Raw genomic sequence first — 57,671 nt, forward strand, 5'->3', positions numbered from 1 at the left:
GGACGGATTCGAACCATCGAAGGCAGTGCCGGCAGATTTACAGTCTGCTCCCTTTGGCCACTCGGGAACCCCTCCAGAGGATTTTTATACTTAGTAAGATGTTTTCCCAACTCATCTCCCAAGTGCGGAGCGAATCATAGCAAACTCGCTCAGGCTGTAAAGCGTTTTTCTTACGTTTTTACGTTGAATGCTGTCTTTTTGGGCAAAGATGGTAGAAAGTCAGCGTTTTGTTTGTCCTTTGAACAGAAGAGAAGCGCGCTTTTTACTTGAATTTACACTACTTGACGTTAAACACCGTATCTACTGATAAACTGTAAGCAGTTTAATGACATAAGTTTATTCGTTTAGAAGTCAATATCATGAGCATGAAAGCCACGTTATCGTTATCTGTTTTAACGCTTTCTATATTACTGAGTTCTCCATCGGTTTGCGCTGCGATGCGAGGAGGCTCAGCGGTTACCGTTGTGACTGAACAAGTAGAAACGCACGAGATCAATCAATCCTTAACTCTTATCGGCAAATTAAAGGCAGCGGAGTCTGTGGTTGTCGCATCGGAAGTCGCCGGCAAAGTGAATCAAATCGCTGTTAAAGCGAATCAAAATGTCCAGCAAGACCAGCTATTAATTAAGTTAGATGACGATAAGGCTCAAGCCGCTTTGATTGAGGCAAAGGCGTATCTAAAAGATGAACAGCGTAAGTTAAAAGAGTTCCAACGTTTGGTTAAGCGGAATGCGATTACTCAAACTGAAATCGATGCACAAAAAGCCAGTGTTGAAATAGCACAAGCGAGGCTTGATGCTGCTCAAGCCAATTTAGCTGACCTCCATATTACTGCCCCATTTTCTGGCACTGTTGGTTTTATCGATTTTAGCCGCGGCAAAATGGTCAGTGCGGGTACTGAACTTTTGACGTTGGATGATCTTTCCGTCATGGAACTGGATTTACAAGTACCGGAGCGCTATTTATCGATGCTTTCTATTGGTATGGAAGTCATCGCTAAAACCAGTGCATGGGGTAGCCAGACCTTTACTGGTAAAGTCACAGGTATTGATACGCGGATCAGCGCCGAAACACTGAATCTTCGCGTGCGTATTGAGTTTGATAACCCAGAAAATCAATTGAAGCCGGGCATGTTGATGAACGCTTCACTAGCATTTCCTGCTATTAAGGCGCCAATCATTCCTGTTCAAGCACTTGAATACTCCGGAACTAAACGTTTTGTATATGTAATTGATGAAAATAACAAAGCTACTCGTCAAGAAGTGTCGCTAGGTGCTCGTGTTGGCAACGAGGTGGTGATCGAATCTGGTGTTGAGATTGGTGACAAGATTGTGGTTCAAGGCATTGTTAACATGCGTGATGGTGTCGAAGTGAAAGAAATTGTCGCGCCACTAAAAGCGAACACCACGGATGTGACACGCAATGACAGTGAATCGGATGAGGAAGAAAACTAATGTTACTGTCCGACGTTTCAGTTAAACGCCCTGTCGCGGCGTTGGTTCTGAGCATGCTGTTGTGTGTGTTTGGCTTTGTGTCATTCACCAAATTAGCCGTTCGTGAAATGCCTGATATAGAAAGCCCAGTCGTTTCTATCAGTACGCGTTATGAGGGTGCATCGGCGACTATTATTGAAAGCCAAATTACCTCCGTTTTGGAAGACCAGCTTTCTGGGATCAGTGGGGTTGATGAAATTAGCTCCACTACTCGTAACAGCATGTCGCGTATCACGATCACGTTTGAGTTAGGTTACGATCTCAACACAGGTGTGAGCGACGTGCGTGATGCCGTAGCTCGTGCTCAGCGCTCGCTACCTGATGAAGCGGATGACCCTATTGTTTATAAGAACAATGGCTCGGGAGAGGCGTCGCTCTACATCAATCTCAGTTCTGCAGAGATGGACCGTACTCAATTAACGGATTATGCCGAACGTGTATTGATGGACCGCTTTAGCCTGATCTCTGGGGTTAGCTCCATTGATCTCTCCGGTGGTTTGTACAAGGTAATGTACGTGAAGCTTAAGCCAGAACTAATGGCTGGACGTTCAGTTACAGCTTCGGACATTACATCAGCTTTGCGAAGTGAGAACCTAGAAAGCCCAGGTGGTGAAGTTCGCAACGACTCAACAGTAATGTCCGTGCGTACGGCTCGTACTTATAACACGCCTGAAGATTTTCAATATCTTGTCATTAAACGCGCAAGCGACAATACACCTATCTATTTAAAAGATGTAGCAGATGTCTTCATTGGTGCAGAAAACGAAAACTCAACCTTCAAAAGTGATGGTGTAGTAAACATCAGTCTTGGTGTGGTACCGCAGTCAGACGCAAACCCGTTAGAAGTAGCGAAGCTGGTTAGGTCTGAAGTCGATAACATCCAGAAGTTCTTACCAGAAGGTACACGTCTTGCGATAGATTACGACGCGACAGTGTTTATCGAGCGTTCAATCGAAGAGGTGTACAGCACGCTATTTATCACGGGCGGCTTGGTGATTTTGGTGTTGTACATTTTCATCGGTCAAGCTCGTGCAACCTTAATTCCTGCGGTTACGGTACCTGTTTCTCTGATTTCTTCGTTCATTGCCGCGTACTACTTTGGGTTTTCTATCAACTTGATCACCTTGATGGCATTGATATTATCGATTGGTTTGGTGGTGGATGACGCAATTGTGGTTGTAGAGAATATCTTCCACCATATCGAACGCGGTGAATCGCCATTACTCGCCGCATATAAAGGCACAAGAGAGGTTGGTTTTGCTGTTATAGCAACAACATTAGTGCTGGTGATGGTGTTCTTACCGATCTCCTTTATGGATGGCATGGTAGGTCTACTATTTACAGAGTTTTCTGTATTGCTAGCTATGTCGGTCATATTCTCCTCTTTGATTGCCCTGACGCTGACTCCTGTATTAGGTAGTCAGATTTTGAAGGCGAATGTAAAACCAAATCGATTCAATGAAGCGGTTGATCGCTTGTTTAGCAAGCTTGAGAGTGGCTATCGCGCATTATTGAAAAGCGCATTGAAAGTACGTTGGGCTGCTCCGCTGGTGATTCTAGCTTGTTTGGGCGGTAGCTATTTCTTGATGAATCAGGTACCGGCCCAGTTGACCCCACAAGAAGATCGCGGTGTGATATTTGCGTTTGTGCGCGGTGCAGATGCTACGTCATACAATCGTATGTCAGCCAATATGGATATTGTCGAAGACCGATTGATGCCATTACTAGGGCAAGGTTATCTGAAGTCATTCAGCATCCAAACGCCAGCGTTTGGTGGCCAGGCAGGAGACCAGACAGGCTTTGTGATCATGATTCTAGAAGATTGGAACGAACGTGATATCACGGCTCAGCAAGCCCTTAACAAAGTACGGAAAGAATTGGCAGGTATCCCAGATGTTCGAGTGTTCCCATTTATGCCAGGTTTCCAAGGTGGTTCGAGTGAGCCAGTTCAGTTCGTATTAGGCGGCTCTGATTACGATGAGCTCGTTGTTTGGGCTGAAATGCTAAAGAACAAAGCAGAAGAATCACCAATGATGGAAGGAGCAGAGATAGATTACTCGGAAAAAACGCCTGAGTTATTGGTTACAGTTGACCGACAGCGTGCCGCAGAGCTAGGAGTCAGTGTTAAAGACATTTCTGACACCCTAGAAATCATGCTCGGTGGTAAAAGCGAAACGACTTATGTTGAGCGTGGCGAAGAGTACGATGTGTATCTTCGCGGTGATGAAAATAGCTTTAATAATGCTGCAGATTTAAGTCAGATTTATCTGCGCACGAATAGCGGTCAGCTAGTGACGTTAGATGCGGTCACAAAAATTGAAGAAGTGGCGGCCTCTATTCGTCTTTCTCACTACAACAAACAGAAGTCCATCACTATTACTGCCAACCTGTCGGAAGGTTATACATTAGGAGATGCGCTGAATTACCTAGACCAGGAAGCCATCGACAACTTACCGGGTGACATTTCGGTGAGTTATTCGGGGGAGTCGAAAGACTTTAAAGAGAACCAAGCGAGTGTTGCTGTTGTGTTTGCATTGGCACTGCTAGTGGCGTATCTCGTGTTGGCGGCTCAGTTTGAAAGCTTCGTAAACCCGTTAGTGGTCATGTTTACGGTGCCGATGGGTGTATTTGGTGGCTTTCTTGGTTTGGTTATTATGGGCCAAGGTATGAACATTTATAGTCAGATCGGCATGATCATGTTGATTGGTATGGTGACGAAAAACGGTATTTTGATCGTAGAATTTGCCAATCAGCTACGTGATCGTGGCGTTGAGTTTGAAAAAGCGATCATTGATGCAGCTGCGCGACGTCTACGTCCAATCTTGATGACTGCGTTTACCACACTTGCTGGCGCAATTCCGTTGATAGTATCGACAGGGGCGGGTTATGAGAGCCGTATTGCCGTGGGTACGGTAATCTTTTTCGGGATGGGGTTTGCGACATTGGTGACCTTGTTTGTTATCCCGGCAATGTACCGATTGATTTCGGCGAAAACACAAGCACCAGGTCATGTAGAAGCAGAGTTAAACAAAGCAATTAGCCATGATACGAAGGGCCGTATAGCGCACCCTTAAATCAAACGTTAAAACATAAAAGCCGAGGTAATAACCTCGGCTTCTCTTTATCGGTTTAAAGTTAGCTCGGAAGCGTTCGATTAGAAGCGTTTCCCTAGGCTGATTTGTACACCTTCGTAGCCGTCGTAAAAATCTTCAAAACCCATATCTGCGACATTATAAATGTACTCTGCGCGTAACCAGATATCTTTGCTCATATCCCAATGGACACCAGCACCGATGTTGAATAGCGCGCCTGAATCATCTGTGACTTTTTGTTCGTTTGGAACATACATTTCAGCTTGAGTGCCAAGCGCAGTTACGCGACCAAACAGTGACAGCGGCGTATCGCCTAAGTTATCACTTGTTACAACAGCAGACATACCTGCTTGGTAATAGTGAAGATCTAAGTCAGTTTTTAGAGCATCGTTCTTAAGTTCATTTTGTGAATAGCGCAGAACCCCTTCAAACGCGAGGTATTGGTTTACATGGTAACCCCAGCCAACTGTGATATGTGGTGTTGACCACTCATTGTCTCTATCCGAGCCGAAGTACGGTGTATCAAAACCAACGTTACCAGTACCCAGATAAAAATAAGATTGATGAGCTTGTTCTTGAGCAGCTAAAGTTGGCACGCTAATGGTCAAGGCAGACAATAATAGAATGGCGTTTTTCATAACTAGACGATAACCTTGGTAAAAGACCGTTGTAATGATTTGTTTAAATGTTAATTTAATCAATAGGATGGATGGTAATTATCATATCAGCTTTTATCAAAGGTAGTGATTTTAGAATGGGAATTGTTGCGCTAAAGCATACTTCTTACTCATGACTACCGACTAACTAGATATGGTGACGAAAGCTAGTTAAATAAGAGAGAAGGAAAGGAAAGTGGCTGAATTCAAATACAAAAACTTGACTCAAGAAGAACAAGATAAGTTAGACGCGGCGACATTTCGCCGTTTATTGGCGCATTTAGATGCCAACAAAGACGTACAAAACATCGACCTGATGATCCTTGCGGGCTTCTGTCGCAACTGCTTTAGCAAATGGTATAAATCTGAGGCTGAAAATCTCGGTTTGGATTTAGATATTGATGACGCTCGCGAACGTGTTTACGGCATGACTTACGATGAATGGAAACAAAATCATCAACCAGCGGCAACGCCAGAACAATTGGCTGCGTTTGAAGCGCGCCAGAAAAAGTAAAACCCAGCGATAAAAACAGCCCGCATGAAGTTGGGCTGTTTTTTTAAAGTCCAGTTTGCACGTTAAGCGTTAGTTGAGCCGCAACAAGCTGGCTCAACGCAACCTTTTGCTTGAATGACTTCGAGTTGAGCTAAGTAAGGTTGAATATCGCCGATGTTCTCTTTTACCCATGTTAAGTCATAATACGTATCTAGGTAACGCTCTCCAGAATCACATAGAAGCGTCACGATGGAACCCTTCTCACCGCGTTGTTTCATCTCACAAGCCAATTGCAGCACACCGTAAAGATTGGTGCCTGTTGATGCGCCGACTTTACGCCCAATCAGCTGAGATACCCAATGGGCGGTTGCCACACTGGCAGCGTCTGGAATTTTGCGCATCTCGTCAATAACACCTGCAATAAAGCTTGGCTCGACACGTGGTCGACCGATACCTTCAATTTTGCTGCCAGTATCACCTTTCAATGAGTGGTTTCCTGACTGGAAAGCGTCGTAAAACACTGAGTTTTCAGGGTCTACCACGCAAAGCTTGGTGTCGTATTTTTGGTAACGAATAAAACGGCCAATGGTTGCGGATGTGCCGCCTGTTCCAGGACTCATCACTACCCAGCTAGGAATCGGGTGATCTTCTAACTCCATTTGGCTAAAGATAGAGTTCGCGATGTTGTTGTTACCGCGCCAGTCAGTAGCGCGTTCAGCATAAGTAAACTGGTCCATGTAGTGACCATTTAGTTCTTGAGCCAAGCGTCGAGACTCGTCATAAATCTGATCTGATCGTTCAACAAGGTGCGCTTTACCACCGTAAAATTCAATTTGTTCGATCTTTTTACGTGCAGTGGTTTTCGGCATGACGGCAATGAACGGTAAGCCAAGTAAACGCGCAAAATACGCTTCCGAAACGGCAGTGCTGCCTGAGGACGCCTCGATTACAGTGGTTTCAGGACCAATCCATCCATTACAAATAGCGTAAAGAAATAATGAGCGCGCCAATCGATGCTTAAGAGAGCCTGTAGGGTGCGTACTCTCATCTTTTAGATAGATATCGATACCATCAAGAGAAGGTAGTTCGAGTTTAAATAAGTGAGTATCAGCAGAACGTTGGAAGTCTGCTTCAATTTTACGCACTGCATTGTTGATCCAATTGTGGTCAGTACACATGGCGTCTCTCCTTGGGAAATCGATAGATAAGTATTAGATAGGGATAATTTATCTATAATTTCCGAGAAAAACTTTGCTATTGTTACTCTTAATAAAGATATCTGTAGAAAAATTTTCTGCATTTTATGGGTTTTATAGAAATGAGTTTAGATCGAATAGATAAGCAGCTGCTTGCTTTACTACAAACCGACAGCACCTTGTCATTAAATGACGTGGCTGAGCGAGTCAATCTTACTACAACACCATGCTGGAAGCGCTTGAAAAGGTTGGAAGAAGAGGGCTACATCGAAAAACGCGTGGCGTTGTTAAGTGCAGAAAAGCTCGAGCTATCTTTCATTGCATTTGTTCAGTTAAAAACGATTGATCATTCCGAAGGTTGGTATCACCATTTTGTTACAACTGTGAGTGACTTTCCTGAGGTAATGGAGTTTTATCGTATGGCTGGCGAGTATGACTACATGATGAAAGTACTAGTCAAAGATATGAAGTGTTTTGACGAATTCTATAAGCGGTTAGTTAATAGCGTAAAAGGGCTATCTAATGTGACTTCAACATTTGCTATGGAGTCCATTAAATACACAACAGAGTTACCAATCCTAAAATAACTCGCCCTATAAGAATTCTATCTAATGTTAATTCTACCTTTTAGTATTTTAAATGTTAAAAGGTAGTTTGATTATGCTTTTAAAACTATTTCCTACCAGATTTTTATAAATATAAACGATATTTATTCTCTCTTCTATTTTTCATTAACCATTTGTTTTTACAGTCCATTAATCCTTTACATCATAATGAAAGAAAAAATAACGCAATTTTTTCTCTTTCTTTTTCATGTTTTATTTTATTGAATATTAATTTTTACTAAATTAATGGAAGAGTTTGATTTAAACGTTTGCTTTTTGTGTTTTCATGTAATTTGGTCGCTATTTTTGAGTATTTGTTTTTAGGATGAATACAGTAGCAATTACTTAAGTAATAAAGTACTCAAAAATGGGGATAGTGATTAATAAAACATCGTATTATTATCGCCCCATCTTGTATGTAACAAAGTATTACTAAAAATGAACAGAAATTACTATTTGCTTTTTCTCGCAGCTTTACTTGCTGGCTGTGGCGGTGGGGGAGACTCTAAGCCGAACAATACGAAGACACCAACTACGATAACAAAGCAGAACCGTCCGCAATTAAAAGTGGAAGACACGGTATTGAAGTTTGAAGGAGTGGGAACGGTTACTGAAGCAAAACTGAGCAATGTACATGGGTCGGTATCTTACCAAGTCATTGATTCTAATCCGCCAAATGTCGTGAAAATTAATGACTCAGGAATACTACAAATTCTGCGCCCAGGAACGGCGACTATTCTTGCTACAGATAGTAGCTCTGCTTATGAATCTTCTGAAGCAAGATTTTCTGTGACTGTAGAGCGAGGTATCAATACTGAACTTTCAGTGAGTGATCTGAATTTCAATGCGATTGAGTCAGAAGGAAAAGCGTTGATCGTCCGTGGCCAAAAAGGCGAACTGAGTTATGAGGTAGAAAGTGGTCATAACTTGATTCGTGTTGATGAGAACGGGTCGGTATATTCATTAGGTTCAGTTGGTCAGGCATCGGTGCTGATTACTGATTCAGGTAACGACTTTTACTTGCCGAAACAAGTTCGCGCTACGGTTAAACTGCATGCAGTAGCTCCGGGGCAATTACAGTTCGCTTTGCTTGAAGACGAGTATCGAGAAGGGTTGACGTTAGAACCAGTGCGTCTAGATAAAGCTCAAACGCAACGTATTTCTTACAAAATCATAAATAGCGTACCAGACAGCAAGGTGGCCGAGTTGCTAGACCCTGAAACGGGTTTGCTTCTTGTTCATAATGTTGGGCGATTAACGGTTGAAGCGACTGCAACTTACAGCGACGCGTTTCTAGATAAACAGCAAACAGCGCAATTTTTTGTGGATGTAAAACAAGGCAAGCGTCAAGAAATCAGCGCAGCGGATATTGTCACAACTTATGAGGAAGGTGGACGAATTTTCCCTAAGGTGACGAACGCCTACGGTGACTATGAGCTGAGAATCATTCGTGGTGAAGACGTTGTTGCTAAAACAGAAAATGGTGAAGCATTACTGATCAAAGGTGTTGGTGCTGCTGAAGTGGAAATTTACGAGCATGACATGCGTAATTATCCTGCAAGCAAAACTCGTTTTGATCTTGAAGTTAATCGCGCGCCTCATCCAGTTATAAAAGACATTGAAATGCCGCTTACCTATCAACCAAATCTTTCAATCCCTCTGGCGTTTAAAGGGCAAAAAGGTAACGTAAATCTAGTTAGCAGCTTACCTAATGGCTTACGAATGACTGACGGCAAGTTGGAGGTAGTGACTGCGGGTGAGTACGACCTTAAGTTTGAAGACGATGGTGGGGAGTTCTACCAACCTATTCAATTTAATGTCGTCATCAAAGTTGCAAAGGCTGAAGGCCAACCGATGGCAACGCACGATTATGACGTTGTATACAGCAACAAATACAGTTTTGATCTTCACCGTGATTTTGGTTTGAGTGCTGACGAGCAAATTGAGATTGTAGATAACACCGCACCAGATGTTGTCGGTGGTTTTAGTGAAGGACGTCTCCATGTGTATAAAGCGGGTAAAGCGACGCTAACTGTGCGCAGAAAAGAGAGCGCGAATTATACCGTTGGTCCTGATCAAAAAGTCTACGTGACAATTTTGAGCGCGCCGAGCCGAATTGAAGTTCAATCCGATGTGGAAGAGATTTGGAAGGTTGGCCAAACATTTGTTGCGCCGAAAATCTCTGGTACGGTTGGGGAAGTTACGTACCGATTTGCAGACAACGCAGCAATAGATGTGGTTTCCTTAAACAGCCAAACGGGTGCCATGCAAATTCTTAACGCGGGTAGCACAAAAATTATTGTTTCGGATGCGGGGGACGACAAAGTGGATCCGGGTGAAAGTAGTTTCTCGGTCACGATTAAACAAGGCACAAACCCGGTATCGGTTACTTACCCAACGGTAGAATTCTCCGCTGGTAGTGTTATCTCACCAGTGATGAGTGGTGGGATTGCGAAGGCAAGTTACCGTCTTATTAACCAAAAAGACCCTGTGGTCGAGCTAGTTTCTCCTGATACAGGGCGTTTGAAAATCCTGCATGCAGGCACGTACCAATTAGAGGTTACCCTTACTGGGCGCAACTACAAAGCTAAAACAATCGTCGTAAATGGCACTATTAACAAAGCGAATCACCCTGGTTTAAGTGCTTCTACAATGAAGGTGGAATTTGAACCATTTAAAAAGGTTAAGCTAGACTTTGGTACACCAATAGGAAACCGCAGCTATCAAATATCCAGCTCAACAATTAAAGGAGTCGCTTCATTAGATGTTGATAAGGAAGAGCTGACGTTACTTGATCTCCCGCCAGTAAAAAGACGTTGGATTTCTCTCGACATTTCGGAAGGAGAATCTCGAGATTACAAAGCGTTGGAAAGTAAGAAAGTCCAGCTGTATCTAAGCTTTGCAGATGAAGGTGTTGCGGATCAATATACATTGCTTGAAACTGAACAAACAGTATTGTTTAGCACGCTAAATGCACGTGAGTTTTCTAACTTAGAAGAAAGTGAGTTTGGTTTGATGAACGTTCGTTCAGTGCGTGAGCCAACGGACGAAGAATTGAAATTATACGGCAAAGGTAAGATTGCACTACTTGCATTCAAGCCGGTGGGTAACGATGACCCAACTCTAATAAAAGGAGCGTGGGTACACTTAGCTCGATTTGATGGATGTACATCAGAGCTGTTCGAAGATGATCTCAAGCCTTTTGAAGCAATTGACTATGATGACCCAGGATACTGCACCAGCGGCAGCACGATTCGTATGACTCGGTTCTTAATAATTGATGACTCGAAGATGGAAAAGGTAGAGTATGAGTTAGTAGCACCTGTGATTACTTACCGTCGTGGGGTTCGTGAATTTTTAGCAACGAATAAAGGTGGATTCTATGCCGACCCAAATGTCATTTACGGGAAAGGCGAATATGGTTACCCGAAATCACTTTACGAATGGTCGGTTGTTAACATGAAGTATCAACCAAATTAATCATCGTTTGATACCCATTAAAAAAGGAGTGCGGAACAGCACTCCTTTTTTCGTCTAGCGAACACGAGCTATTTCGTGTAGCGCATCACCCCTTCTTGCACGGCGGTCGCCACTAAGTGACCTTGCTGGTTGTATATTTCGCCACGGACCAACCCACGAGTATTGCTCGCCGTTGGGCTCTCTATCGCATATAGAAGCCATTCATCCATCTTAAACGGGCGATGGAACCAGATAGAGTGGTCAATGGTGGCCACTTGAAAGTTAGGCGTCATTAATGAGACTTCATGTGGATGCATTGCTGTTACAAGGAATCCCCAATCGGATGCGTAGGCCAGAAGGTACTGGTGAATTAGCTGATTCTCTGGCATTTCACCATTAGCACGAATCCAAAGGTACTGTTTGGGTTCTGCTTTTTTGGGCTTCAAAGGGTTGATAACCGTAACGGGGCGAGTTTCGATTGGCTTTTCCCCGCAAAATGTTTTGCGTAAGCGTTTGGGTAGAAATTCTGCAATATGGCTTGCGAGCTCACTCTCTGAGGCAAAGTTTTCTGGACCAGGGATATCTGGCATTTCTTTTTGATGATCAAACCCAGGTTGATCGCCATGGTAGGATGCGGTTAGGTAAAAAATAGGGCGTCCATTTTGAATTGCCTTTACGCGTCTAGTGCTAAAGCTACGGCCATCTCTCAGATTTTCTACATCATAAATAATAGGTTTTTCTGGATCGCCAGGGTACAAAAAATAGCTATGGAAGGAGTGTACCGTGCGTGTTTCTTCAACGGTGTAGCGCGCAGCAGAAAGCGCTTGCCCAATTACTTGACCGCCATAAACTTGAGGCAAACCTAGGTTTTCACTTTGGCCACGAAACAAGCCTTCTTCTAATTTTTCGAGTTGTAGTAGGCTGAGCAATTCTCGTAGTGGTTTACTCATTGTGTCTCCTCACCGTTGTCTTTCATTCCAAGTTACCTCAACAGCCTCACTCTTGTGAAGTGGCATAGTTAAGAACTATTGAGTAACTTAGAAATAGTATTGTTCCAATTATGAAACAAAATCAATTGTTTGATAAATTCTAACTCAGTCAAACTATTGTCAAATAAAGTGACAGGAAGCAGACAGTTTTATATTCCACACCTATAATTGCTTCGGTTTAATGCTCTTTTCGAGGAATATATGAAAAAAACACTACTACTTGTTACTTCTCTACTCTTTGGGGCTGCGTTAGTGGGTTGCCAAACTTCTCAAAATACAGAAATGGAATCTACAGAAGCGTCAATGAAGACGATTACAGGTACAGTGGCTTATCGCGAGCGGATTGCCTTGCCACCAAACGCAGTGGTTACTATTGCGTTAGAAGATGTGTCCTTGGCGGATGCGCCAGCAAAAGTGTTGGCGAAACAGACATTCGAAACAGAAGGTAAGCAAGTTCCTCTTTCTTTTGAGTTGAGTTACGACAGCAATGAAATCAAACCAAACCATCGTTACAGCGTTCGTGCTCGCATTGAGGTAGATGGAAAGCTGCGTTTTATCAGCGACACACATAACGGTGTTATTACAGATGAAGCACAAACTCACCAATTAGATATTCGTCTAGTTGGAACACGTTAATACGACGCACTGAGAACAAAAAATGGCAGCTTAAGGCTGCCATTTGTATTTTTTAAGTGAAGTTTTGCCAACTTCCGATACTTCAATCCCTTCTGCTTCTAATTTCTTTTTTTGTCGCTCTAAATCTCTGCCTTTTAAAGATATTTTTCCTTGGCTATTTACCACTCTAAACCAGGGGAGTTTACTGCCTTCTGGTAAGTTGCCCAGTGCTTTACCAACATGTCTCGCATAGCCCGGATAACCGGCCATTTTGGCAATTTCCCCATAGGTGGAGACTTTTCCTTTTGGAATTTGGTGAATTACAGCAAAGATTTGCGCTAAAAATTGGTCCATACTCAAAAGTGTCTATTTTGGATTACTAAGGAATGGTAAACCATTGGACTTGTATATTGCTAACGGTTCTTAACCCTTGTGTTGCCAGCGACTCACTTTGAAGAATTACATTTTCTGTTCTTTAGTGTCGTTGGTTGATGAGCCTTAAACAGCATGAAGCAAACGCAAGCTAAGCTTGAATCTAGACCCTCTCAACGACTTTCAATCCCAGTTTTTGCCGTTGAGTTACCAAGTAGGTGGGGAAGCCAGGAGGCGCTATGATTTTATCGACACTTCAATTTTTCGTTACGACCTTACTCGCTGTTGTCTGCGTTCGGGCGATGAGTTTGAGCGAGGGGGACATTCCCGTTCTTGCACTTATGATCCCCGCGCTGTGGGTTTTGCCGCAAGGTGGGTTCGCTGGCTTAGTATTACTGGGCGCGATGATGGCTTTTGGTGCGACACTCTCAATGCAGCCAATTGCTTTGTCGGTTGGTGTTTTGATCCTTTTCCCACTTTTAATGGTGGTATTTTCTCGTAGAAGCTCTTTAGGTGTGTTGCTCACCGCTGGTCTTATTGTACTTACACTGCAAGTTGGTCTTATGGTCACACAGCAAGGCGGTAAGCTGGATGGGTCTGCTTGGGTTACAGTGGTTCAAACCATTGCTGTTATGGCGATGTGGTGGTCGGCTGCGCATTGGACGCCATCCAATAAACACAGCTGGTGGCCGTTGTTTTTGTTGCTCCCTTTGTGGATTGCAGGCCTACCGTACGCCGTTCTTATGGCGTTAAGTTTGACGGGAATGTTAGCGTCAATGGAAGCACTTGCGAAGCTTCAACATACCATTCGTTGGAGCAAATTATTATGTTGGACATTGCCGACTGTGGGTTTTGCCGCCTTAGTCGTCAGCCCGACCACGGATGTGCCAAACCCTGTTTTCGTGGTTTGGATCTGTTTGTTAGGGACAGCTTGGATGACTGACTATATTTTACGTAGTAGCGATGAACAGGCTGAATTATGAGTTTTTAGTCAGGTAAAAAGTGACATGTGCGGCAGAGTATCGAATTGGTTGTGGAACAAAATGGAGATTAGTATATGTTCTTCATTTCATATTTACTACACTTCCAATAATAACCACAATATAAGTGGTTGATTTAAGATAAGTTTGTCATGACAACTTTTGCTCGAACACTGTTGCTTTTTGCATGTTGCCTCTTGAGTTTGAATGTAAAAGCCGAAGCCCCTTTAATTGCTCATTATAAAGTCGCGACTGAAGCGGATGATGTCGTCACTCGTGTTCTTTTCAATGCTGCTTCAGAGGAGTTTGGCTTTACCGTTCAATACGTGAACTACTCCAGCTTTGATGCCATTCTAAATTCAGTAGCGAATGGGGAAGCGGACTTTGCTGCGAATATCACTTACACACAAGAACGTGCTCAACGTTTTAGTTATTCCCGCCCAACAAATATCGAATATACCTACCTCTTTGGTTTAAAAGATTCGACGTTGAGTGACATTTCGCGTGTTGGCGTCCCCAAAGATACAGTTTATGCCCAATTACTTAAACAACACTACCCTGAGCTAGAACAGATCTCTTATCAAGGTCACGAACAAGCAGTAACACTGCTACGTTCAGGTGCTGTGGATGGCGTTGTCGATGCCATTAACCAGCTCAAGCCGATGCTGATGGAGGGGTTTGACGCCAAGATGCTCAATGATCAGATTTCGATAAAGCCCGTATCCATCATCAGTAAAAAAGATCATCATCTTGAAGAGTTGGACACGTTCGCTACGTTTATTCACGGGGAAGCGGTGCAAAAGCAGCTTCGCGAAGAAATTTCCCAGTATCAATTTGAATTAAGGCGAGCAGCGTTGCGTGATTCTATTCGTTTATTGCCCCTTGATTTTAATGAACCAATACGGATTAAGCTCGAATCTATCTTTCCATATGTTGTATACAACGCAGATGGTCGTGTCGAAGGGATGACGGCTGATGTAGTCGTGAGAAGCTGTGAGATCTTGGCTTTAAACTGCTTGATCATTAGTGAGCCTGGTGAAAGCTGGGGTTCTATGTATCATGAGTTTATCCAAGGTAATTTCGAAATTTTGGCGCCGTTAACGGTCAGCCGTGAGCGGCGCGCATTTAGCTACTTTCCAAAGCCCCATTACGCGCCAGCATCGGTGATGGTCAAGCGTTTAGGTTACAAACCGAGCACATACTCTCATGTTTCACAGTTGATATCTGAGCGGATTGGCGTAGTTAAGGATGACTTTTTCGATCAAATGATGACGCAACTGTTACCGCTAAAAGAACTCAAACGTTATCGTACTCAACAAGAGCTCATTCAGGGGCTATTAAATGAAGAAGTCGATTACATTCCGATGGATACGGCGATGCTCAATCATTTTTTACGTCTCAGTGAATTGGTTCCGATAGAGCAGGATACCGCTATTGGCGAGTTTTATGAGTCACAACTCTCTGTTGGATTGGTCGCGAATGAAAAAGGAGCCATGCTTGCGCCTTTCTTCAGTCGAGCGATAGCGATGTTAGAAGTTGATAAGATCATTGCTCAGTACGATGTACGCCCAGATTGGCGTACCGCACTTGAATATGAGATTCGATTAGCGACGCAAACACAAGCTGTGTTTATCTTTGTATTATTGTTTGCTATTTGTGTTTCGCTTTATCTTTACCGTCAATCGAACACTGACAACTTAACAGGGTTAAGGAACCGTCGTGCGTTGCAAGTAAAGTATCGAAAAGGAGTAAACAAAGATCTATCCATACTTTACTTAGACATTAATCATTTCAAACGAATCAATGACACTTATGGGCATCGCGCTGGGGACGAAGTTTTACAACTACTGGCACTAAAAATTCATTATGTCTGGTCGGGAAGATGTTATCGAATTGGAGGGGATGAGTTCATATTGCTGGGTTATCCTACGCAAGCCGAGTTAACTAGAGCAATGAGAGAGCTCAGTAGAATAGACGTGAAAGGCAAATTATATAGTGATTTGGAGTCTATAAGTATCTCTATTGGTTTCTCTGCAAAAAGGGAACGGCACATGAGCTTAGAGCAAGCGATGCATTTGGCTGATGAAGACATGTACATTAGTAAGCAGTCCTCACGGCACGACTCCTCTTATCGTGACTGTACGGTTTCATCATAAAGGAATGAATTGATCGAGTTTTGTCCAAACGGTAATGAAATGATGAAATTCAAGGTTTTTGCTCTTGCATTATGAGAGCTGATACTGAATAATCGCCCCATCGATTGAGGCAAGACCTCTCGAAAAGAATTATGGGGCTCTGGTCCTCTCGCAACAATAGCTCGTGAACTCGGTCAGGTCCGGAAGGAAGCAGCCGCAGCGTGTGATTTGTGTGCCGGGATGTGGCTGGGGTCCCACCCTTTTTGAAGCCTGCAATATATGTTCGCATAAATTGCAGGCTTTCTTCATATTTGCACCATAAGTCTTCATAGTCTATTTTTTGTTGTGGGTTTACAACAAAAGTGATTTTGCTATGTTCGACCAAACCAAGAAGTCATCTCACGTACACAACATCTGTAAGTTCATGAGCTTGAAGAATGATGCAGTTGTTCGCACTCTGTCTATTTTAGAGTTTGATTTCTGTTTTCACCTCGAATATAACGCAGACATCAAAAGCTTTACCTCCCAACCTTTTGGCTTCAACTATCAATTCAATAATCGAAAATGCCGATATACCCCCGACTTTTTGGCGACAGATCACGATGACCATTCAATTTTCTTCGAAGTAAAACACTCAAGCCAGATTCTCAAACCTGACTTCAGGGACCGATTTAAAGAGAAACAAAGAGTTGCATTGAATGACTTTAACAGACGCTTAGTTTTAGTTACTGAGAAGCAAATTAGAATGGGTCCAACTTTAAATAACTTTAAGCTACTACACCGTTACTCTGGATTGCGAACCGTGACTGAGTTTCAAAAGTTAGTGTTGGCGTTTATTCAACGTAAACAAATGGTGAAGTTACAAGAGGTGTCTTTGTATTTCGGTTTATCGGAGAAGGACACACTTATCTCTACTCTACCTTGGATCTCTTCGGGGCAAGTTAAAACAGACCTAAACGGCATTGGCTTTGGTCTCGAAACCTACGTTTGGTGTTAACCATGTCATCGGACTCTAATAATATATTTGGGTTCTTTGATGAGTTTGAAGTTTCAGAGGGAGAGTCTCAGCCGCTTCCAATAGAGCTAATTCAAGAACCTATTGAAATCTCTTCAACTATTGATTCTCAATCACCGAAGGTACAGCAAGAAGTTATCCGTCGTATCAAAATCATCGCTTTCGTGGAGAAGCGTTTAAAAGGCGGGTGGACCGAGAAAAACTTGAACCCTATTTTAAGTCTCGTGGAATCGGAATTACAGCTCACTCCCCCGAGTTGGCGAACTTTAGCAACTTGGAAAAAATATTACTTTGAAGCGGGTAAAGACCCATGTGCACTTATTCCGAAGCATACGTTTAAGGGCAACCGCCAGAAAGAAATGGATTCGCAATCCTTGATTGACGAGGCAATTCAGAACGTATACCTGACACGTGAAAGACTTAGTGTTGCAGAAGCATACCGATATTATAAGAGTCGAGTGATTCAAATAAATCGAGGGATTGTTGAAGGAAAAATCAAGCCAATTGCCGAACGTTCTTTTTACAATCGAATAAATGAGTTACCTCCTTATGAAGTGGCGATTGCAAGATTTGGTAAACGATATGCAGATCGAGAGTATCGCTCGGTTGGTCAGCAGGTCGCTGCAACTAAACCTATGGAGTCTGTTGAAATAGACCATACCCCAGTTCCAGTGATTTTGATTGACGAAGAGCTAGATATTCCTTTGGGCCGCCCTTACTTGACGATGCTTTATGACCGTTTCAGTAAGTGCATTGTTGGTTGCAGTATCAACTTTAGAGAGCCAAGCTTTGACTCTGTTAGAAAGGCTCTGTTGAATTCACTTTTGGATAAAAGCTGGCTTAAAGCAAAGTATCCATCGATTGAGAATGAGTGGCCTTGCCACGGTAAGATTGATTGCTTGGTCGTCGATAACGCTGCCGAGTTTTGGAGTCAAAGCTTAGAAAATTCGTTACGGCCTTTAGTGTCCGACATTCAATACAGTCCAGCAGCGAAGCCTTGGCGAAAGTCAGGGATCGAAAAGCTGTTCGATCAAATGAATAAAGGGTTAGTTAACGCTCTGCCTGGAAAAACATTCACCAATCCTACTCAACTACAAGATTACAATCCGAAGAAGGATGCGGTGATCAGGGTATCGGTATTTCTTGAGTTACTCCATAAATGGATTGTCGACTATTACCACATGGCACCAGATTCTAGAGAGAGTGAGATTCCATATCACAAGTGGCACCAATCGAAATGGACGCCGTCTTACTATGATGGTGCTGAAAAGGAGCAACTCAGAGTAGAGCTAGGATTACTTAGACACAGAACGATTGGAGTGGCCGGGATCAGGCTGCATAACTTACGCTATCAGTCCGCCGAGCTTATTGAATACCGGAAATATTGCACACCTAATAATGGTAAGAAGCTCTTTGTTAAGACCAAAACAGATCCTTCTGATATCAGCTACATCCATGTTTACCTAGAATCAGAAAAGAAATACATAAAAGTTCCAGCGGTAGACAACAGCGGGTATACAAGCGGACTTTCACTTTTTGAACACCAGCGCATACAAAAAGTACGCAGACTGAACACTAAGCAGCTTGCTGATGATGAGGCTCTTGCGGATACATTTCTATATATGAAAAAACGTATCCAGGAAGAAACCGATAGATTCCGTCGTGCTAAAAGTAGCAAGCCCAACCTTCCTAAAACAGGTAACACGTCGAAACTAGCAAAGTTTAATGATGTGGGTTCAGAGGGGCCAAGCTCAATCAACGTGACTCCTGTTAGGCTCAAATCTGAGGTTGTTTCTGATGCCTCAGAGTACTTAGATGACGATGATTTTGAAGATATTGAAGGGTATTAATTTGAATTTAACGCCAAAGCAGCTTGAGCAGCTAAAGTCCTTTGAAACCTGCTTTATCGAGTATCCTGCGATAACTGAAATCTACTCTATCTTCGATCAACTTCGTTTCAATCACTCTTTAGGTGGTGAACCAGAGTCTTTCTTGTTAACTGGTGAGGCTGGAAGTGGAAAGACGGTTTTGATCAACAACTACTTATCACGCTTTCAATCGGGTTCAACTTGGGGAAAGCAGCCAGTATTAAGCACTAGAGTGCCAAGTCGTATCAATGAACAGAATACGCTGACCCAATTTTTGGTTGATTTAGATTGTAAATCAGGCGGAAGAGGTACCCGACGCCGCAATGAAATTGCGCTTGGTGAAGCGGTTGTAAAGCAACTTAAACGTAAATCTGTTGAGCTGATTATTGTTAATGAAATTCAAGAGCTTGTTGAGTTTTCAACCGCAGAGCAGAGACAAGTTATTGCCAACACATTCAAATATATTAGTGAAGAAGCAAGAGTCTCTTTTGTGCTTGTGGGCATGCCTTATGCTGATGTGATAGCGACAGAACCACAATGGAACTCACGGCTAAGCTGGAGGAGAAAGATAGATTATTTCAAATTGTTGAAAGCGAATAGTCATTCGAGTAGAACAGCGTCTTATGGGTTTGACTTAGAGCAAAAAAAGCATTTTGCCAGATTTGTCGCGGGTCTGAGTTCAAGGATGGGCTTTGATGAGCCTCCAGTACTTGCAAAGAATGAGCTGCTATATCCTTTGTTTGCAATGTGCCGAGGAGAATGTCGAGCGTTAAAACACTTCTTGAAAGACGCGTTGCTTATGAGCTTCAACGACAATGCGGATACGATAGACAAAACAATATTGTCACGCACTTTTGCATTTAAGTTTCCCTACCTAGATAACCCGTTTGATCGCCTTTTAGAGCAGCTTAGTCTTCATCAAATTGACTCTGGTTCTGCTTACAACTTAAATGCAATCGCCACTGAAGATAAGATAGTGGCCCCTCGTTTTACGGATGCCATTCCGTTGAGCATGTTATTGAGTAAAAACGGGCTTAAAGCTTAGAGATGACTTTCGCCATTTAGGTTTTCCAGTAGCGCCTTTTTCTCGTCGTCACTCATTTTCTCAATTGCACACGCCAATTCAGCACTCAATTCGTTCCTACAGAAAAAGTAATTCAACGGCACATCTAACTCTTCAGCCATACGTTCAAGCGTACCAATATCAGGTACGTGTCTACCTTTCTCATAATGGTTCATTCGTCCACTAGCAGAACTTGGTTCCATGCCAATTTTCACCCCTAAATCTTTTTGGGTGATTTTGGCTTTTTTACGCGCAGCTTTGAGCCTCTCTGGGATTGGGTTGTCTTTTTGCACTTACACATTTCTTTTCAACCTTTAGATAACTTAGATTGTCTAAGTTTTACTGATTTTTGTATACTTAGCAATCCTAAGTTTTTATTGTTTGTACTAGTGATATGAATAAAGTAACGAGAATTAACCCTCACATGTTTAACCTATTGATTGAAAAAGGAATGGATGACTTTTCAGTCATAGAAGCTAGGGATGCTTTACTAAACAGTGGTGTAACCTTCCCGAGTAAAGATGACGCTCGAAAGTATGTTTATAAGCAACTTCTATCATTTGAGGAGAAAGGTTGGCTTTCTGTTATTGGGACTCTTAGGCACAAACGCTACCATCAAACTTGTGAGTTCAAAGTTCTCAGAATCGAGCCCAGAGTGGCTAGAAACAGTAAAGTTAAAGCCGACTCAACGGCTATTCAGACTTCAGATTCATCTCTGACTGCATTGGAGCAAGAGAAAAAACAATATGAAGGAGAGCTCGCGATTACTCTAGGGGAGATAGAGGAATATCAGTCGTTACTGACGCGTTTCCCACACAACAGACAAAAGATGCAACCCCTATTTAACGCAGCGAGAGAGCGATCAGCCAAGTTATTGGGCAGAATCAATGCACTAACCAACTGGATGCAAGTAGCGCAAGATAAGGTTCAAAAATGTTAAGAGAATGGCAAGCTGAGTGTTCAGAACTGGCTATTAATAAATTTGCATCAAATAAACGACCTCACTTTTTCTGCCAAGCGACCCCAGGTGCAGGTAAAACCGTTATGGCTGCCGAGGTGGCAAGGCGGTTATTTGAAGAAGATATGATTGATTTAGTGCTGTGTTTTTCGCCATCTTTGTCGGTGGCTGAAGGAACGCAAAAAACATTCGCATGGAAATTAGAGTGCTCATTTAACGGAGGATTAGGTTCTTTGGGAGGGTCTTATACTTACCAATCTATCCGTTTTCTTGACGATAACTTTTGGAACACTGTCAGCAAATATCGAGTCTTAGTCGTATTTGATGAAATTCATCACTGTTCGTTTGAAGAAGATGGCCGATCAAACTCTTGGGGTATAGAGATAGTCTCAAAGGTACAAGGACTCGCACGATTCACACTGGCATTGTCAGGTACTCCTTGGCGTTCTGACCGATTGCCGATTGTCATGGCAGAGTATTCCGACCCTGATGGTAAGGTTGTCTGTGATTACCAATATGGCTTACAACAAGCGGTTGAAGATGGGGTTTGCCGCCAACCTAAAATAGTTTTAATAGATAATGAACATTTGAACATTAAAACTGGCAGTAGCAGCCAACATTTTGCCTCCATTTTGGACTGCCTTAAACAATCCGATATTTCCTATCAAAGCGTCATTCACAATGAAGAGGCGATGCATTACATCTTGAATAGTGGCTGCCAAAAGTTAGCGCAGATCAGAGAACAGTCGCCAAATGCAGGCGGGTTAGTGGTCGCCGCTTCTATCAAGCACGCCAAAGATATTCAAAAACGACTTGTTGAGCACTTTAACCAGTCAGCTTGCATAGTGACTTATCATCATGACAATCCTTTGCGTGAAATTGATTCTTTTCGTCATTCAGACGTTCAGTGGATAGTCAGTGTTGGGATGATTAGTGAGGGGACGGACATCCCTAGGCTTCAGGTCTGTTGCCATATGAGCGCAGTCAAAACAGAACTCTACTTTAGGCAAGTACTCGGGCGAATATTAAGAATCAATGATTCACTCAACCAAGAAGCGTGGTTGTATACCTTTGCCGAAGAAAGTTTGATTGGTTTTTCTGAAAGAATTGAGCAGGATATTCCAGACACCTGTATGTTCCTCAAACAGGAGGACAATATGCAGAATGTGGTTGATGATAACCTCTTATTATCAAGGTTTGTGAGTGATGGACCCCAGTCGAGTTATTCTCAATCGAGCATACTTAGTTGGGGAAATAGCGCGGATGTCATTAAACCAAATAACGCAGATAACCCATCTGTATATGACGAATTGCTATTGGGCCAATTTAAGCAACGAGTTATCGCCGCTTTCACTTAAACTGATTCAGCTTCAATCTCTTTCAACGTTTTACCAGAAGCATCTCTCCAGTAATCGGGGCCGCTGCAAGGATAGCCAAGTAGAACTGCCGCGGCTTGGGACGCACTCGTAAAGAGAATATCTTCAGCTGCGACTAGAAGATCTCCAGATGGCATAAGAATCCTTTTTTCTTCGAGGTTGCTACGCAGTTTCGTATAGCCTTTAGATAAACTAGGCTGCACAGTTGTTAGCGCTTGAGAACCTTTCAAAACGACAATGCCTTCATCAGTAAGCATGGCTTTAGCATCGAGCTTTTTGACTTTAAGTCGAAATACCATATTTTTCGGCTCGCGTGGTAAAGATGCCGTTATTTGAGATACCTTTGGTTCCAATAGCTTATGTCCTAGAGAGCCAATAACAGTTCGGATATTTTCAATGAAAGTCTCCATAGCATCTCTTTCTCCTCTAGGCAGCGAAGAGGTGGGCGGTTGCTTGTCATTATCGAGATCGTATCGTTTTGATTCTAAGATTATCTCGAACAAGCGGGCTTCAAGATATTTAACGTGCGCTTTAGTTAAATTTTCATCTTTGTTGGTAAAGCAAATCGCTTCATTCCAAAACTCTTTGCCAACTAAGTGCTGCGACAAGCGTTTATGAATGTGTTCGGCCTCTCCAACGTAAACAAGGCTATTACCACTTTCAGCATTGTAACCAAACAAAAAGTAAACCCCGGGGCGCTGAGTCTCTTCCCATTCAGATAGCTCTTTGATGTGCACTCTAGGAACTGCAATCGCCTGACCCGTCCAGTTCACAATTTCAGCATGCCGAATGCCCGTTACAGAGTCATTCGCTCGGTATATCTTGAGCTGTGTTCCTCTCGTCATCATCATTCACTTTTTAACTAAAATCTATGCGCTAGATACTAGCTAACTAAATAAAAAATAGCACTTTTATTTATAAGTAACTCAATGTGATGCACATTAACGTAAAACTGACTTTATATGGTAAAATCGCGCGATAAATCGAAACACCATTAAGTTGTTTTCTTGTTGTTAAGAGAGTAACAATTTATCAAAGAGAATCACCATGTTAACAGGCAAAATTCGTAATCAGATCGATAAGGTTTGGATCACTTTCTACACTGGCGGTATTACTAACCCAATCTCAGTAATCGAGCAGATCTCTTACCTACTATTTATTCGTCGTTTAGATGAACTGCAAAAGACTGCTGAACGTCGTAGCCAAGCAACAGGCCTACCGCTGGACAACCCAACCTTTGCCGCTGATGAGCAAGACTTACGCTGGAGTCATTTTAAAGACAAAGATCCAGACGTAATGATGGAAATCGTCCGTGATCGTGTTTTCCCTAAAATCAAAACGCTGCAAAATGAAGGTAGCTTTGCTGAGCACATGAAAGATGCGATTTTCATGATCCCGTCAGCCAAGCTATTAGATCAGGTCGTCCAGCTACTCAGCGCTATCGACATGAACGACAAAGACACCAAAGGCGATCTGTACGAGTATCTGCTAAGTAAGCTGCAACAATCAGGCGTTAATGGTCAGTTCCGTACCCCGCGTAACATCATCCAAATGATGGTCGAGCTGATGCAGCCAAAAGTGGGCGACACAATTTGTGACCCTGCTTCAGGTACCTGTGGCTTTCTTATGGCGGCGGTTGAGTACGTAGAAGAGCATCACGCTAAAGAAATGAATAAGCCTGAAAACCGTAAGCACTTTAACAACGAAATGTTTACTGGCTTTGATTTTGATAAACACATGCTACGCATTGGTGCCATGAACATGCTGCTGCACGGGATTGAAAACCCAAGTGTATATTACCGTGATAGCTTGCAAGACCAAGGTGAGGCAAATATCTCTGAAGCTTACAACCTGATCCTCGCCAATCCACCGTTTAAAGGCTCAGTCGATTTTGACATTGTTGCACCAGACTTGCTGCGTGCATTAGGTAAGAACCCAATAGTCAAGAAAACGGCACCTAAATTCAAAACCGAAACCGATGAAAACGGAAACGAGATTCAGGTTGAGGTCAAAAAGAAAAAGCCGACTGAAAAATCAGAGCTGCTGTTCTTAGCCTTAATCCTTCGCATGCTTAAAGTTGGTGGCCGCGCCGCAGTTATCATCCCAGATGGTGTGTTATTTGGTTCAACCAAAGCACACAAAACGATTCGTCAAAAAATCGTGCAGGACCAAAAGTTGGAAGCGGTCATTTCCCTTCCTTCAGGTGTCTTCAAACCTTACGCAGGGGTAAGTACCGCCATTCTTATCTTCACTAAAACTAACAGTGGCGGTACAGATAACGTTTGGTTCTACGATATGCAGGCTGACGGTTACTCACTGGATGACAAGCGCTCACAGTTGTTTAAAGATGGTCAACTACCAACTCATGAGCAAAGTAATATTGCCGATATCATTGCACGCTTTAAAACGCTAACTAACGCAGACAGCACACCAAATAGCGACAGTCCTGAACATAAGCGCAAGAAGACTGAGCAGAGCTTTATGGTTCCGGTAGCGGACATCACCAATAACGACTTTGACCTAAGCATCAACCGTTACAAAGAAGTAGTTTACGAAGAAGTGCAATACGATGAGCCGAAGGATATTTTGAAGCGCATTAAAACGTTGCAAGATAAGATGGCGAAGGGTGTTTCTGAGTTGGAAGGGTTACTCAAATGAAGCTAGTAACTTTAGATTCTGTTCTGACCTTTCACCGAGGGATAACTTTTAAACCTGATGATAGGGTTGAGGTTGGTAGTAGTGAGTCGGTAGTTTGTTTTCGCACAAAAAACATCCAAAAAGAGCTTGATGAAAGTGATCTTTTGGCAGTGCCGTCCAGTTTTGTTAAACGCGATGAATTATATGTAAATCAAGGTGATATTCTGATTTCAACTGCCAATAGTTGGGAATTGGTTGGAAAATGTGTGCGCGTCACAAAAACACAGTACAAGTCAACTATTGGTGGCTTCATTTCGCTGTTACGACCTAAAACTGAGTTAATTGATCCTGATTATTTATATAGATTTCTATCTATGGACGTGACTCAAGAGCGTATTCGTCACCTAGGTAAGAAAACTACCAATATTTCAAACTTAGATCGGGTGAGGTTCTTACAACTTGAAATCCCTCTACCCCCACTAGAAACCCAAAAGCAAATTGCAGCGGTACTGGAAAAAGCCGATCAGCTTCGTAAGGACTGCCAGCAAATGGAGCAAGAGCTAAACAGCCTCGCTCAGTCAGTGTTTATTGATATGTTTGGAGACCCCGTGACGAACCCGAAGGGGTGGGAGATGAAAGCACTCTCAGAGCTAGCAAGCATCGTTACTGGAAACACACCATCAAGAGCAAAGCCCGAATATTACGGTTCTGATATAGAGTGGATTAAATCTGGCAATATTAATACTCCTTCAGACTTTCTTACTGCCGCAGAAGAATACTTATCAGAAGATGGAAAGAAAGCCGGAAGAGTAGTTCAATCCGGTGCAGTATTAATGACATGTATTGCAGGGAGTCCTGATTGCATTGGTAACATAGCTATAGCTGATAGAGAGGTAGCGTTTAATCAACAAATTAATGCTCTCGTACCGATGGACAAAAAACTGGACACAGAGTTTTTATACGTCCTTTTAAAAGTAGCCAAAAAGATTATTCAATCCGCCTCAACTAATTCTATGAAAGGGATGATAAGTAAAAGTAAGCTTGAATCTATTCAACTTCCTTTCCCTAGCTACGCAGAGCAGTGTGATTTTTCGGCAATCTACAAGAAGCTACAAAAAGAGGTCAAAAAGCAAAACGAACAAGTGGTTGAAACTCAGTTAATGTTCGATGCCCTTATGCAAAAAGCCTTCAAAGGCGAGCTAAACCTATAACGAATAATAACAATATGATGTAAAAGGAAATTCAATGTCAGATACGGTTAACTCTTCGCCTAGTGCTGAAGGCTCTAATTTTGCGTTTATGGACGTTGCCCTTAACGGTGGCTGCGATGTATACACCACGCGTTGTACAGAAATTCAAACTCGTGCACAAAACGCAGAAAGAAACATCAAAACCGATCCACGTATCGCAGGCTTCTATGCTCGTAATGCACTGGAGTTAATGGTTGAAACCGTATTTGATATTGATAACTGGCTAGCCCGTCCTCGCCATGATGTGACCTTGATGTCACTCATTCATGATAAGGGCTTTAAGCAAAACCTCACCACAAATCTATTTCCTAAGCTCAAGTTGGTGATTAAGGTTGGTAACGAGGCCGTACACAGCAAAACCACATTGCCACAGCGTGATGCGTTGCAAGCTGTGAAAGAGCTGCACCATGCGTTGTATTGGTTTATTCGTACCTATACTCCCAACCTTGATCGCAGTAAGTTTGTTGTTCAGTCATTTGATGAAGCGCTTATCCCACAGCAAGTCTCAATTGATGCGGCTGTAGCGACCAAAGCACTAAGCAGCATCAAAAGGGTTCAAGAGCTAGAGAAGCAGCTAGAGCAAGAAGACAAAGTAGAACGTGAAGCTTATCTCAAGCAGCTAAAAGAAAACGAGGCGCTAAAAGCAGCAAACCAAGCCTTACTTGAACAGATCGAGCAAGCCAAGCAAAGTGCGGAAAAAGTCACGGATACGCACAACTATAACGAGGCAGAAACTCGCACTTATCTTATCGATGTACTTCTACACGAGGCTGGCTGGAAAATAGAACATAAGCGAGACCGTGAATACCCTGTATCAGGTATGCCAATTTCTCAGGCCAACCCTAATGGCAATGGCTTTGTTGACTACGTTCTATGGGGAGATGACGGTACAGCGTTAGCGGTTGTTGAGGCAAAGTGCACTCATCGCCGAGCTGAAGACGGGCAACAACAAGCGAAGCTTTACGCTGATTGCTTAGAAAAACAGTGTGGTGTGCGCCCCGTTATTTTCTATACCAATGGCTATGAGACGCATCTGTGGGATGACCATTTTTACCCGCCACGTCAAGTTCAAGGCTTTTACACCAAAGGCGAACTTGAGCTTATGGTGAAGCGTCGTACCGACCGCAAACCTTTCTTTGAAAATGGTATGCCTAACAATAACTTGGTAATTAACAACGAGATCACCAACCGTCACTATCAAAAGTCAGCCATCACCAAGCTATTGCAAGACTTTGAGCTAGACCATGAGCGCAAAGGGCTATTCGTTATGGCAACGGGTACGGGTAAAACTCGTACTGTGATAAGCCTTGTCGATTTGTTGGTGAAGAACGATTGGGTTAAGAACATCCTGTTCCTTGCCGACCGTAATGCACTGCTCACCCAAGCCAAGAAGAACTTCGTTAAGCTACTGCCTCGCGTAAGTTGTTCTATTTTGGACTCCGGTCAGAGTAAGAACAATATCGATAGTCGTTTGTATTTCTCGACATACCCGACCATGAAGAATCTACTGGATCGTGGCGCAGATGAGCGACCATTTGGAGTCGGTCATTTTGATTTGATTGTTGTCGATGAAGCGCACCGTTCTGTCTACTCTAAGTACCGCCAAATCTTCGAGTATTTTGATGGCTTCTTAGTGGGGTTAACAGCCACACCAAAAGATGAAGTTGAAAAAGACACTTATGGCATTTTTGACCTGCAAAAAGGGATGCCAACCTACGCTTATGAAGACGACAAAGCGTATGACCAAGGCTACCTTGTACCACCAACTAAGATTTCTGTAGCAACCAAGTTTCTACGTGAAGGAGTTAAGTACAAAGACTTATCACCTGAAGAGCAAGAAGAATGGGAAAACAAGGCTGAGCTAGAAGATCGAGATGAAGTCTTACCATCCGAGGTAAACAAGTTCTTATTCAACCAAGATACTGCCGAGAAGATGTTTGCTCAGTTAATGAGTAAAGACGACCGTGGCGGTATTCATGTCGAAGGTGGTGATGTTATTGGTAAAACCATCATCTTTGCAGCCAACAATGATCACGCGGTTTTCCTTGAGAAAATGTTCAATAAAAACTACCCCAAGTGGGCTGGCAAGCTAGCGCGAGTGATCACCTTCAAAGAAACTTATGCTCAAAGCTTAATTGATGAATTCAGTGGTGATGAAAACGAGCGTAAAGACTTTGACCCGAAAAACCCTACCTGCCGGATTGCTATTTCGGTCGACATGCTTGATACCGGGATCGACGTGCCAGAAGTGGTTAATCTAGTGTTCTTTAAAGTGGTGCGTTCGAAGGTGAAATTCACCCAGATGATTGGCCGCGGAACACGTTTGTGTAAAGACCTGTTTGGTCCGAATGACGATAAGAAAACCTTCAAGGTGTTTGATTACTGTCAAAACTTTGAATACTTCGATGCTAACCCTGAAGGTATTGCTGTAGGAGTCGCGAAACCTGTGACTCAACAGGTATTTGAGAAGCGCGTTCTACTCAGTACATTACTTAACAGCAAGTTGAATAATGAAGAGTTTCGAGAACAAAACCCAGAAGACTGCGAGCGCTATTCTGAGCTAAATCGTTACCAACTGGACATGTTGCACCACATTGTCAGCGGGATGAATCTCGATAACTTTATTGTCAGACCGAAGCGTCGAGCGATTGAGCCGTTTTTAGACCGTGAGCATTGGGATAACATTGATGACGCTAAGTTTACTGAGCTAGAGAGCCAGATCTCTGTACTACCGACGGAAGCTGAGGCGTTTAACTCTGATGAGCAGCTTAATCATTTATCACATCGCTTTGACAGTCTTGTGCTGACTATGCAATTAGACCTTTTAGAAAAAGGTATGATTTCTGAAATGAGCCGAGGTCGTGTGGTAGAGTTTGCCGAGCAGTTAGAAGCCAAATCAACGATCCCAGCAGTACAAGCGCAACTACAACTGATTCAAGATATCCAGACTCAAGAGTTTTGGCAAGATATCCACTTAGTCACGCTGGAAGAGCTACGCCGTAAGTTGCGCAATCTCATGTTTGCGTTGGACAAAGATAAAAAAGAGATGGTGTACACCAACTTTGAAGACGAAGTACAAGGTGTCCACAACGTGACCAACGTGTACAAGAACCCAAGCGTTGATTTATCCCAGTATCGCAAGAAGATTGAGCTCTATATTCAAGATCACCAAGACCAATTAACCATCCAAAAGCTAAAGCGTAATAAAGCCATCACACAAGCGGACTTAGATGTTTTAGAAGGCTTGTTACTGGAAGCTAGCGGTATGAGTGATGTGGCAACGTATCGCGAGAAAATCTTACAAGAGAAGCCTCTAGGTACGTTTATTCGTGAGCTTGTTGGCTTAGATATGAATGCGGCAAAAGAGGCATTCAGTAGCTTCCTTGATGAGGAGGCTTACAATGCTGAGCAAATTCAGTTCGTCGATCAAGTGATCGACTTCCTCGTTAATAACGGCATCTTAGATATGTCGCAACTCTTCGATCCACCATTCACTGATAACCATGGCGAAAGCGCCTACGGCTTCTTCGATGAAGGGACTGTGGTGGAGCTATTTGGGGTTATTCGAAAAGTGAATGCGAATGCAGTGGTTGCAGAAAGCCAGAGTGCTTAGGTTTATAAATTGTGAAATTATTAGATAAGAAATACTACAATCTCGAGCCAAATGCTGAGTATCTAAAAGACCCCTTTATCCTAGGACTAGCATGGAAGAAAACAGATAGCTTTATTCGAATCCATAATTGGTATGCGGACCTTCTAGAGTTGGACAGGTTCGCACTTGATATCGGTGACGAAGTAAAGATTTGGTCAGGTGAAATTGATAGCTGGGAGTTAGTCAAAAGTCATATCGAGTTAATACCGGCCCCTAAAGCTGCAAATTGGTTCATTGATAAGGGAAAGTGGACCCAACACAGCGACGACAGAAAGTTACGTCCTTTGGCTGATATATGCGTCAAAGACCAAACTGTTGCAACAGCAGTAACGATGTGTCTTGCTGATTCGTTAGAAACTAGACAGAAGGATTGCTCGTTAGTCGACAGTGATTATTCTGAGCATATAAAAAATAAAATTTTCAATTACGGTAATCGGTTACTTTGTGACTGGGAGAATGAAAAGGCTAGGTTTCGCTGGGGCGGTAGTGAGTTTTATCGAAAGTTTTCTAATGATTACCGTAGTTTTTTGCAAAGGCCTATTTCTATAGGTAGAGAAGTTTTCCATAAAGTTAGTGAACTCGATGATGTTTTTATTGTTAGTTTAGATTTGTCTAACTTTTATGGTTCTATAAAACCGGACTTGTTAATCGCAAAACTGAAAGAAATAGCTTCGAAGCACTATAATAAGGAATATTCAGAACACGATTCTTTTTGGAATTTAACAACTCAAATTTTAGATTGGGATTGGTCTGATAAGTCTTTAGAACTACTAGGAGCTCTCGGAATACCCGAAGATATCGGTCTTCCTCAAGGGTTGGCGTCGGCGGGAGCATTAGCTAATGCATACCTTATAGATTTTGACGAGATGTTAGGCTCAAAGCTTCACTCAATGATTGAAGATAGTGATATCCTATTACATGACTACTGTCGTTATGTTGATGATATCCGATTAGTTGTCTCCGGTGAGGCTCTTACAACTGACGAAATAATGAGTTCAGTTCATGAACTAGTGCAGGAAATTCTTGATGAGACTTTGGAGCATGATGCTTGGGAAGAAGGGCAGCAGTATCTAACTATCAATGAAAACAAAACGCATATTTTCGCCCTATCTGATCTGGATAACGGAAGTAGCTTAACAAACAGAATTAATGAAATTCAAAATGAAGTTGGTGCGTCTAGTGTTCCAGAGCGTAATGGGCTAGACACCAATATACCAGCGCTTCAACAGCTACTGCTGACTGAACAAGACGATTTTTTAGGTGATGTAGAGGGATTACTACCTGGAATTCATCACGATAAGTCGATCAAAGTGGAATCTTTACGCCGATTTTCTGCCCACAGGCTAGAAACTACCTTAGCAAAAAAGAGTAAATTAATTTCTCCAGCAGAGCTGAGACAATTCGAAAATGAATCTGCGTTAGTTGCAAAGCGCCTATTGAAAGCTTGGCTTAAAGATCCATCTATAATGGTGCTCTTCCGAAAAGCAATAGCGGTAAATCCAACACTCGATATTTATAGTAATGTATTGAATATGATCTTTGAGCGGATTCGCGTTAATCGCAATAAGCGCGATAGGCACATTATGCTCTATTTGTTGTCAGATATATTCCGCAGTGTTACTGATCTTTACCGTAGTATCGAGCCAGATAGGCTTAGTGATTTCCAAAAGCTGATTGGAGAAGTTACATCAATTGCACAACGGTTACTTAGCAGTAAAGCCTCCTTACCTAGCTACGCTTATCACCAGGCCCTACTGTTCTTAGCTGTTGTCAACAAGCCTTACATAGTAAGTGATAAGGCTTCCCAGCCTCTTTCACGATTACAAAATGTTTTGATGAAGCAACATTTAAGTAGGTTAAAGAGTAGTGATGGATATCTATTTGAACTTTCTGCTCAAATTTGCAATGACTATCAAGCGAGTGCTGCTTTTTTACTCTCACATTCAAATCAGAAGAAAGCTGTTGACTCTATTATTAAAAAATTTGCATTTCGTGGAGGGAAATTTTGGAGTGCACTTTGGAAAGAGATGGTCAAAGATCAGGACAGCTCTAGAGTAGAAAAGTTTAAATGGGCAATACCAAAACAAGAGTCAAAACCTTACGGTGCGGAGCACTACCTATCATCAGTTATTAGCTTTAAAGACAATCCGTTCAAATATGAACATGCTTTATTGAAGTTAGGAATTGCACTAGTTGATGCTATTGAGGGTGGCGCTAACCATTGCTGGAGAGCCGATGGAAAGCGATATTCACCCCATGAAATCAGGATCGAGAGCAATAGCCACTCTTGGACTGAACTTTGGCGCCCTAACATAAAGGTTACCTGTAAAGTCGGTAAAAAAGGTCAGGAGCCTAAAGATCCTCGTTACAAAAGCCCTAAATGGCTGGTTAAGCGTCAGCATGGTATAGACGAGCAGAAACTCTATTGGATCTGTAGTGTATTGCGAAGCTCTGCATTAGGTGATATCGACTTTACGCAGCGCAAAGATTTGACCATCGATGATACTAGGTATCACGGAATACGCTCACAGTGGTATAAGCGACGCATGGGCATGTTACATACACCAGAATCAATTGTTGGTTCATATGGAACTATAAGTGATTGGTTTGCTAGTCTCCTTCAACATGGTCTTCAGTGGCCGGGCTTTTCATCTTCCTATTTGGAGGAAAAGGATATTTTAGCTATTAATTGTCTAGATGACTTTAAGCGTTGTTTACAGAAGAGGTTGGTGGATCTAAATGCGCAAATATGTACATCATCTAATGTACCGACTTTACCTACAGTCGTTAAACGCCCTGAGTTAGCTTCTAATAAATTTAGAATAGTAACTGTCCAGCAACTCTTCCCTAAAGATAAACACTTTCACCCTTCAGATGTGAAGCTAGATCACCCTGATATCCGTTGGAAGCATAGGGAACACCTTGCAGAAGTTTGCAAACTGACAGAGCAGACTTTAAGCACGAAGCTAAGAACAGAGTCTAGGGAGTATAAAAGCACGGCTGACTTGATAGTGTTTTCTGAGGTTGCGGTACATCCGGATGATGAGGATATAGTAAGAGCACTTGCTTTTAGAACTAAGGCTATCATTTTTGCTGGATTCGTCTTTACTGAGCAAGATGGCCGTATAGTCAACAAAGCTCGTTGGATTATCCCAGACTCCTCTGAATCGGGAGTTCAATGGCGTATTCGTGATCAGGGTAAATTTCATATGACTAGTGATGAAATTATTTTAGGGGTTCAAGGATATCGACCATCTCAGCATGTCATTTCTATTGAAGGTCACTCCGAGGGGCCGTTCAAGCTTACTGGCGCGATATGCTATGACGCGACGGATATAAAGCTCGCTGCCGATCTTAGAGACTTGACAGATATGTTTGTCATAGCGGCTTACAACAAAGACGTTAATACGTTTGACAACATGGCTTCCGCGCTTCAGTGGCATATGTATCAGCACATTGTTATTGCTAATACTGGCGAATATGGTGGCTCTACAATGCAGGCGCCTTATAAAGAGAGTTACCATAAGTTGATTTCGCACACTCATGGGGCAAATCAGATAGCGATTAGCACCGCTGATATTGACCTTGCTGCATTTAGACGAAAGGTAAAAGAATATAAAGAAACAAAAGCGCAGCCTGCTGGCTTTGCTCGAAAACATTAAGAGGTTTTATGGATACATTAGTTAAGCTAGCTACAATTTTTTCTCCTTTAATAAGTGCTGGTGTTGCTATTTGGGCTATTTGCGTTGCAACTAAGACCATTCAAGAAAACAAAGAGATTGCGAAAAAATCTGTCGCTGATACTGCTTATCAAACATATCTGCAGCTAGCGATGGAGAATCCAGATTTTGCTAGGGGCTATAAAGCTACCTCAGAAGACGACCCTAAATATGATCAGTATGTGTGGTATGTAGCGAGAATGATGTTTTGTTTTGAGCAGATTGTAGAAGTTGAGGGGAACCTCAAAGATAGCTCTTGGTACGAAACTCTAATTAAACATGTTGGTTTTCATTTAGAGCACTTTGACAAATCAAGCGCGGTAGATCAAAAGTTGTATATTCAACCTATTTTAGATCTAATTGTCTTGAGTCATAAAGACTAATTAGTATTGGAAACGAGATCTTACGCAAATAATAATATTAAAAGAGAGTTTGTTTTTTGGCCTTTTTGTAGATTGTTATCACACTAAAACTTAGATATTCTAAGTTTTAGTGGTGGCATGTGAATAAGGACATTCAATTTTACGCTGACGAATCGCTCGAAAGCTTCTTGCTGCGCTTATCGCAAGAGCAAGGTTATGAGCGATTTTCTCATTTTGCTGAAGACATCTGGTTTGACACGTTGGATCAGCATGAAGCGATTGCTGGTGCTTTCCCCTTAGAGCTCAACCGAGTCAATATCTACCACGCTCAAACCACAAGCCAAATGCGGGTGCGGGTTCTTATCCACCTTGAGAACCAATTAAAGCTCAACAACTTTGGTGTACTGCGCCTAGCGCTATCACATTCAAAAGCTCAATTCTCACCTCAATACAAAGCTATACATAGATTCGGTTCTGATTACCCTTATGCTTTTCTTCGCAAACGCTTCACGCCTATTTGCCCTCTGTGTATTAACGAAGCACCCTATATTCGCCAGCAGTGGCAATTTATCTCTCACCAAGCCTGTGAACATCATGGTTGTAAACTGATTCATCACTGCCCTGAGTGTAAATCGAGATTTGAATACCAAAGTACCGAGACTATTAGTCAGTGTGAATGCGGTTATGAACTCCGAAACTCGCCAGTAGAGGATGCGCCAGAGGCTGAGGTATTGGTCGCTCAGTGGTTAGGAAATGAATCAAAACCCTTGGGATTATTGAAAGCTGAAATGACGTTATCCGAGCGTTATGGCTTTTTATTTTGGTATGTAAATCGTTATGGCAATATCGATGACCTCAGTTTTGAGTCATTCATCGAATACTGCGGCGCTTGGCCAACGTCATTGTGGCAAGACCTCGGTGCTTTGAAAGAGAAGGCAGAGCACGTTCGAATAAAAAATTGGAACAAGATGTTTTTCAATGAAGCTTTTGGTGCTCTGCTTAAAGATTGTCGCCAGTTACCCAGTCGGCAGTTGAGTCACAATATCGTGCTTGCACAGGTGTTAGCTTACTTTACAAAGCTAATGTCAACAGTGCCCTCAAGCGCCAAAGGAAATATCGGTGATGTACTGCTCAGCCCCTTAGAAGCTTCTACATTGCTTTCTTGTACAACAGATGAGGTATATCGCTTGTATGAGTTTGGTGAGATCAAAGCCGCTATCAGGCCAAGAATGCATACAAAGATTGCGAGTCATGAATCGGCGTTTACTTTACGAAGTGTCATCGAAACAAAGCTGACTCGAATGAGCTCTGAAAGTGATGGTTTAAGTGTGTATCTACCTGAGTGGTAATTATGACGAAATTAAGTGACTTATTAGCAATTGAAGACGAGACAGTAAAGCAGTCTGCTTTAAAGAAGATGTTCATGCCCTATGCGGAAGATGTTTGTGTTGAAGGGTTTGAAAAAGAGGCGTTAACGATCTTGCTCAATCTCAGTTCAAGCCATCAATCAGATAGATGCTCGGATTGGTTGGATATTACCCGCGCTAAAAGGCATTTAAAAGCGGCTGAGAACCTAGACGTATCCCTTGACGAGATCAAATGGTTCCACACTCATAATCTCAAGTTTCCAGACTGCCGAGTTAAAGATCAGCGGATAGTTGCGCAGCCTCTTACGACAACCGAGGCATTTATTTCAAGCGCAGTATTAGAGCAACGCTTGGGGTGGGCGCATAACTCTGCGGTGTATCGTCATACATTGTGGCTATTGAATCCTTTTAGTTGGCTATCACAGGCCGTATGTATTTTTTCACTCATACAGCAAGAAAGCCCTGTTTGGATTGAGTTGCTCAAAGAATTTGGTTTAAGTGCTAAGTCACTTGCTCGCTTAAAACATACAATTGAAGAACAGCTCCTTGATAATCATTTTCCCGATAGCGTCAGTCCTTACAGCAAGCAACTACGGTTTCCGTGGGGGGATGATTATGTTTCGGTGACTCCAGTGGTTAGCCATGCTATTCAGAGCGAGTTAGAAGTGAGAGCGAGAAGTCGAGAAAGTAAGCTTCGCTTTGTGTCTTCGTCACTGCCAAACTCTGCAAGTATCGGGAACCTATGTGGCAGTTTAGGTGGGCATATGAAAATCCTAAACTACCCGCTAGACGTTAAACCAGCGCAGGGTGGGACGTTACCTGAAAGTCGCAAAAAGAGTGGTCACTACTTTGATGACTATCAGGTAACTAATGCCAAAATTTGTCAGGTTTTAAGTCATCTAATTGGTTCAGAACCATCAAAAACACAGAAGCAGAGGGAGAGTGCTCGTAAGGTTAGAAGTAAGATATTGCGAAAGCAGATAACCCTTTGGATGCTTCCTTTAATTGAGTTAAGAGATATAGTTGATGCTGACCCTAATCAACAGCAATTGGAACATGATGACACTTTAGCTCAGGCCTTTTTGGAGCTACCAGCATCGGACCTAGGCTCTTTAGCTAGTGCGTTTAATCGCGGCTTACATCTCACGTTTCAAAATAATAAGTATGCCGCCAAGTTTGCCTATCACCCTAAGCTTATGCAGGTCGTTAAAGCCCAAATTGTTTGGATCCTCGAACAAATCAGTAAACAAAATGGTAATGAAGATAAGGTAACGGGCGAGCAGTATATCTATTTGTCATCAATGAGAGTGCAAGATGCTGTGGCGATGAGCAGCCCTTACTTGTGCGGTGCACCCTCTATGACGGCTGTTTGGGGTTTTATGCATCGCTACCAAAGAGAGTTTAATAAGTTAGTTAATTGTGACTCCCTGTTTGAGTTTTCGAGTTTCTCTTTTTATGTCCGAAGCGAGAACATTCAACTGACAGCGAAGCTTACCGAACCCAGCTCAGTCGCCAAAGTTAGAACGGCTTCAAACGCGAAACGACCTACCATTCGTAGTGAACGATTGGCGGACCTAGAAATAGACTTAGTTATCAGAGTTCATAGTGATAGCCGTATTTCAGATTTTAAGGCCGCGCTTAAAACGGCTCTTCCCGTTGCTTTCGCCGGAGGGGCATTATACCAACCGCAGCTATCGACGCAGATTGAGTGGCTCAGGACATTTACCAGCCGAAGCGAGCTTTTCCATGTCATAAAAGGGTTACCAGCATACGGGCGATGGTTATACCCAAGTGAGAGCCAGCCGAGTAACTTTGATGACCTAGAGCGTTTGGTGACTAAAGATGCTGATAATTTGCCAGTTTCTATTGGCTACCATTTGTTAGAACGTCCAACTAAACGGTGCAACTCAATAACCGATTGTCACGCCTATGCAGAGAATGCGATAGGGTTAGCTAAGAAAGTGAATCCGATAGAAGTACGTTTTAGTGGAAGAGATCACTTTTTAAACCATGCCTTTTGGTCGATAGAATGCAGTAGCGAAACTATTCTTATAAAAAACTATAGGGATTAATCGTTTATGGAACTTTGCACTCAGCTGAACTACGTTCGATCACTCTCTGCTGGCAAAGCATATTTTTACTATCTATCTAAAAGTGGTGAGATGTGCCCCCTTGAAATTGATAGAACTAGGTTGCGTGCACCAAAAGGTGGTTATGCAGAAGCATATAAAGGTAGTAAGTTCGCAGAAAAGAATGTTGCTCCGCAAGATTTAGCCCACTCCAACCCTCAGTTCATCGAAGAGTGCTATGTAAAACCTGGTGTTGACGATATCTACTGTGCATTCTCCCTTCGAATTCGAGCCAACTCTCTAACTCCGGATACCTGTAGTGATGATGAAGTGCGCTCTAAACTTTCGTTACTCGCTAAAACATATGAAGAACTCAATGGGTATCAGGAGCTCGCTCATCGATATGCGAAAAACATTCTGCTTGGTACTTGGCTTTGGAGAAACAGAGAGTGTCGAACATTGTCGATAGAAGTGACCACCAGTGATTCACAAACCTTGATTGTAGAAAACGCAACAAGGCTTTCTTGGTATGGTCATTGGGATGAAGCTTCAGCAGAATGCCTAGAAAAACTTACAGCTTATTTGATGCGAGCCCTATCTGACCCGACCGAATATTTCTACATGGATGTCAAAGCTAAAATTGGAGTTGGTTGGGGGGATGAGGTTTACCCAAGCCAAGAGTTCTTGGATGATCGAGAAGATGGTGCTCCTACTAAGCAGTTAGCTACCGTAGAATTATTGAACGGAAAAGAAACTGCTGCTTTTCATGGTCAGAAAATTGGTGCAGCGTTGCAATCGATTGACGATTGGTGGCATGAAGAAGCAGATAAGCCATTAAGAGTGAATGAGTATGGAGCTGACCGAGAGTACGTTATAGCAAGGCGACATGTTTCCTATGGAAATGACTTTTACCAGTTAGTCAGAAATACAGAGAATTGGATTGAGACAATGACAGCTTCTCAGAGCATCCCAAATGACGTGCACTTTATTATGTCGGTCTTGATCAAGGGTGGGCTCTTCAATTGTTCCAAAGCGAAGTAAGGATGACTATGACGAAGCGTTACTACTTCTGTATACGTTATACCCCTGTTCAAGCCGACTATGAGCTGTTAGCAGGGCGTTGTATATCTCAAATGCATCTGTTTATGGTCAATAACCGACAAGCCATGAATAAAATAGGCGTGAGCTTCCCCGACTGGAGTGATGTTACGGTTGGTCAAACCATAGCCTTTGTTGCCGACGATAAAGAGATGATGATAGGACTCTCTTTTCAGCCCTATTATTCTTTGATGGTAAATGAAGGTTTATTTGAGGTCTCCAGTGTATGTGAGGTTCCAGACAATGCTTTAGAGGTGAGGTTTACCCGTAACCAAACGATTGGGAAAAGCTTTCTGGGTTCCAAGAAACGTCGAATCAAACGTAGCATGGCGAGAGCCGAACTACTTGATGCTGGAACATCATTACCAGTCACTAATGAAGAGCGTGTCGTCGATAGCTTCCATCGAATACCAATCTCCAGCGGTTCATCTGGAGAAGATTATATTTTGTTTGTGCAAAAGGAGTTTGTCGGTGAGCGCGGTGCAGCAAACTTTAATAGCTATGGTTTAGCCACCAATCAAGAAAGAAAAGGCACGGTACCTGAGTTACATTTTTGACCCTTTTTCTAAAGCTGTTTTTAGAGAAATAAAAACAAGCACTTACAAAAGTACGAAGAAAAAGGGCATTTTGATGAATTGTGACTTTAAGCACGCAGAATCAGATGGTTAGAGACTATATTGTACAGTGTCCTGCCGCATAGGCAGCTAAAAATAACTAGTAAATACACTCGAAACATCATTATTAGTGTCCTGCCGCATAGGCAGCTAAGAATAGGTCAGGAAGAAAACAACCGACCTGCTGAACAAGCAGTTAGAAGCAAAACCATCAAGTTTAGACTTGGTGGTTTTTTGTTTGTTTATAACCGACTTTATTCATTACATTTTGTGCTAGTAAAATTACAGCTAGGACGTTTCTGCCCCTTTCCGTGCTAGCACGCTTAACCTCACAAACCACAGTGAGGCGGTTTGACCTACTTTTTCTAATGCCATCGATCACGCCAAGACAATTGCATTGAGCGATCAATAAACTACGGTGTTTTGGAAGGGATGTGAAACCAATTAATCTAAGGTGGTTCTAGGAATGTCTCGATTTAGTCGTCATATACAGTAAGTGTTTACTTATATTGCGGTTTATTTGTGTTTTCTATCAATAGGTAAGTGTGGTTGACTTAACTTGTAAAGATAATTTGAATACGATATGTTGTGTTTTATCCAATGGCGGGTTACTACATATAGTGCTATCACATTCGAAAGATCGAGGGGTCCTATGAGCATTCAAGCAAAATTTATCAAGTTTCACGATAAGATTAAGATAAGCCGTGAAGATAGCGAGTACAAAGATGCTCGTGAAAAGGATGACAGCATCTTAAAGACTATTAAAAGTACTTTGAAGGACGAAGGCTACCCAGTGATAGAAGACTTTCTTCAAGGATCTATGTCAATAGGTACAGGGGTCAAGAATCCGTGTGAAGATTTCGACATTGATAGAGCTATAGTGATTGCTTTTGATGGTTCACCAGATGACCCTATCAAAGTTAAAAAAATCGTTCTGAAGGTCCTGGAGGACCGAGGCTTCAAAAACGCAAAGATTAAAAAGCCATGTGTAACCGCCGACTACGCTAGTAAAAATCTACATATCGATATCCCGGTTTATCGGGAGCAATACGGTGAGTATGAGTTAGCTGTAGGCAAAAAGAACTCTAGCGAAGGCAATAGGGAATGGTCTGACTCGGATCCTAAAGGGCTAAAGGACTGGATAAATGACTCTTCAGCCTACCTTGGTTCAGCGAGTAAAAAGCTTGGGCAATATAAGCGTATTGTTAGGTACCTAAAGCGCTGGAGAGATAACAAATTTAGTACAGATGTTGCTAAGAAAGTGTTTTCCATCGGCTTAACAGTGATGGCAAAAGAGCAATTCTCGCCAAGCTTGGATGATAGTGATAAAGCTAACGATTTAGTTGCACTTAGAAACACAGTAGATGCCATGTTGAGTGGTGGTTATTTTAGTTATCAAGGTGACGATCTTTATAAGGTACGGGTTCATTTACCGAAATCACCATGGAGAGATATCTTTGATGGTAGCAGTCTAAATACCGGCACTCAGTTCTATAACAAGCTGAAGTCGTTAAGAGATAAGTTAGATAAAGCTATTGATGAAACAGATTTGGTTAAGCAGTGCAAGATACTGAACCAAGTGTTTGGCAATGATTTTGAAGTACCTAGTAGTTCATCCAATGTTAAAAAGGCTGCATACGCCACAGCCGGAGCCTCGGGCACATCACAGGGGGCTTAATGGTAGCATCTGAGCAAATTGTCGAGCATTTAAGCCGTAAAGGCTTTGATTGCAAAGCACTGGACTTTAATGGGATTGGCGCTATTGCAGTCAGCCTTGAAATTGAAGAAAAAAAAATAGATCTGATACACTTCCTAACATCAGAGATCACTGGTTTACCTGTTTTTCTTCTTATAAATCCGCGCGATGTAGGGCATTTGGCGCATGTTCTAATTTTCAAAATTGCTGATGTTGAGTATGGCAGTATCTGCGTCAATGATAAGGATTCTGTTTCAGTAAATTTCAATATGCCATTGCTGGCGATTGAGGAATCTCTTAATCGCCACATAGGTATTTTGGATAGAGCGGTTACTGATCCCGACTGGAACCGGAAAGAGCTGTTACGAGAGTTCAAGTCTTGCTGGTTAAATGTTTGTGATTTTGATGAAAGACCCGTACTTCTTACCAATGATAGCGGGGCACTGGAAGAGATAGATGTTTATAAGCCTGTAAAAAATGTTAAGTTTGGCGTTAGGTCTTACTATTTGGCGCAATCTGAAAATACTGATCTAGCAGCTGCGGCGAAAGTTTACTGGCAGGATAGTTCGGGAAGAAATCTTGCTGGTAAAGCTGTAGTTTTGCCTCTAACTGAAATGGAGCCAGCACCGTTAGAAAAAGAGCAGCTTACAACTTGGTACTTAGCAGTCTTGTTGAAGCAAGAACCTGACCTTCTGAAAAAGTTACGTGAGAATTATGGGAGGTGGAAGACTCATGAGTACTGGATTGTTTTCAATGCTCAAGTACCATCAGGAACGGTCTGGTTTTGCTTATATTTCAAAAGCAAAAAAGGTAAAAAGCAATCTCTGCCGTTAACTGAAGCTCAGTTAAGACACTGGAAGGTTAAGGCTGTTCCTATAAGGCTTTTCAATAAAGAAGCTGTGCTGCCAAGAGGTGGTGCAAATTTAGATCTAGCGACAAGCAAGGTTGCCTTGATTGGAGCTGGATCTGTTGGGAGCGAGATAGCACACAAGCTTTCTGCGGCCGGGATTCAAAACCTAGATATATATGACAATGATATTTATCAGATAGATAACTTATACCGGCATATCTTGCCCGAGGAGTATTTGAATCTAGAGAAATCTTATGGCCTCAGTTACCACCTAGCACGCCAGTTCTTATGGTCCAAAGCTGTTCCTTCGAAAAAGAAACTGCTGGAACTCAGAAACTCTCAGTTAATTAGCTCTTATGATTTGATTGTTATAGCCATTGGTAGCCCGACTCATGAGCGACTTTTTAAAGAGTATCTTTTGGAAAATGGCATAAAAGTTCCGGTCATTAACACTTGGCTTGAAGGTTTTGGCGTAGGTGGGCATGCTGTACTAGATATACCAGATAGCACTGGTTGCTTACTTTGCGCCTATGTTTGTCCTGATACGTTGACCAGAGGGCTTAACTCTAACCTTAACTTCATCGAGCCAAACCAAGATGTCACTATTAACATGGCAGGCTGTGGTGAGCAGTTTATTTCCTATAGCGCTATTTGCTCTGCGCAAACGGCTTTAATTGCGAGCGATTTGGCTATCAAATACCTGGAAGGGAAGATTACTGCCAGTTCAAAAGTTAGCTGGAAAGGCAGTGAACATGATGCAGTAGCTCATGAAGTATCGCTGACTAATAGGTTCTATCAATTTAGTGACTCTTTGCAGGTTAAGCCTTTGATTCATGAGGATTGTGATGTCTGTAACTGATGAAGATGTCTTGTTTGTCGGTTCAAGCGTCGAACTGCGAGTCAACAAGCAGGTCTATGAATGTTGGCTGGAACACCGCCAAATCAAACGGAAGGATAAGGAACAGTTTGGGGCGTTGATTGGTTCACGAGCTGAAGGTGAATGCAAGATTTGGATCGACAGGTGTACAACACCAAAGAAAAAAGATATTAGCCAGCGATCAAGGTTTGTGATGAGAGACCCATTTCATCAACAGGCAATAGACAAAGCATTTGAACAATCAAATGGTGAGCTGGGTTATATTGGAACTTGGCATACGCACCCACAATGTGTACCAGAACCCTCAATTATTGATTTGAATGACTGGGCTCAATGTACGTTGCGGAACCCTGACAGGCAACTTGTGTTTGCAATAGTGGGTAATGAGCAAGTAAATGTTTACATTAACATTAACGGTAATTTAGAAATAGCAAAGAGGAACATTGATGGGTAACAAGGCGGATCAATTCTGTAATCAGGCGGCAAGCTCACCAATAGATTCGATGGATACTTTTGATCAGTACTTCGACAATCTGCAAAACTTGGTCAGTTGGAACCGTGTAGGGATTTTAACTGACGAAGGTGATAGGAATACCATCATTTTGCTAATGTTAAACGAAGAATTAAGCGCCACAATGCGCCTTTGCCTTGAGCCGAATCTGATTAAGTCTTGTGTAAATACCTTATCTGCTGAATCTGAAACAGTTACTTACAGATGTCTTCAAGGTTATGCAATAACGCGCGATGATTTAACTCATTTACATAGTATAGCGAGTATCTGGGGGAAAGCGGAGGCACAGAGCGATGAGCTAACGCTAGATGAGTTAGAATCGTTGTTCACTCGTTTTGAAGGAAAAAGGAAAAAAACGGGCCGTGGTCCAGACTTCACAAAAGGCACAAAGGAGACAGTTTGGCGGGATAGTTTTGGCCGTTGCATGTTTACGGGGTGCGGTGAAAAGCTTGATTACGATGAGGTTTCAGGTACGTCAGGTAACTATGCATACTTGGCTCACAATGTTGCTTCGTCTGAACAAGGCGCAAGAGGGATTACCGAGTTATCAGAAAAACTGTCAAATGATCCGAACAATGTGTTGCTTTTATGTGATAAACACCATCGGTTAATTGATAAGGTTGCCGCTAGTGACTATCCTGCATCGACACTGTCTGCGATGAGGAAGGAATTCGGTCTTATTGCAAATAGTTTATTGGATGGCTTGAAATACCAACCAATCCCTGTTTACGCTGTATTGTGGCCTGTAAATTCTCAAACAGTTTCTCCCCCTTCATACCTGCAAGTTGCCAACAGTCTTTCTAGAATTAAAAGAAGGATGCACCAGCAGATCAACATATTAAGTCATAATGAAGAGCTTTTAGTTGAATCACCAGACGTATTTTGGGCTCTAATGCCGAATATTATTCAGGCTTCCGCCGATAAGATTATCCAACAAACCAAAGAGTTTGGATTTAATGCTGCGTTGTTTGGTTTTGGACCAACTTCAGCGCTTATTGGCTTCGGCGCAAAAATAGGGAACAAGAATGCGGTTACTCCGATGCTTAGATTTAGAGAATCTGGTAGTTGGTCATGGCCTGCAATAGATCCTGTCGGTGAGTTTTATGAAGTGGTTGGGTTTGATGATTTAGAAAAAGGAACTGATTTTGTAATAAATATTTCCTTGACGGCTGAACCAGAAAGCTTAGTTCAAGCTTCTAATTCAGTTTGTGAGAAAACAGGTGCCCAAATGATTACAATTCGCGCGAAGGAACAGTTTATGGGCAATGGTGCCGTATCGCATCCAGATGACGGAAAGGCTTTTACTTCTGTTCTTCAGTCAATGTTTCATGTCCTCAAATCAGAGTATGGCGCACAAACTATCCATTTGTTTCCTTGTGCATCAAACGCTGCATCAGTGTTTATTGGACAAGCATATGATGTACATCACCCTAAGGTGATTGTTTATGATTTTGACAGTGGAACGATGGTGCCAAGAATATGTTTAGAAAGTGAGAACCACAAGTGTACCATATCATCAATTTGATACTGTTGTTGAACCTGTCCTATTAAATAGTAAGATCGTGGCCCCCACTGTCTGGATAGTTGTTCAGATATTAAAGTGTTCTGTTCCAATTAGACTGGGCACTTTACGACGCGATTTTATGATACAAAAAGTTATCCATATTTCTCTAATTTAAGTGGTTACTCTAAGAAGGTTCTGTCCAGAACTGTTACAGTCGGCACTTTTAAACTCGAAAGTGTCCACCGACGTTTCAGATCTTCCTGAACCCTACAAAATGTGACAGCCAAACTTCATGTTGACCAAAAACACTGAGAGGAGGTCATCATGAGAAAGTTATCATCTGGAAAATGCAGTGGCATCAAAAGGCCATTTAAGCTTGAAGAGATCTGGCGGATTAGAACTAGGCTAGAGATTGAAAATGATCTGATGCAGCTCGCACTACTGAACCTAGCTATAGATAGCAAGTTAAGAGCGAGTGATTTGCTAAAGCTACACGTTTACGATGTTTCTTCGCGAGGAGTTATCTATGAAAGGGTTCAGTGCGTCCAGCAAAAAACTGGCACCGATGTCCATTATGAGATTACTCAGAGAACACAGCAAAGTATTAGCCGATGGATTTTTGCAGCATCTCTAGAGGCAAGCAGTTTTCTATTCCCGAGTAGCCGACGCACTGGGCAACCTATCAGCTACTCATTCTATCGTACAATTATCAGGAACTGGGCTGCAAAACTGGGACTGAATGCTGACTATTACGGGACTCATTCCATGCGCCGCACCAAAGCCACTTTAATCTATGCCAGAACGAAAAACATCAGGGCTGTACAGATCTTACTTGGACACTCGAAGCTTGATAACACAATTCGATACCTTGGCGTTGAGCTAGAAGACGCTCTGAGGTTGTCTGAGAAAACAGACTGCTGACAGATAGAAGCTGTTACAGGCTTTTCTCCTGAAAAGCCTGTGCCCCAAATCCTTTCTAGCACAAGAATCAGGACTCATTTCTTTTGTCATAAATTGGCCTATTTTGGGTAATGCTAAAAGTGGCTACGATACTGGTGACTATTCAGATTGCTCTATGACAAGGGCTATCTACCCAATTAATGAGTTTTTTATCAGATAAGAAAAAGTGATCAGAGTTATAAGTCACTAAATTTTAATGCCTTACTGATAATGTGCATTTTACATAGACAAAATGGTCTAATCTATTGACAGTTCTTATTTGGGGCTCTATATTGACCTTGTTCTAGACAAAAACGTCTTAAAATCTGCAAGCAATAACGCTTTGCTGATTAGCAGGTACAGAGTATGAGCAACGAAAACATCAACAAACAACTTATAGAATTCCTCATTGGTTCTAGAACTGAAGCAGGTCTTTCTCAGGAAGATGTTGCAGCACGTTCTGATATCTATGGTATGGGAAGAACTCTTGATCAAAGGGCCGTTTCCCGAATTGAAAAGCAACCACTGAAAGCAGATGCGATAAAAATGGCTGGTTACCTGAACGCAATAGGTATGGAACCAAGTCGCTTCTATGAATTCCTAAACCAAATAACTTACAAAAAGGAAGATATTTCCATGTCTATTATCACTACAACTGAAGTTGCAACAAAAGTAGCACAGGCCTTAGATAAGATTACCGATACAAAATCCGCTATTGCTAAAATCGCTAAAGAGAGAAGCTACATTGATTCGATTGAACTTGGAGACAAGTTTGAAAAGTTCGAAGAGCTTCTAAAATCTCTAAATGGAAAGCCTATCATTGGTGGTTTTGGACACTATGACTCAGGCAAAACCACAATGTTCAACACGTTAACGGATGGGAAGGTACTAAAAGAAAAGTTCACTCCTGCTACCTGCGTGGTAAACCTGTTGATGCACACGGATGATCAACCATCCATAATCAATGGCCAAGTGGCAATCTTCCGTAAAGGTTTTAAGCCATACATGATTCATTCTCAAGAACTGGTCAATAAGTACCTGATAGAGCAAGGCGGTACCGATATTCTAGACCGTTTAGGCGTACACAATTATGATGAATCATTTGAGAACGATGCGTACATAGCAATCGTGTTCATGGATGCGCCTATCCTCAAAAAAGTGTGGTTGATGGATACTCCTGGGGATCTAAACAGTGAAGACGACAGCGACACAGAAAAAGCGCTTGGTGGTGTAGAGCTAGCTGATGGTGTTGTATTCTTGTCTATGCACGCTGGTTTCTTTAAGGAAAGTGATTTGGGCTTTGCAGCAAATATCATCCGTCAGCGCCCACCAGTTGATAAAAATAATCCTCTGAAGCATCTATTATTCGTCCAATCGCACTGTCATAGCGATCTAAATGCTGATGATGTTTCTATGGTTGGTAAAGTGACGTTTAAACGCGTGAAAAAGCAGCTAGATAAGCTAATTTTCAATCATTGGATAGAAGATGGTTATATCGATGAAGCACCAGAACCTCAGGAACTGACTGCTCGTACACAACCGTTCTGGCGAGAGAATGAGCTATATCGTACATCGCTTATCCGTCAAGTCGATGAAATGGCAGATTACCTGAATGAGAATCATGCTGCTATCGTAGAGCAAAATATCAAGAATATTTACTCTCAAGCAGATAAGGTTCTAGCGGTTGCTATTGAATCATTGAAAGACAAAGAGCAATCAAGTGTTGACCGTGTAAATGAGGTCAATGAACAGGATGCGCGATTTCGTAAGCAGGCTTCTAAAATAAAGGCCGATTTCGAGGAACTTATTGCATCTTGTGCTGACCGTAAGAAAAAAGATCTTTCTGATATGAAGACCTTCTATCAGTACAATTCATCTGCGGAAGGTTTGGAAACGCTTATTACCGAAACTTATGATGACAAGAAAGAAGCTCAAACAGAAATTGGCAATTATTTCAGCCAACTGATCACCTCTAAACTTGAGAGTAACCTAAAATCTAGCGGTAAAGTTGTCTCAAATGAGGTGGACGCCCTTCTGGTGCGATGGCAAGAAGCAGCTCCTAAAATGACAAAGGCTTCTATTGACTCAGAAATTGGGGGGCTTGATATCGATGTTTCTGAATTTAACTCCCGCGCAGCATTTGTTGGTGGTATGGCCGGACTAGGAAGTCTAGGTGCAATGGCACTATATGTATCTACGATTGCAAGCAACTTAGGGGCTTACATCCTAGTTGGTAAAGCTGCGGGTGTACTTGTTTCGTTAGGACTTGCCAGTAGCGTAACCTCAGTTACATCGTTCGTGGCGGCTCTTGGTGGCCCGATCACTATCGGTATTGCCATTGCAGCTGCGATTGGATATATGGTTTATCGTTTAATGGGTAGTTCATGGCAGAAAAGCCTCGCTAAAAAGGTTGCTGAAGCAATCAAAAAGGAAAACGTTTGGGACCAAATTGAAGATTGCATTGCTAAGTTCTGGAACAATACTGAGACTGCAATTCAGGCTGGTCTAGATGAACTGGTAGAACAAACCGAAGAGTACATCAATAAGCTGAAGGAAGATGCAGCTACAGACTATGACATTGATGAATTAAAGCGTTCTGTTGAAGCTCTAGTTGAGATTCGTGACTTACTAACTGGAAAGTTTGAATCTAAGACGGCTTAATCATTACAAGAGGGGCCTGTGTTCATTGCAGGACCCTCTTTCAAGTTTAAAGGGTGCAAAACAATGGCTTTATGGTTGGCGGTTATACCATTAGCGTATGGCGCAAAAAAATTATATGACGCATATAAGGAAGATGATGCGCCATCAACATCTAACTCCAGCAAATCTTATGACTCTAATGCGAAGCTGAAATCGGCAAAGAGACGCAGAACTATAGAGAGAAAAAAGGCGTTAGAGAGTTTGATTAACGCGCACCGGGAAAAGCAGTTAAACGATCTGCAGTCTGTTGCATGCAACATCGCAGCTGTTGTGGAAAACAGTACACCAAACTCATATATAGTGAAGCACCAAGACATTGGGGTTCAGATTCGAGAGCTCACCAAAGCTAGACGATATTTTACAGTTGAGGAAATAGGTCGACCAAGAGTTGCAAAGACAAAAGTCAGTCTACATTCTAAAGATTCGATCATTCAAAAAGCCCTTAAGCAGGCAGAAGAGGAGTATGGATTACTTGCAGGAATAGATCACTTAAAGAGCTATGATGCTAAGGAAGACCCGTACCTAAAACACCTAAAGAAGAACAAGCGTTCTATCTTAGGTTTTTAATAACGTGAACATAAAATAAACGGCTAGTTTGAGTTATTCTCGCTAGCCGTTTTTATTTTCAGTGGAGCGTTACCTCTCCATACGTGAGCTAATCCGTTACGTTCTAATTTAGTAATGTAACTGACAAGGTTTTGTCCAGAAACGTGCTAGGACGACTAGCGCTAACTTGCCTTTGCCCCAAGTCTATCAACTACTTACTTGTTTGAACTGTCACCCGACCGAAAAATAAACAATAAAAGTTAGATTTAGCGATGGTATTAGCGTAAAAGCTACGTTGCGGTCACTTAGATTGGATCATTTTGGGCAGGGTTTATACGAACTAGCTAAAGAGTGGAGTAAACATTTAATAGTTACTAAGGGTAAGCCTAGCTGTTCTTTGAGAAATCTAGAGCTGTGGTCGATTGATAGAACGGAGCTGAATAATCCTGAAAGATATGGTTGAACTGCTCACGGCTATCAAGCACAAAAGCAACTCGAACGTGGTCTAGGTCGTATGTCGTTAAAACAGAGCGTAACCAACCCGCCAATGAGTCCTCCAAAAGCGCCCTACAGCCTACGAACCACACCCATGTTTGCTGATGACTTCGAATAATATCTAAGATTTCTGACTTGTATCGATACCCATCTCCCATTGACGTTAGGTCTATGTACACAACATTAGCACCTAGTCCATGGTTAGTGCGGTTGTACGTATCTTGAAGCTCTTTACCGCATTCACTAGCAAATGTGTGAAACCTCATCATGCCCAACTCCCAATAGCCATGTATTAAGCGTTCTGGTGTACCTACAGGCCAGCTATCAAAGGTGTATAAATTATCTTTACGCATACACAAAATTTATTTTTATGAACAGATTAGAAAAGTGGAGCCTAATGATTGGACACATAAGCCAATACCTTAGGCGATTGATCCTGCTCAGCAGCAAATCTCTGTCTGCCAAAGTAGACTTTATCAGGGATGAGGTTATTGAGTTCCTGATGATTAAGCTCCTCATTATAAAACACGATGTAGTGCCCGATTTCAAGTTCCACTTTATGGGGCGTGCTGTAAGCTTTTAAGTTTCAGACTTCGCCATAATCGCTCAATAAAAACATTGTCGACCCAAGGACCATATGTTTCTCGAGGGACTGATAGGAATGTGGTAATTTTACAACGTTGCCTTTAAGTCGTTGGTCAAATATGCAGACTTTTGATGCAATTTTATGCGAACTTTTGCTGCAAGTTGTTTTGTAACTATTTGAAATCATGTTCGTGATATGCGATCATATATTGCAGGCATCACTTTTGAAAGCCCTGCGTTATCGCAGGGCTTTTTTCGTTTTTGAGCCTTCTTTTATTTTGGCTACGCTTGGTGTTCAACGTCTTCTGATGATCAAGCTTCTTGAGGTTATTTAGGTATAATTTATAATCTCATCCGCTTGATACCGAACTGTCGTGAAGATTGTTTAGGGTACGCTCGCCGAATAACCATTTTCACCTGGGATACTTTAATGATTTCAAAAAACCAATTAAAACTGCTTCGTGCTTTAGGTCAAAAGAAACAGCGTAAAGCGCATGGCTTATTCCTAGTTCAGGGTGAAAAGAACGTACTAGAGCTAGCAAGTAGTTCATTGAAGGTGAAGCAGGTTTTTGCAACAGCGGCATTTCTCGAACAAAATGCTGGTACGCTAAATCGTTTTGATTGTGTTGAAGCATCGCTTGATGAATTGACCAAAGCGAGCACGCTTGTGAGCAATAATGCGGCCATTGCTGTGGTTGAAATTCCGAGTGTAAAAGAGCCTCAAGCGAAAGGCTTGATGATTGCGCTAGATGGTGTATCCGACCCTGGTAATCTAGGTACGATTATTCGTGTTGCAGACTGGTATGGCATCAAGCACATTATTGCGAGTACAGATTGTGCTGATCCTTATAATCCTAAAACGATCAGTGCGACCATGGGCAGCTTTGGCCGCGTACAAGTGAGTTTGGTGGATTTGCCAAGTTACTTGGAACACGCCAAATTGCCAGTATATGGCGCGTTTTTGGAAGGAGAGAGCGTTCATAAAACGGATTTCGCTGCTGAAGGTATTTTGTTGATGGGCAGCGAATCTCATGGTGTGCGTGAAGCCGCAGCAAAATTCGTGACAGATAAGATCACGATTCCGGCGTTTGGCGGTGCCGAATCACTGAATGTCGCGATGGCGACTGGCATTATTTTAGACAACATGCGCCGCCAACATTGCTAACGCAACAATTACATAATAACAAAGCCAGTCAATTGACTGGCTTTGTTGTATTTTGCCTAGAAAAATCAGCCTGGCTGAATCTTGCGTTTAACGAAATACAGTGAATGTTGTTCGGTGAGTTAATTTTGTTTTAGTTCAATAGGCTGTGCCTATAAATAAAATTACTCCTTTCCATTTAGTAAAATCAGGAAATTAGGCGACACTTATCTAAAGGCCGCAATAAAATGCCCTTAAGGAGATAAGAATGCATTCATTAAAAGTAAAAGATTACATGACGTTGCAAGCGGTGACTTTCACGAAAGATATGTCACTTTCGGCAGCTTTAAACAAAGTAATGCAAAGTGTCACACTAGGTGGCCCTGTCATTGATGAAAATGAAAAAGTGGTTGGGTTTTTATCGGAGCAAGACTTATTAGATAAGTTGGTGAAAGCAAGTTATCACTGCCAAGATACACATACGGTACAAGAGTGTATGCATGATGATGTCTTATCTGTTTCTCCAGAAATGTCAGTAATTGAACTGGCTGACATGATGAAAGTTGGAAAGCCGAAAATGTATCCAGTGGTGGATGGCAAAGGTAAGTTGGTTGGTGTTATCACAAGAAGAGACGTGCTGCGTGCCATAGGAATGACATTAAATGAGTGTTTTAAGCATCCCGTTTAACCTCTCTGTTTAAACTTTACGGAATATTGCTTTTAAACTGGTTTGGAAAGACGCTTCGGCGTCTTTTTTATTTTATATCGCCGAACTGTACAAATTTATCTTGACCTTGGAGCTTACTCTAAGGTTTATCCTTAGCAATAGGTAAATCACCGATACCAATAAGGAAAAAATTATGTGTACAAAACATCAAGGTTGCCAATCTAGCAAAATCAAAACTGCGGTGCCGCTTGGTGCAAGCGAGTCATGCTGTGCGCCAGTAAAATCTTCGCTCAATATCTCTCAGGCCAGTGTTGATGTTTCTGAAAGCTCTTGCTGTAGTGGAGGAGGCTGCAGCGTTGACACAGGCGAGGAAGACGATCCCACAAGGGAGAGTAATTCCTCCGTTCGGAACGCTTGGCTTGTGTCAGGTATGGATTGCCCATCTTGTGCGCAAAAGCTTGAGAAAGCCATTACGTCTTTACAAGGCGTCAGCCAAGCCAAGGTTTTGTTTGCAACAGAAAAACTGGTCGTCGATTTTGATGGTCTAGAGCTGATAGCTACGATAGAGCAGACAGCCCAAAAAACGGGTTTCCCGCTCTCTTCACTGGATGCTCCAAAACCAAGCACTACAAAGAAAGGCTGGCTTGGCGTCATAAGAGACAACATCCAAATTCTCTCGATTGCTGGTGCAATGGCTACTGCGGCAGTAATTTCTAAGATCGACCCTCAAATAAGCGCTTGGTTATTCACTTTGACGTGTTTACTTGGTTTATACCCAATCGCGCTCAAAGCATTTAAGTTGGCGCGTAGCGGTACGCCTTTTGCGATTGAAACGTTAATGAGTGTAGCGGCGCTCGGCGCTTTATATTTAGGTGAAACCGCCGAAGCCGCAATGGTGTTATTGCTTTTCCTTATTGGTGAAAAGTTAGAAGCATATGCATCATCTCGCGCGCGAAGCGGTGTCCAGGCGTTAATGGACTTAGTCCCAGAAAATTCAATTTTAATTATTGATGGTGAACGTAAAGAAGTACCAGCTGCTCAGCTTAAACCAGGGGATATCATAGAAGTCGCACCCGGAGGTCGTTTGCCTGCCGACGGTGTTTTGCAAGATGCGCTTGCGAGTTTTGACGAAAGTGCGTTAACGGGAGAATCTGTTCCCGTTGAACATCAAACCGGTGGCAAAGTGATGGCCGGGGCTGTGGTTGTCGATAAAGTGGTTCGCTTACAGGTGACTTCCCGTCAGGGCGAGAATGCGATAGACCGAATTCTTCATTTGATTGAAGAAGCAGAATCCCGTAAGGCACCATTAGAACGCTTTCTTGATAAATTTAGCCGTTGGTATACGCCGCTAATGATGCTGGTGTCTCTGATGGTTATCGTTACGCCGCCATTACTATTTGCCCAACCGTGGGAAACGTGGATCTATCGAGGACTCGCCCTGCTGTTGATTGCTTGTCCATGTGCATTAGTAATTTCAACGCCTGCGGCGATCACTTCTGGCTTGGCGGCAGCTGCTAAGCGGGGCGCATTGATCAAAGGTGGTGCGGCGCTTGAGTTGCTTGGCAAGGTTGAGTCTGTCGCATTTGATAAAACTGGGACACTGACGCAAGGTAAACCAGAAGTGACTGATGTCTTTGCTTTTGATATGGATGAAGACAAGTTACTTAGCCTAACTGCGTCAATCGAGGTTGGTTCAAGTCATCCTCTAGCGGTTTCTTTAGTTACCAAAGTGCAAGAGCAGGGGCTTACTATTCCTGAAGCGTTGGATAAAACCGCGCAAGTAGGCTCTGGTGTCACTGGTTACGTCGATGGAAAAATGGTCCAAGTGGTCACGCCTTCAAAGGCAGACTTTCCACTTTCTCAAGAAGCCATAGAGCAAGTAGTTACGTTGGAACAACAAGGTAAAACGGTTGTCATTGTTCGTTACGATGACGAGGTCATTGGCGTGATCGCATGGCAAGATACATTGCGCTCAGATGCCCAGCAAGCCATCGCAATGTTGAAGGAACTTGGGGTCACGTCGGTGATGCTAACGGGTGACAACCCGAGAAGTGCAGAAGCAATGGCAAATAGAATAGGCTTGGATTATAAAGCGAGTTTGTTACCTGCAGACAAGGTGCATTACGTCGAGAAGCTATCACAACAACATACCGTTGCGATGGTGGGAGACGGTATCAATGATGCTCCAGCCATGAAAGCTTCGAGTATCGGCATTGCGATGGGAGGCGGTACGGATGTTGCGCTCGAGACTGCTGATGCGGCGTTAACACACAACCGTTTGATTGAGCTACCTGCCATGATAGAACTGTCGCGCGCGACGCTAAGTAACATTCGTCAGAATGTCGCGTTAGCGCTAGGTTTGAAAGGTGTATTCTTAGTGACAAGTTTACTTGGTGTTACTGGGTTGTGGGTTGCTGTATTAGCCGACAGTGGTGCAACAGCACTGGTGACATTGAATGCGTTGAGATTACTTCGTTTTGAGTCCAAGCAGATCAAATAACTGACCTAACCATTGATCCCACTCATTAATAGCCCGAGGCATTCGTGTATCGGGCTTTTTTTAACCGTATTCACCTGATGCGATCAGACGTTTTTCTCGTCCTTGAAATCACGCATTGCTATGCAACAAAATGATCTAATGCCCCTTAAAGTGTGATCAATACCAGTTTTGTTTGAAATTTCATTTTCATTACATTTTATCATTGTGATTGTGATCACTCTATGTTGGTGAAAGGTTCGCTACAGTGCATCTGTACCCAATAACTGATTAATGAGCTTATTGTTCATAAAATAAGCCACAATAAGGAGCGACTTATGTCTCAAGCTGTATTCCATTTAGGTGTTACTGAAGCTGATCTTAATGGTGCGACTCTAGCGATCATTCCTGGTGACCCAGCGCGTGTTCAAAAAATCGCAGAACAAATGGAAAATCCAGTATTTCTAGCAAGCCATCGTGAATACACGCTATACCGTGCAGAGCTAGACGGTAAACCTGTTGTGGTTTGTTCTACAGGTATTGGTGGTCCTTCTACCTCTATCGCAGTTGAGGAATTGGCACAGCTTGGTGTTCGCACTTTCCTACGTGTTGGTACAACGGGTGCAATTCAACCGCATGTAAACGTGGGTGACATGATCGTAACGACGGGGTCAGTTCGTCTTGACGGTGCGAGCCTACACTTTGCTCCTATGGAATTCCCAGCAGTTGCTGACTTTGAAGTAGCAACCGCAATGAAAGCAGCGGTAGAAGAGTCTGGCGCTACAGTTCACATGGGTGTGACTGCATCAAGCGACACGTTCTACCCTGGTCAAGAACGTTACGATACGTTCTCTGGTCGTGTTGTTAAGCGTTTCCAAGGCTCTATGCAAGAATGGCAAGACATGGGCGTACTTAACTTCGAGATGGAGTCTGCAACACTGCTAACAATGTGTGCGAGCTCTGGTTTAAAAGCGGGTTGTGTGGCTGGTGTTATCATCAACCGTACACAAAAAGAGATTCCAGATCATTCAACTCTGAAAGAAACGGAAGCGCGTTCAATTAAAGTGGTTGTAGAAGCAGCGCGTAAAATGCTTTAAGCCTCTATAGTTGGCATTTAAGCAAACAGAAAAAACCAGAGGCTAACCTCTGGTTTTTTTCTACTTATAGAAATGCGTACAGCTAAAATTTAGGTATAAAAAAAGCAGCATTAATGCTGCTTTTTATCGTTGTGAATTTTAGCTTTTCTTAATGGCACTATATCTCGTCTGAACCGCCCGCGTCTTTAAACCAAGCCGTTAAGTGCGTTCTTAAATCTTTAAGCTCATCAGGGCCAATCAGGGCTAGCCCTAAGTCTTCAGCACGAGTAATGTCATTGTGACGAAGAGGACGGAAGCTCACCAACATTGCGCGCGCTTGTAAGCCACCTAATAGATCGCGAAGCGATTCTAACTTATATAAAGTATCGTCGCCGTCATCTCTCATGCCTTTGGTTTTGCACTCGATGATGTGCAGCTTGTTGTTTACAACTGTTGCGACATCTAACTCATTGCGTACTTCACTTTCACCAAGTTTACGATAAACCTGAACATTTAACGATCGATCTTGAATCGTCGGCATGGTGTCTTGGATTTGCTTCACGGTGCTGTGAACCAAAGTTTCTAACCACTCACCGTTTGAAAAGCGTCGAGCATCTTCATCTGCAAACGTTAAAACGCCATTTTCATAGGTGGCGATTTCTGCTTCTACTAAATCTGAAAGCAACATGTTGAGCTCACGGTAGCCCTGCTGTTTTTCGGAGAGCTCGACATCAAGCTTTTGTTCTTTGCGGCATGTGGTTGCAAGGTAGTTAAGTGTTGCTAGACCTGGCCCAAGTTCAAGCGCATTTGAGGCCCATCGTTCACCAAGTTCATACAATTTTTTATCAAGAAGAGGTGGTAAATCAACGTGGTGAAACTCGCCGCGTGCACCAAAGATAGTGAGGTAATCTGCAATCGTAATGTGATCTTCGACTTGGGTATCTTCTTTGCCATCAGGGTATAACCAACAAAGCTTATCGCTACTAGGCTCAACCACAAAAATTGGCCAGCGATAGGTACGGAAAACTTCGTACACCGACAACAAGCGATGACGAAGACCACAGCTCGCGTTCAATTTTACATCTTCGCCGCGTTCATGGAGGTCTTTTGCCAGTTTTTGAATTGCTTGTTTGATCAGAGATGTATTAACAGCGGATGGAATTTCAAAAAATTCAGAAGTAATTTCTCGTTGATCTAAAACGGCACTCAGTCGGTCAAATATATCTAACTGGCTCTTGTCTCCGATGAAGACGATATGTGTGCTTAGCGTACGATTATCTAATAGAGGAGTGACCAATCTCACTGGGTCTTGGTCGATAATACCAACATGAACAGCCATAGATTTTCCTTTTTATGAGGCCGCTCGAAAAGAGTTGTGCAAGGGGATGAGCTGGCCTTATTAATCATATGTAGACATGGCCGACAAAAAACAAGGGCGACTTAACAAAAAGTCGCCCTTATACAGTTGATTGCACTAATTAATGCTCTTAATTATAAAGTATTTATAACTTAAAGCGGTGGACCAATTCATTTTGCTGATGAGCCAAGTGGGTCAGTGATTCACTGGTTTGTGCGATACTCGACATGGCTCGGAAACTTTCATCGGCGATGCTGTTAATATCTTCAATGCTGCGAGCAATGTCTGTTGATGTTTCACTTTGCTCTGCTGCTGCTTGTGAAATGTGCGTACTCATTTGGCTGATTTCGATGATTAGCGCCTGGATCTCTTCCATTGAGCTGTTCGCTTTTGATGCTTGCTCAACCGACATCTCCATATCGCTCATACAGCTTTGTATGACTTGGTTCGCCGATTGCGAGCTAGATTGCAGATTACTGATCATGGATTCAATTTCAGTGGTTGATTGAGTCGTTCTTGATGCGAGTACTCGTACTTCATCTGCCACTACCGCGAAGCCGCGACCTTGTTCACCAGCGCGAGCCGCTTCAATTGCCGCGTTCAATGCCAGTAGGTTGGTTTGCTCCGCAATGTTGCGGATCACATCAAGGATAGACCCAATTTGACCACTCATTTTTTGTAGCTCAGAAACTGCGGAGACCGATTCGTTCAAACGTGTTTCTAGTTGATTAATGGTTGAGATATTACTGCTCATAACATTTCTACCTTCTTCAGAGGCAGATTCGACGCGTTGCACCATTTCTAACGAGCCTTGCGCACTTTGCGCGACTTCCTGCACTGAATGAGACATTTCTGTCATCGCGGTAGCGACGTTTGCTGTTTGTTCGCGTTGAGAGCTCAATTTAATTTGTGCTTGCGAAGAGGTGCGTTCGTTGGTTGTCGCGGTTGACGATAGGTTTTCTGACGCTTCGTTGAGTTTCACCAAGATCTCGTGAAGGTTGTCGGCGAGTGAGTTAATGTGTCCACTCACACGGCTGAATTCGTTGTTATAGCGAATATCGATACGCTGTGTCATATCACCTTCAGTCAGGCCTTCTAACACTTTTAGAATACGAGTC

The 57,671-nt window shown here is 42.6% G+C and carries 42 protein-coding genes, 1 tRNA gene, 1 other RNA gene and 1 pseudogene (1 of these 45 running past the window's edge); 34 read left to right on the forward strand and 11 right to left on the reverse strand.

The window, feature by feature from the left end; all coding sequences use genetic code 11:
• A tRNA-Tyr gene (locus R8O11_RS17325) sits at positions 1-67 on the reverse strand.
• A 292-nt stretch (positions 68-359) separates the two neighbouring features.
• Between R8O11_RS17325 and R8O11_RS17330 the strand changes: the two genes are divergently transcribed.
• Together R8O11_RS17330 and vmeF are read left to right on the forward strand one after the other, a co-directional pair.
• Positions 360-1,454: an efflux RND transporter periplasmic adaptor subunit gene (locus R8O11_RS17330; protein WP_017820000.1), complete on the forward strand. Its 1,095-nt coding sequence runs from the start codon at positions 360-362 to the stop codon at positions 1,452-1,454.
• Entirely contained in the window at positions 1,454-4,567 is a 3,114-nt protein-coding gene (gene vmeF / locus R8O11_RS17335; RefSeq protein WP_318194298.1) for a multidrug efflux RND transporter permease subunit VmeF, read from the forward strand. Before R8O11_RS17330 ends, vmeF begins: the two co-directional genes overlap by 1 nt.
• An 80-nt stretch (positions 4,568-4,647) precedes the next feature.
• On the opposite strand, the gene R8O11_RS17340 is transcribed toward vmeF, so the two are convergent.
• Positions 4,648-5,223 carry a porin family protein gene (locus tag R8O11_RS17340; protein WP_017634755.1) on the reverse strand — a complete coding sequence of 192 codons (576 nt, stop codon included), beginning with the start codon at positions 5,221-5,223 and terminating at the stop codon, positions 4,648-4,650.
• Positions 5,224-5,437: 214 nt separating this feature from the next.
• On the opposite strand from R8O11_RS17340, the gene R8O11_RS17345 reads away from it, so the two are divergent.
• Positions 5,438-5,755 carry a DUF1244 domain-containing protein gene (locus tag R8O11_RS17345; RefSeq protein WP_005378586.1) on the forward strand — a complete coding sequence of 106 codons (318 nt, stop codon included), beginning with the start codon at positions 5,438-5,440 and terminating at the stop codon, positions 5,753-5,755.
• Positions 5,756-5,817: 62 nt separating this feature from the next.
• Here R8O11_RS17345 and R8O11_RS17350 read toward each other — a convergent pair whose 3' ends face one another.
• A complete protein-coding gene (locus tag R8O11_RS17350; protein WP_005389952.1) occupies positions 5,818-6,912 on the reverse strand; it encodes a PLP-dependent cysteine synthase family protein in 1,095 nt (364 codons plus the stop codon).
• Between the two features lie 140 nt (positions 6,913-7,052).
• Between R8O11_RS17350 and R8O11_RS17355 the strand changes: the two genes are divergently transcribed.
• Both R8O11_RS17355 and R8O11_RS17360 read left to right on the forward strand, forming a co-directional pair.
• Complete coding sequence (locus R8O11_RS17355) at positions 7,053-7,517, forward strand: Lrp/AsnC family transcriptional regulator (RefSeq protein WP_025998626.1); 465 nt, start codon at positions 7,053-7,055, stop codon at positions 7,515-7,517.
• A 456-nt stretch (positions 7,518-7,973) separates the two neighbouring features.
• Entirely contained in the window at positions 7,974-11,015 is a 3,042-nt protein-coding gene (locus R8O11_RS17360; protein ID WP_053303256.1) for a hypothetical protein, read from the forward strand.
• Positions 11,016-11,083: 68 nt separating this feature from the next.
• Here R8O11_RS17360 and tesB read toward each other — a convergent pair whose 3' ends face one another.
• A complete protein-coding gene (gene tesB, locus R8O11_RS17365; protein WP_005378575.1) occupies positions 11,084-11,944 on the reverse strand; it encodes an acyl-CoA thioesterase II in 861 nt (286 codons plus the stop codon).
• Between the two features lie 240 nt (positions 11,945-12,184).
• On the opposite strand from tesB, the gene R8O11_RS17370 reads away from it, so the two are divergent.
• Positions 12,185-12,619, forward strand: a complete 435-nt coding sequence (locus R8O11_RS17370) for a YbaY family lipoprotein (protein WP_005378572.1) — start codon at positions 12,185-12,187, stop codon at positions 12,617-12,619.
• A 30-nt stretch (positions 12,620-12,649) separates the two neighbouring features.
• Here the strand turns inward: R8O11_RS17370 and R8O11_RS17375 are convergent, their stop codons facing one another.
• Positions 12,650-12,952, reverse strand: a complete 303-nt coding sequence (locus R8O11_RS17375) for a DNA base-flipping protein (RefSeq protein ID WP_005378570.1) — start codon at positions 12,950-12,952, stop codon at positions 12,650-12,652.
• Between the two features lie 257 nt (positions 12,953-13,209).
• On the opposite strand from R8O11_RS17375, the gene R8O11_RS17380 reads away from it, so the two are divergent.
• The 6 genes from R8O11_RS17380 to R8O11_RS17405 all read left to right on the forward strand — a co-directional run bounded on the left by R8O11_RS17380 (position 13,210) and on the right by R8O11_RS17405 (position 20,013).
• The gene (locus R8O11_RS17380) at positions 13,210-13,953 is read left to right on the forward strand and encodes a hypothetical protein (RefSeq protein WP_005389942.1); all 744 of its coding nucleotides are present in this window, start codon (positions 13,210-13,212) and stop codon (positions 13,951-13,953) included.
• Between the two features lie 149 nt (positions 13,954-14,102).
• Positions 14,103-16,106, forward strand: coding sequence for a GGDEF domain-containing protein (locus tag R8O11_RS17385; protein WP_104975980.1), 2,004 nt, complete (start codon positions 14,103-14,105; stop codon positions 16,104-16,106).
• Between the two features lie 137 nt (positions 16,107-16,243).
• Positions 16,244-16,340: signal recognition particle sRNA small type (ffs, locus tag R8O11_RS17390), an RNA gene on the forward strand.
• Positions 16,341-16,458: 118 nt separating this feature from the next.
• Entirely contained in the window at positions 16,459-17,082 is a 624-nt protein-coding gene (locus R8O11_RS17395) for a TnsA endonuclease N-terminal domain-containing protein (RefSeq protein WP_025577761.1), read from the forward strand.
• 2 nt (positions 17,083-17,084) lie between these two features.
• A complete protein-coding gene (locus tag R8O11_RS17400; RefSeq protein WP_213970524.1) occupies positions 17,085-18,950 on the forward strand; it encodes a Mu transposase C-terminal domain-containing protein in 1,866 nt (621 codons plus the stop codon).
• Entirely contained in the window at positions 18,916-20,013 is a 1,098-nt protein-coding gene (locus R8O11_RS17405) for a TniB family NTP-binding protein (protein WP_213970523.1), read from the forward strand. Before R8O11_RS17400 ends, R8O11_RS17405 begins: the two co-directional genes overlap by 35 nt.
• Here R8O11_RS17405 and R8O11_RS17410 read toward each other — a convergent pair.
• Positions 20,010-20,324: a helix-turn-helix domain-containing protein gene (locus R8O11_RS17410; protein ID WP_213970522.1), complete on the reverse strand. Its 315-nt coding sequence runs from the start codon at positions 20,322-20,324 to the stop codon at positions 20,010-20,012. The two genes, R8O11_RS17405 and R8O11_RS17410, sit on opposite strands and share 4 nt — an antisense overlap.
• A gap of 101 nt (positions 20,325-20,425) precedes the next feature.
• Between R8O11_RS17410 and R8O11_RS17415 the strand changes: the two genes are divergently transcribed.
• Together R8O11_RS17415 and R8O11_RS17420 are read left to right on the forward strand one after the other, a co-directional pair.
• Entirely contained in the window at positions 20,426-20,971 is a 546-nt protein-coding gene (locus R8O11_RS17415) for a hypothetical protein (RefSeq protein ID WP_213970521.1), read from the forward strand.
• Positions 20,965-22,347 (forward strand): DEAD/DEAH box helicase, encoded by a 1,383-nt coding sequence (locus R8O11_RS17420; protein WP_213970520.1) that lies wholly within the window; start codon positions 20,965-20,967, stop codon positions 22,345-22,347. The genes R8O11_RS17415 and R8O11_RS17420 overlap by 7 nt, the downstream gene beginning before the upstream one ends.
• On the opposite strand, the gene R8O11_RS17425 is transcribed toward R8O11_RS17420, so the two are convergent.
• Complete coding sequence (locus R8O11_RS17425; RefSeq protein ID WP_318194299.1) at positions 22,344-23,138, reverse strand: GIY-YIG nuclease family protein; 795 nt, start codon at positions 23,136-23,138, stop codon at positions 22,344-22,346. The genes R8O11_RS17420 and R8O11_RS17425 overlap by 4 nt on opposite strands.
• Positions 23,139-23,412: 274 nt before the next feature.
• Here R8O11_RS17425 and R8O11_RS17430 point away from each other — a divergent pair, with 274 nt between their 5' ends.
• The 16 genes from R8O11_RS17430 (at position 23,413) to R8O11_RS17505 (ending at position 48,777) form a co-directional block, all read left to right on the forward strand.
• Complete coding sequence (locus R8O11_RS17430; RefSeq protein WP_213970518.1) at positions 23,413-25,023, forward strand: type I restriction-modification system subunit M; 1,611 nt, start codon at positions 23,413-23,415, stop codon at positions 25,021-25,023.
• Positions 25,020-26,213: a restriction endonuclease subunit S gene (locus R8O11_RS17435; RefSeq protein ID WP_213970517.1), complete on the forward strand. Its 1,194-nt coding sequence runs from the start codon at positions 25,020-25,022 to the stop codon at positions 26,211-26,213. The genes R8O11_RS17430 and R8O11_RS17435 overlap by 4 nt, the downstream gene beginning before the upstream one ends.
• Before the next feature lie 34 nt (positions 26,214-26,247).
• Positions 26,248-29,865 (forward strand): DEAD/DEAH box helicase family protein, encoded by a 3,618-nt coding sequence (locus R8O11_RS17440; RefSeq protein ID WP_213970516.1) that lies wholly within the window; start codon positions 26,248-26,250, stop codon positions 29,863-29,865.
• Between the two features lie 11 nt (positions 29,866-29,876).
• Positions 29,877-33,566 (forward strand): reverse transcriptase domain-containing protein, encoded by a 3,690-nt coding sequence (locus tag R8O11_RS17445; RefSeq protein WP_213970515.1) that lies wholly within the window; start codon positions 29,877-29,879, stop codon positions 33,564-33,566.
• Between the two features lie 8 nt (positions 33,567-33,574).
• On the forward strand, positions 33,575-34,006 hold the full coding sequence (locus R8O11_RS17450) for a hypothetical protein (RefSeq protein WP_213970514.1): 432 nt from the start codon (positions 33,575-33,577) through the stop codon (positions 34,004-34,006).
• A 119-nt stretch (positions 34,007-34,125) separates the two neighbouring features.
• A complete protein-coding gene (locus R8O11_RS17455; protein WP_213970513.1) occupies positions 34,126-35,334 on the forward strand; it encodes a TniQ family protein in 1,209 nt (402 codons plus the stop codon).
• A 2-nt stretch (positions 35,335-35,336) separates the two neighbouring features.
• On the forward strand, positions 35,337-37,424 hold the full coding sequence (locus tag R8O11_RS17460) for a type I-F CRISPR-associated protein Csy2 (protein WP_257897280.1): 2,088 nt from the start codon (positions 35,337-35,339) through the stop codon (positions 37,422-37,424).
• A 6-nt stretch (positions 37,425-37,430) separates the two neighbouring features.
• Entirely contained in the window at positions 37,431-38,462 is a 1,032-nt protein-coding gene (gene csy3, locus R8O11_RS17465; RefSeq protein WP_213970511.1) for a type I-F CRISPR-associated protein Csy3, read from the forward strand.
• An 8-nt stretch (positions 38,463-38,470) separates the two neighbouring features.
• Positions 38,471-39,076: a type I-F CRISPR-associated endoribonuclease Cas6/Csy4 gene (gene cas6f, locus R8O11_RS17470; RefSeq protein ID WP_025577783.1), complete on the forward strand. Its 606-nt coding sequence runs from the start codon at positions 38,471-38,473 to the stop codon at positions 39,074-39,076.
• A 709-nt stretch (positions 39,077-39,785) separates the two neighbouring features.
• Positions 39,786-40,811: a nucleotidyltransferase gene (locus tag R8O11_RS17475; RefSeq protein ID WP_213970510.1), complete on the forward strand. Its 1,026-nt coding sequence runs from the start codon at positions 39,786-39,788 to the stop codon at positions 40,809-40,811.
• Positions 40,811-42,538 carry a ThiF family adenylyltransferase gene (locus R8O11_RS17480; RefSeq protein WP_213916799.1) on the forward strand — a complete coding sequence of 576 codons (1,728 nt, stop codon included), beginning with the start codon at positions 40,811-40,813 and terminating at the stop codon, positions 42,536-42,538. Before R8O11_RS17475 ends, R8O11_RS17480 begins: the two co-directional genes overlap by 1 nt.
• Positions 42,525-43,010, forward strand: coding sequence for a Mov34/MPN/PAD-1 family protein (locus tag R8O11_RS17485; RefSeq protein ID WP_213880959.1), 486 nt, complete (start codon positions 42,525-42,527; stop codon positions 43,008-43,010). The genes R8O11_RS17480 and R8O11_RS17485 overlap by 14 nt, the downstream gene beginning before the upstream one ends.
• Entirely contained in the window at positions 43,003-44,592 is a 1,590-nt protein-coding gene (locus tag R8O11_RS17490; protein WP_213916800.1) for an SAVED domain-containing protein, read from the forward strand. The genes R8O11_RS17485 and R8O11_RS17490 overlap by 8 nt, the downstream gene beginning before the upstream one ends.
• Before the next feature lie 303 nt (positions 44,593-44,895).
• Positions 44,896-45,492: a tyrosine-type recombinase/integrase gene (locus R8O11_RS17495; protein ID WP_257897281.1), complete on the forward strand. Its 597-nt coding sequence runs from the start codon at positions 44,896-44,898 to the stop codon at positions 45,490-45,492.
• Positions 45,493-45,876: 384 nt separating this feature from the next.
• Positions 45,877-48,171: a hypothetical protein gene (locus R8O11_RS17500; RefSeq protein WP_213970508.1), complete on the forward strand. Its 2,295-nt coding sequence runs from the start codon at positions 45,877-45,879 to the stop codon at positions 48,169-48,171.
• Between the two features lie 63 nt (positions 48,172-48,234).
• The gene (locus tag R8O11_RS17505; RefSeq protein ID WP_213970507.1) at positions 48,235-48,777 is read left to right on the forward strand and encodes a hypothetical protein; all 543 of its coding nucleotides are present in this window, start codon (positions 48,235-48,237) and stop codon (positions 48,775-48,777) included.
• Positions 48,778-49,142: 365 nt separating this feature from the next.
• Here the strand turns inward: R8O11_RS17505 and R8O11_RS17510 are convergent, their stop codons facing one another.
• Together R8O11_RS17510 and R8O11_RS17515 are read right to left on the reverse strand one after the other, a co-directional pair.
• Complete coding sequence (locus R8O11_RS17510; protein WP_254661686.1) at positions 49,143-49,520, reverse strand: hypothetical protein; 378 nt, start codon at positions 49,518-49,520, stop codon at positions 49,143-49,145.
• 125 nt (positions 49,521-49,645) lie between these two features.
• Positions 49,646-49,886: pseudogene (locus tag R8O11_RS17515) on the reverse strand (IS3 family transposase); the annotation flags it as partial.
• Positions 49,887-50,266: 380 nt separating this feature from the next.
• On the opposite strand from R8O11_RS17515, the gene R8O11_RS17520 reads away from it, so the two are divergent.
• The 4 genes from R8O11_RS17520 (at position 50,267) to udp (ending at position 55,217) form a co-directional block, all read left to right on the forward strand.
• Positions 50,267-51,001, forward strand: coding sequence for an RNA methyltransferase (locus tag R8O11_RS17520; protein ID WP_053303254.1), 735 nt, complete (start codon positions 50,267-50,269; stop codon positions 50,999-51,001).
• Positions 51,002-51,245: 244 nt separating this feature from the next.
• On the forward strand, positions 51,246-51,665 hold the full coding sequence (locus R8O11_RS17525; protein WP_005378483.1) for a CBS domain-containing protein: 420 nt from the start codon (positions 51,246-51,248) through the stop codon (positions 51,663-51,665).
• 172 nt (positions 51,666-51,837) lie between these two features.
• Complete coding sequence (locus tag R8O11_RS17530) at positions 51,838-54,144, forward strand: zinc/cadmium/mercury/lead-transporting ATPase (RefSeq protein ID WP_053307489.1); 2,307 nt, start codon at positions 51,838-51,840, stop codon at positions 54,142-54,144.
• 314 nt (positions 54,145-54,458) lie between these two features.
• Complete coding sequence (udp, locus tag R8O11_RS17535; RefSeq protein WP_005378479.1) at positions 54,459-55,217, forward strand: uridine phosphorylase; 759 nt, start codon at positions 54,459-54,461, stop codon at positions 55,215-55,217.
• Positions 55,218-55,374: 157 nt separating this feature from the next.
• Here the strand turns inward: udp and R8O11_RS17540 are convergent, their stop codons facing one another.
• Together R8O11_RS17540 and R8O11_RS17545 are read right to left on the reverse strand one after the other, a co-directional pair.
• On the reverse strand, positions 55,375-56,535 hold the full coding sequence (locus R8O11_RS17540; protein ID WP_005378476.1) for a DUF1887 family protein: 1,161 nt from the start codon (positions 56,533-56,535) through the stop codon (positions 55,375-55,377).
• 163 nt (positions 56,536-56,698) lie between these two features.
• Positions 56,699-57,671 carry the final stretch of a methyl-accepting chemotaxis protein gene (locus R8O11_RS17545; RefSeq protein ID WP_318194300.1) on the reverse strand. Its footprint extends 1,019 nt past the window's final position, so only the last 973 of its 1,992 coding nucleotides appear in the window; its start codon lies beyond the right edge, outside the window; the stop codon is at positions 56,699-56,701.

Source organism: Vibrio sp. 1288 (genome assembly GCF_033344475.1).

Coding starts and splice junctions, on each gene's coding strand:
- R8O11_RS17495 (WP_257897281.1), top strand. CDS start 44,896: ATGAGAAAGTTATCATCTGGAAAATGCAGTGGCATCAAAAGGCCATTT.
- R8O11_RS17485 (WP_213880959.1), top strand. CDS start 42,525: ATGTCTGTAACTGATGAAGATGTCTTGTTTGTCGGTTCAAGCGTCGAA.
- csy3 (WP_213970511.1), top strand. CDS start 37,431: ATGGAACTTTGCACTCAGCTGAACTACGTTCGATCACTCTCTGCTGGC.
- R8O11_RS17500 (WP_213970508.1), top strand. CDS start 45,877: ATGAGCAACGAAAACATCAACAAACAACTTATAGAATTCCTCATTGGT.
- R8O11_RS17450 (WP_213970514.1), top strand. CDS start 33,575: ATGGATACATTAGTTAAGCTAGCTACAATTTTTTCTCCTTTAATAAGT.
- R8O11_RS17505 (WP_213970507.1), top strand. CDS start 48,235: ATGGCTTTATGGTTGGCGGTTATACCATTAGCGTATGGCGCAAAAAAA.
- R8O11_RS17460 (WP_257897280.1), top strand. CDS start 35,337: ATGACGAAATTAAGTGACTTATTAGCAATTGAAGACGAGACAGTAAAG.
- R8O11_RS17540 (WP_005378476.1), bottom strand. CDS start 56,535: ATGGCTGTTCATGTTGGTATTATCGACCAAGACCCAGTGAGATTGGTC.
- cas6f (WP_025577783.1), top strand. CDS start 38,471: ATGACGAAGCGTTACTACTTCTGTATACGTTATACCCCTGTTCAAGCC.
- R8O11_RS17355 (WP_025998626.1), top strand. CDS start 7,053: ATGAGTTTAGATCGAATAGATAAGCAGCTGCTTGCTTTACTACAAACC.
- R8O11_RS17380 (WP_005389942.1), top strand. CDS start 13,210: ATGATTTTATCGACACTTCAATTTTTCGTTACGACCTTACTCGCTGTT.
- R8O11_RS17435 (WP_213970517.1), top strand. CDS start 25,020: ATGAAGCTAGTAACTTTAGATTCTGTTCTGACCTTTCACCGAGGGATA.
- R8O11_RS17395 (WP_025577761.1), top strand. CDS start 16,459: ATGTTCGACCAAACCAAGAAGTCATCTCACGTACACAACATCTGTAAG.
- R8O11_RS17330 (WP_017820000.1), top strand. CDS start 360: ATGAGCATGAAAGCCACGTTATCGTTATCTGTTTTAACGCTTTCTATA.
- R8O11_RS17525 (WP_005378483.1), top strand. CDS start 51,246: ATGCATTCATTAAAAGTAAAAGATTACATGACGTTGCAAGCGGTGACT.
- R8O11_RS17475 (WP_213970510.1), top strand. CDS start 39,786: ATGAGCATTCAAGCAAAATTTATCAAGTTTCACGATAAGATTAAGATA.
- R8O11_RS17490 (WP_213916800.1), top strand. CDS start 43,003: ATGGGTAACAAGGCGGATCAATTCTGTAATCAGGCGGCAAGCTCACCA.
- R8O11_RS17420 (WP_213970520.1), top strand. CDS start 20,965: ATGTTAAGAGAATGGCAAGCTGAGTGTTCAGAACTGGCTATTAATAAA.
- R8O11_RS17375 (WP_005378570.1), bottom strand. CDS start 12,952: ATGGACCAATTTTTAGCGCAAATCTTTGCTGTAATTCACCAAATTCCA.
- udp (WP_005378479.1), top strand. CDS start 54,459: ATGTCTCAAGCTGTATTCCATTTAGGTGTTACTGAAGCTGATCTTAAT.
- R8O11_RS17350 (WP_005389952.1), bottom strand. CDS start 6,912: ATGTGTACTGACCACAATTGGATCAACAATGCAGTGCGTAAAATTGAA.
- R8O11_RS17520 (WP_053303254.1), top strand. CDS start 50,267: ATGATTTCAAAAAACCAATTAAAACTGCTTCGTGCTTTAGGTCAAAAG.
- R8O11_RS17480 (WP_213916799.1), top strand. CDS start 40,811: ATGGTAGCATCTGAGCAAATTGTCGAGCATTTAAGCCGTAAAGGCTTT.
- R8O11_RS17385 (WP_104975980.1), top strand. CDS start 14,103: ATGACAACTTTTGCTCGAACACTGTTGCTTTTTGCATGTTGCCTCTTG.
- R8O11_RS17430 (WP_213970518.1), top strand. CDS start 23,413: ATGTTAACAGGCAAAATTCGTAATCAGATCGATAAGGTTTGGATCACT.
- R8O11_RS17415 (WP_213970521.1), top strand. CDS start 20,426: ATGAATAAAGTAACGAGAATTAACCCTCACATGTTTAACCTATTGATT.
- R8O11_RS17405 (WP_213970523.1), top strand. CDS start 18,916: ATGACGATGATTTTGAAGATATTGAAGGGTATTAATTTGAATTTAACG.
- R8O11_RS17510 (WP_254661686.1), bottom strand. CDS start 49,520: ATGATGAGGTTTCACACATTTGCTAGTGAATGCGGTAAAGAGCTTCAA.
- vmeF (WP_318194298.1), top strand. CDS start 1,454: ATGTTACTGTCCGACGTTTCAGTTAAACGCCCTGTCGCGGCGTTGGTT.
- tesB (WP_005378575.1), bottom strand. CDS start 11,944: ATGAGTAAACCACTACGAGAATTGCTCAGCCTACTACAACTCGAAAAA.
- R8O11_RS17400 (WP_213970524.1), top strand. CDS start 17,085: ATGTCATCGGACTCTAATAATATATTTGGGTTCTTTGATGAGTTTGAA.
- R8O11_RS17440 (WP_213970516.1), top strand. CDS start 26,248: ATGTCAGATACGGTTAACTCTTCGCCTAGTGCTGAAGGCTCTAATTTT.
- R8O11_RS17360 (WP_053303256.1), top strand. CDS start 7,974: ATGAACAGAAATTACTATTTGCTTTTTCTCGCAGCTTTACTTGCTGGC.
- R8O11_RS17340 (WP_017634755.1), bottom strand. CDS start 5,223: ATGAAAAACGCCATTCTATTATTGTCTGCCTTGACCATTAGCGTGCCA.
- R8O11_RS17370 (WP_005378572.1), top strand. CDS start 12,185: ATGAAAAAAACACTACTACTTGTTACTTCTCTACTCTTTGGGGCTGCG.
- R8O11_RS17530 (WP_053307489.1), top strand. CDS start 51,838: ATGTGTACAAAACATCAAGGTTGCCAATCTAGCAAAATCAAAACTGCG.